Source organism: Amycolatopsis sp. lyj-109 (assembly GCF_046548995.1).
In the GTDB taxonomy this organism is placed as follows: domain Bacteria; phylum Actinomycetota; class Actinomycetes; order Mycobacteriales; family Pseudonocardiaceae; genus Amycolatopsis.
The window spans coordinates 171,273-227,049 of record NZ_JAJPWR010000013.1; the positions used below are offsets into that span (position 1 = coordinate 171,273).

Annotated in this window: 49 protein-coding genes (2 of these 49 only partly in view); 20 read left to right on the forward strand and 29 right to left on the reverse strand. The window is 71.3% G+C overall.

Features of this window, described 5'->3' with window-relative positions; translation table 11 throughout:
- Window positions 1-57 carry the 5' end (the start) of a DUF4132 domain-containing protein gene (locus tag ACLJQF_RS28100; RefSeq protein ID WP_410613050.1) on the reverse strand. Its footprint begins 3,189 nt before the window's first position, so 57 of the gene's 3,246 nt are visible here — the first part of the coding sequence; the start codon lies at window positions 55-57; its stop codon lies beyond the left edge, outside the window.
- A gap of 162 nt (window positions 58-219) precedes the next feature.
- On the opposite strand from ACLJQF_RS28100, the gene ACLJQF_RS28105 reads away from it, so the two are divergent.
- A complete protein-coding gene (locus tag ACLJQF_RS28105) occupies window positions 220-1,854 on the forward strand; it encodes a DUF6461 domain-containing protein (protein ID WP_410613052.1) in 1,635 nt (544 codons plus the stop codon).
- Here the strand turns inward: ACLJQF_RS28105 and ACLJQF_RS28110 are convergent.
- Both ACLJQF_RS28110 and ACLJQF_RS28115 read right to left on the reverse strand, forming a co-directional pair.
- Window positions 1,838-3,502 (reverse strand): alpha/beta fold hydrolase, encoded by a 1,665-nt coding sequence (locus ACLJQF_RS28110; protein WP_410613054.1) that lies wholly within the window; start codon window positions 3,500-3,502, stop codon window positions 1,838-1,840. The two genes, ACLJQF_RS28105 and ACLJQF_RS28110, sit on opposite strands and share 17 nt — an antisense overlap.
- Window positions 3,503-3,649: 147 nt before the next feature.
- The gene (locus tag ACLJQF_RS28115; protein ID WP_410613056.1) at window positions 3,650-4,159 is read right to left on the reverse strand and encodes a hypothetical protein; all 510 of its coding nucleotides are present in this window, start codon (window positions 4,157-4,159) and stop codon (window positions 3,650-3,652) included.
- A 123-nt stretch (window positions 4,160-4,282) separates the two neighbouring features.
- Between ACLJQF_RS28115 and ACLJQF_RS28120 the strand changes: the two genes are divergently transcribed.
- Window positions 4,283-5,305: an LLM class flavin-dependent oxidoreductase gene (locus ACLJQF_RS28120; protein ID WP_410613058.1), complete on the forward strand. Its 1,023-nt coding sequence runs from the start codon at window positions 4,283-4,285 to the stop codon at window positions 5,303-5,305.
- A gap of 52 nt (window positions 5,306-5,357) precedes the next feature.
- Here the strand turns inward: ACLJQF_RS28120 and ACLJQF_RS28125 are convergent, their stop codons facing one another.
- From ACLJQF_RS28125 to ACLJQF_RS28135, 3 genes are all read right to left on the reverse strand, one after another.
- Complete coding sequence (locus ACLJQF_RS28125) at window positions 5,358-6,122, reverse strand: polysaccharide lyase family 7 protein (protein ID WP_410613060.1); 765 nt, start codon at window positions 6,120-6,122, stop codon at window positions 5,358-5,360.
- Between the two features lie 142 nt (window positions 6,123-6,264).
- Entirely contained in the window at window positions 6,265-8,538 is a 2,274-nt protein-coding gene (gene katG / locus ACLJQF_RS28130) for a catalase/peroxidase HPI (protein ID WP_410613062.1), read from the reverse strand.
- Window positions 8,535-8,987, reverse strand: a complete 453-nt coding sequence (locus tag ACLJQF_RS28135; RefSeq protein WP_410613064.1) for a Fur family transcriptional regulator — start codon at window positions 8,985-8,987, stop codon at window positions 8,535-8,537. The genes katG and ACLJQF_RS28135 overlap by 4 nt, the downstream gene beginning before the upstream one ends.
- Window positions 8,988-9,094: 107 nt before the next feature.
- Here ACLJQF_RS28135 and ACLJQF_RS28140 point away from each other — a divergent pair, with 107 nt between their 5' ends.
- The 4 genes from ACLJQF_RS28140 to ACLJQF_RS28155 all read left to right on the forward strand — a co-directional run bounded on the left by ACLJQF_RS28140 (window position 9,095) and on the right by ACLJQF_RS28155 (window position 13,712).
- Window positions 9,095-9,892 carry a thymidylate synthase gene (locus tag ACLJQF_RS28140; RefSeq protein WP_410613066.1) on the forward strand — a complete coding sequence of 266 codons (798 nt, stop codon included), beginning with the start codon at window positions 9,095-9,097 and terminating at the stop codon, window positions 9,890-9,892.
- Window positions 9,889-10,347 (forward strand): dihydrofolate reductase, encoded by a 459-nt coding sequence (locus ACLJQF_RS28145; RefSeq protein WP_410613068.1) that lies wholly within the window; start codon window positions 9,889-9,891, stop codon window positions 10,345-10,347. Before ACLJQF_RS28140 ends, ACLJQF_RS28145 begins: the two co-directional genes overlap by 4 nt.
- 165 nt (window positions 10,348-10,512) lie before the next feature.
- Entirely contained in the window at window positions 10,513-12,141 is a 1,629-nt protein-coding gene (locus tag ACLJQF_RS28150; RefSeq protein ID WP_410613070.1) for a GMC family oxidoreductase, read from the forward strand.
- Complete coding sequence (locus ACLJQF_RS28155) at window positions 12,138-13,712, forward strand: succinic semialdehyde dehydrogenase (RefSeq protein WP_410613072.1); 1,575 nt, start codon at window positions 12,138-12,140, stop codon at window positions 13,710-13,712. The genes ACLJQF_RS28150 and ACLJQF_RS28155 overlap by 4 nt, the downstream gene beginning before the upstream one ends.
- Window position 13,713: 1 nt before the next feature.
- Here the strand turns inward: ACLJQF_RS28155 and ACLJQF_RS28160 are convergent, their stop codons facing one another.
- Window positions 13,714-14,619, reverse strand: coding sequence for a LysR family transcriptional regulator (locus ACLJQF_RS28160; RefSeq protein WP_410613074.1), 906 nt, complete (start codon window positions 14,617-14,619; stop codon window positions 13,714-13,716).
- 132 nt (window positions 14,620-14,751) lie between these two features.
- Between ACLJQF_RS28160 and ACLJQF_RS28165 the strand changes: the two genes are divergently transcribed.
- Both ACLJQF_RS28165 and dctA read left to right on the forward strand, forming a co-directional pair.
- On the forward strand, window positions 14,752-15,864 hold the full coding sequence (locus ACLJQF_RS28165; protein ID WP_410613076.1) for a PrpF domain-containing protein: 1,113 nt from the start codon (window positions 14,752-14,754) through the stop codon (window positions 15,862-15,864).
- 14 nt (window positions 15,865-15,878) lie between these two features.
- Window positions 15,879-17,264: a C4-dicarboxylate transporter DctA gene (gene dctA, locus ACLJQF_RS28170; RefSeq protein ID WP_410613078.1), complete on the forward strand. Its 1,386-nt coding sequence runs from the start codon at window positions 15,879-15,881 to the stop codon at window positions 17,262-17,264.
- A 46-nt stretch (window positions 17,265-17,310) separates the two neighbouring features.
- Here the strand turns inward: dctA and ACLJQF_RS28175 are convergent, their stop codons facing one another.
- Complete coding sequence (locus ACLJQF_RS28175) at window positions 17,311-18,759, reverse strand: phospholipase D-like domain-containing protein (protein WP_410613080.1); 1,449 nt, start codon at window positions 18,757-18,759, stop codon at window positions 17,311-17,313.
- A 75-nt stretch (window positions 18,760-18,834) separates the two neighbouring features.
- On the opposite strand from ACLJQF_RS28175, the gene ACLJQF_RS28180 reads away from it, so the two are divergent.
- A complete protein-coding gene (locus tag ACLJQF_RS28180; RefSeq protein WP_410613082.1) occupies window positions 18,835-22,110 on the forward strand; it encodes an NACHT domain-containing protein in 3,276 nt (1,091 codons plus the stop codon).
- Between the two features lie 18 nt (window positions 22,111-22,128).
- Here the strand turns inward: ACLJQF_RS28180 and ACLJQF_RS28185 are convergent, their stop codons facing one another.
- The 6 genes from ACLJQF_RS28185 to ACLJQF_RS28210 form a co-directional block, all read right to left on the reverse strand.
- A complete protein-coding gene (locus tag ACLJQF_RS28185) occupies window positions 22,129-23,046 on the reverse strand; it encodes a PDR/VanB family oxidoreductase (RefSeq protein ID WP_410613083.1) in 918 nt (305 codons plus the stop codon).
- Complete coding sequence (locus ACLJQF_RS28190; RefSeq protein WP_410613084.1) at window positions 23,043-23,204, reverse strand: hypothetical protein; 162 nt, start codon at window positions 23,202-23,204, stop codon at window positions 23,043-23,045. The genes ACLJQF_RS28185 and ACLJQF_RS28190 overlap by 4 nt, the downstream gene beginning before the upstream one ends.
- Window positions 23,201-24,232, reverse strand: a complete 1,032-nt coding sequence (locus tag ACLJQF_RS28195; protein ID WP_410613085.1) for a Rieske 2Fe-2S domain-containing protein — start codon at window positions 24,230-24,232, stop codon at window positions 23,201-23,203. The genes ACLJQF_RS28190 and ACLJQF_RS28195 overlap by 4 nt, the downstream gene beginning before the upstream one ends.
- Window positions 24,233-24,302: 70 nt before the next feature.
- Entirely contained in the window at window positions 24,303-25,067 is a 765-nt protein-coding gene (locus ACLJQF_RS28200) for an IclR family transcriptional regulator (RefSeq protein WP_410613087.1), read from the reverse strand.
- A 22-nt stretch (window positions 25,068-25,089) separates the two neighbouring features.
- Complete coding sequence (locus ACLJQF_RS28205; protein ID WP_285991190.1) at window positions 25,090-26,031, reverse strand: acyl-ACP desaturase; 942 nt, start codon at window positions 26,029-26,031, stop codon at window positions 25,090-25,092.
- Window positions 26,032-26,117: 86 nt separating this feature from the next.
- Window positions 26,118-28,703, reverse strand: a complete 2,586-nt coding sequence (locus ACLJQF_RS28210; protein ID WP_410613089.1) for an alpha-glucuronidase family glycosyl hydrolase — start codon at window positions 28,701-28,703, stop codon at window positions 26,118-26,120.
- A gap of 165 nt (window positions 28,704-28,868) precedes the next feature.
- Here ACLJQF_RS28210 and ACLJQF_RS28215 point away from each other — a divergent pair, with 165 nt between their 5' ends.
- A complete protein-coding gene (locus ACLJQF_RS28215) occupies window positions 28,869-32,264 on the forward strand; it encodes a TM0106 family RecB-like putative nuclease (RefSeq protein ID WP_410613273.1) in 3,396 nt (1,131 codons plus the stop codon).
- Window positions 32,265-32,441: 177 nt separating this feature from the next.
- Here the strand turns inward: ACLJQF_RS28215 and ACLJQF_RS28220 are convergent, their stop codons facing one another.
- Window positions 32,442-33,056, reverse strand: coding sequence for a DUF2231 domain-containing protein (locus tag ACLJQF_RS28220; RefSeq protein ID WP_410613275.1), 615 nt, complete (start codon window positions 33,054-33,056; stop codon window positions 32,442-32,444).
- A gap of 133 nt (window positions 33,057-33,189) precedes the next feature.
- Here ACLJQF_RS28220 and ACLJQF_RS28225 point away from each other — a divergent pair, with 133 nt between their 5' ends.
- Window positions 33,190-33,669, forward strand: coding sequence for a hypothetical protein (locus ACLJQF_RS28225; protein ID WP_410613091.1), 480 nt, complete (start codon window positions 33,190-33,192; stop codon window positions 33,667-33,669).
- Window positions 33,670-33,857: 188 nt separating this feature from the next.
- Complete coding sequence (locus ACLJQF_RS28230; protein WP_410613093.1) at window positions 33,858-34,649, forward strand: FkbM family methyltransferase; 792 nt, start codon at window positions 33,858-33,860, stop codon at window positions 34,647-34,649.
- On the opposite strand, the gene ACLJQF_RS28235 is transcribed toward ACLJQF_RS28230, so the two are convergent.
- Window positions 34,646-36,682 (reverse strand): glycosyl hydrolase family 65 protein, encoded by a 2,037-nt coding sequence (locus tag ACLJQF_RS28235; RefSeq protein WP_410613095.1) that lies wholly within the window; start codon window positions 36,680-36,682, stop codon window positions 34,646-34,648. The genes ACLJQF_RS28230 and ACLJQF_RS28235 overlap by 4 nt on opposite strands.
- A gap of 218 nt (window positions 36,683-36,900) precedes the next feature.
- Here ACLJQF_RS28235 and ACLJQF_RS28240 point away from each other — a divergent pair, with 218 nt between their 5' ends.
- Window positions 36,901-37,272, forward strand: a complete 372-nt coding sequence (locus ACLJQF_RS28240; RefSeq protein WP_410613097.1) for a hypothetical protein — start codon at window positions 36,901-36,903, stop codon at window positions 37,270-37,272.
- Between the two features lie 441 nt (window positions 37,273-37,713).
- Here ACLJQF_RS28240 and ACLJQF_RS28245 read toward each other — a convergent pair whose 3' ends face one another.
- The 8 genes from ACLJQF_RS28245 to ACLJQF_RS28280 form a co-directional block, all read right to left on the reverse strand.
- On the reverse strand, window positions 37,714-38,520 hold the full coding sequence (locus ACLJQF_RS28245) for an SAM-dependent methyltransferase (RefSeq protein WP_410613099.1): 807 nt from the start codon (window positions 38,518-38,520) through the stop codon (window positions 37,714-37,716).
- 50 nt (window positions 38,521-38,570) lie between these two features.
- Window positions 38,571-39,200, reverse strand: coding sequence for a histidine phosphatase family protein (locus ACLJQF_RS28250; RefSeq protein WP_410613101.1), 630 nt, complete (start codon window positions 39,198-39,200; stop codon window positions 38,571-38,573).
- On the reverse strand, window positions 39,200-40,003 hold the full coding sequence (locus ACLJQF_RS28255) for an SAM-dependent methyltransferase (protein WP_410613103.1): 804 nt from the start codon (window positions 40,001-40,003) through the stop codon (window positions 39,200-39,202). The genes ACLJQF_RS28250 and ACLJQF_RS28255 overlap by 1 nt, the downstream gene beginning before the upstream one ends.
- Window positions 40,000-40,806 (reverse strand): SAM-dependent methyltransferase, encoded by an 807-nt coding sequence (locus ACLJQF_RS28260; RefSeq protein ID WP_410613105.1) that lies wholly within the window; start codon window positions 40,804-40,806, stop codon window positions 40,000-40,002. Before ACLJQF_RS28260 ends, ACLJQF_RS28255 begins: the two co-directional genes overlap by 4 nt.
- Before the next feature lie 43 nt (window positions 40,807-40,849).
- Complete coding sequence (locus ACLJQF_RS28265; protein WP_410613277.1) at window positions 40,850-42,403, reverse strand: acetolactate synthase large subunit; 1,554 nt, start codon at window positions 42,401-42,403, stop codon at window positions 40,850-40,852.
- 5 nt (window positions 42,404-42,408) lie between these two features.
- Complete coding sequence (locus ACLJQF_RS28270) at window positions 42,409-43,794, reverse strand: FAD-binding oxidoreductase (protein WP_410613107.1); 1,386 nt, start codon at window positions 43,792-43,794, stop codon at window positions 42,409-42,411.
- A 108-nt stretch (window positions 43,795-43,902) separates the two neighbouring features.
- Window positions 43,903-44,379: a roadblock/LC7 domain-containing protein gene (locus ACLJQF_RS28275; RefSeq protein ID WP_410613279.1), complete on the reverse strand. Its 477-nt coding sequence runs from the start codon at window positions 44,377-44,379 to the stop codon at window positions 43,903-43,905.
- A 5-nt stretch (window positions 44,380-44,384) separates the two neighbouring features.
- On the reverse strand, window positions 44,385-44,756 hold the full coding sequence (locus tag ACLJQF_RS28280) for a hypothetical protein (RefSeq protein WP_410613109.1): 372 nt from the start codon (window positions 44,754-44,756) through the stop codon (window positions 44,385-44,387).
- Window positions 44,757-44,970: 214 nt separating this feature from the next.
- On the opposite strand from ACLJQF_RS28280, the gene ACLJQF_RS28285 reads away from it, so the two are divergent.
- The gene (locus ACLJQF_RS28285; protein ID WP_410613111.1) at window positions 44,971-45,792 is read left to right on the forward strand and encodes an aldo/keto reductase; all 822 of its coding nucleotides are present in this window, start codon (window positions 44,971-44,973) and stop codon (window positions 45,790-45,792) included.
- Window positions 45,793-45,829: 37 nt separating this feature from the next.
- Here the strand turns inward: ACLJQF_RS28285 and ACLJQF_RS28290 are convergent, their stop codons facing one another.
- Window positions 45,830-46,327 (reverse strand): DUF3830 family protein, encoded by a 498-nt coding sequence (locus ACLJQF_RS28290; protein ID WP_410613113.1) that lies wholly within the window; start codon window positions 46,325-46,327, stop codon window positions 45,830-45,832.
- A 2-nt stretch (window positions 46,328-46,329) separates the two neighbouring features.
- Entirely contained in the window at window positions 46,330-47,586 is a 1,257-nt protein-coding gene (locus tag ACLJQF_RS28295; RefSeq protein WP_410613115.1) for an aspartate aminotransferase family protein, read from the reverse strand.
- A gap of 91 nt (window positions 47,587-47,677) precedes the next feature.
- Here ACLJQF_RS28295 and ACLJQF_RS28300 point away from each other — a divergent pair, with 91 nt between their 5' ends.
- From ACLJQF_RS28300 to ACLJQF_RS28310, 3 genes are all read left to right on the forward strand, one after another.
- Window positions 47,678-49,141, forward strand: a complete 1,464-nt coding sequence (locus ACLJQF_RS28300; protein ID WP_410613117.1) for an NAD-dependent succinate-semialdehyde dehydrogenase — start codon at window positions 47,678-47,680, stop codon at window positions 49,139-49,141.
- Window positions 49,138-50,196: a tartrate dehydrogenase gene (locus ACLJQF_RS28305; protein WP_410613119.1), complete on the forward strand. Its 1,059-nt coding sequence runs from the start codon at window positions 49,138-49,140 to the stop codon at window positions 50,194-50,196. The genes ACLJQF_RS28300 and ACLJQF_RS28305 overlap by 4 nt, the downstream gene beginning before the upstream one ends.
- 61 nt (window positions 50,197-50,257) lie before the next feature.
- On the forward strand, window positions 50,258-50,722 hold the full coding sequence (locus ACLJQF_RS28310) for a DUF4262 domain-containing protein (protein ID WP_410613121.1): 465 nt from the start codon (window positions 50,258-50,260) through the stop codon (window positions 50,720-50,722).
- Window positions 50,723-50,855: 133 nt separating this feature from the next.
- Here the strand turns inward: ACLJQF_RS28310 and ACLJQF_RS28315 are convergent, their stop codons facing one another.
- The 3 genes from ACLJQF_RS28315 to ACLJQF_RS28325 form a co-directional block, all read right to left on the reverse strand.
- Window positions 50,856-51,575, reverse strand: coding sequence for a GntR family transcriptional regulator (locus ACLJQF_RS28315; RefSeq protein ID WP_410613123.1), 720 nt, complete (start codon window positions 51,573-51,575; stop codon window positions 50,856-50,858).
- A 1-nt stretch (window position 51,576) separates the two neighbouring features.
- Complete coding sequence (locus tag ACLJQF_RS28320; protein WP_410613125.1) at window positions 51,577-52,323, reverse strand: maleate cis-trans isomerase; 747 nt, start codon at window positions 52,321-52,323, stop codon at window positions 51,577-51,579.
- 61 nt (window positions 52,324-52,384) lie between these two features.
- On the reverse strand, window positions 52,385-53,125 hold the full coding sequence (locus ACLJQF_RS28325; protein WP_410613127.1) for an Asp/Glu/hydantoin racemase: 741 nt from the start codon (window positions 53,123-53,125) through the stop codon (window positions 52,385-52,387).
- A 102-nt stretch (window positions 53,126-53,227) separates the two neighbouring features.
- Here ACLJQF_RS28325 and ACLJQF_RS28330 point away from each other — a divergent pair, with 102 nt between their 5' ends.
- The 3 genes in view from ACLJQF_RS28330 to ACLJQF_RS28340 are tightly spaced (at most 58 nt apart) and all read left to right on the forward strand, a layout consistent with a single transcriptional unit that may run on beyond the window.
- Window positions 53,228-54,226, forward strand: coding sequence for a D-2-hydroxyacid dehydrogenase (locus tag ACLJQF_RS28330; RefSeq protein WP_410613129.1), 999 nt, complete (start codon window positions 53,228-53,230; stop codon window positions 54,224-54,226).
- Window positions 54,223-55,602, forward strand: coding sequence for an amidase (locus ACLJQF_RS28335; protein ID WP_410613131.1), 1,380 nt, complete (start codon window positions 54,223-54,225; stop codon window positions 55,600-55,602). The genes ACLJQF_RS28330 and ACLJQF_RS28335 overlap by 4 nt, the downstream gene beginning before the upstream one ends.
- A 58-nt stretch (window positions 55,603-55,660) precedes the next feature.
- Window positions 55,661-55,777, forward strand: the start of a protein-coding gene (locus ACLJQF_RS28340; protein WP_410613133.1) for a hypothetical protein. 141 nt of this gene lie beyond the right edge of the window; 117 of the gene's 258 nt are visible here — the first part of the coding sequence; it begins with the start codon at window positions 55,661-55,663; its stop codon lies off the right edge, out of view.

A 55,777-nucleotide genomic window follows, 5' to 3' on the forward strand; every position in this document is an offset into this window, starting at 1 on the left:
CGCGTCCGCCGCGGGCTCGGCCTCCGGCGGGACCGACCCGCCCCGCCGCACGTGCACGTACGGTCTCCACTCGGGATCCGGTACGAAAGTCTCGCTCACTGCTGCCCCCCAAGTCGGTCGATGCTGGGCCGAAGGCTACGGGAGGGGTCCGACAATTTCCGGCGGTCTGCAGCTCCAGACCCGTTTCTGGCACAGTGGGTTTCTGGCACAGTGGGTGGCATGGGGGAGGACCTTGCCGCTGTCGTGGCCGCCGTCGTACCGGCCGTCCGCGCCGTGATCCCGCCCGCGCCCGCCGCGACACTGGGCCGGCTGCGGTCGGAGCCGGAACGCCGGTCGTTCCCGGACGTACCCGAGCCCGAGGTGCTGAAGTCGCTCAGAACCCTGCCGGCGTGGGTGATCGAGCGCGTGCACGGAGCGGTGGAGCTGCCGCTGGCCTCGCTCGTCGTTGCGGCGCCGCCGGTCGCGGCCGCGCCGAAGCCGCCGCCGGACGGCACGTTCGGCTTCCTCACCTCGGACAGCGAGGCGGAAGCCCTGCGGGAGACGCGGTTGCTGCACCGGCTTCGGCCCGGTCTCCTCGAGCTGGTGGCGGAGTCGACCACCGGCTTGGCGGCTGAAATCCCCCTCACCGCCGAAGGCGACGAAGCGGCGATCGCGGCCGCGCACGGAGCCCACCATCTCGCGATCGCGCTGGTGACCGCGACGATCGCCGCGCGCGAAGCCGGCAGCCCCGGCATCGCGGGCATCGTCGGGACGGCGCTCGGAGCGGCGGCAATCCTGCTCCGCTCGGCACCGATGCCCGACGGCTACGCGGCGGCCCTGCGCGACAAGCAGCGGGCCGAGTACCGGCTGCCGCAGTCCGGCAGCACGTCCGTGGCGGTCCGCGACCACGTCTTCGCGTTGACCGAAGGGGGTTTCCCGGCCTTCGGCGACTTCGGGGGCAACGGCCTCGCGGAGACCGCCGACGGTGGCGTGGTCGTCCGCACCGGCACGGAGAACGGCCCGGTCCGGGTCGGCATCCGGGTGCTGGCCGAGCCACCGGCCACGGCGGAAACCCTGGGCTGGGAGGAGGTCGTCGACCTCAGCTGGCGCGCGGAGCACGGCTCGGCCGGCGTGGGCGGGGAAGTGACGACACCGCCGTGGCCCGGCGACTACCGCGTCCGCGTGCACGCCTACGGCCGCGACGACCCGGAGGTCGAGGGCTACGACCTCTGGATCTGGGCGGCGCCGCCCGGACCGCCGGTGGTGCACGCCCGGGCGGACCGCCTCGGCCACCGCCTGCGCGGCGAGCCGGAGCCACCGGTCGTGGACCGGCCCGAGGCGCACTACCGCTGGATCGGCCGGTCCCGGCTGACGGTCGCGGCGACGGTCACGGTCGCCACCGGCCAGTCCGCCGAGGAGGTCATCCGCGCGTTCGGGGCGGACCCCGCCCGGCCCGAGCCGCTGGAGGAGCTGCGCGAGGCGTACGCAGACCCGTGGCTGGCGGTGCTGGACCTCGACGGTGTCGTGGTGGCGATCGAGGAGAACGGCTACTACGGCTCCCGAGCGCCCGTGCTCACCGCGGCGTCCCGCGCCGGCCGGGTGGCGAGCATGTTCTGGAACGTCAACGCGGTGACGCGGTTGTCCTTCGCCCGCGCCGGCGAAGTCCTCGCTTCGTTCGAGCCGGGCCTGAGCGAGCCGTCCGCGGACGAGGACGTCGTCGCGGCGCTGGCCGGTCTCGACCTGGAGGACTACCACGACCGAACCGAGAAGGGCCTGGTCGCGGTCGAGCGGTTCACCGGCCGGGGGCTCTACCCGGAAGACCTGGAGGACATCGACCGGCGCGGGGTGGCGTACCGGATCAGCGACCGCGGTTGACCGCGCTGATGTCGTCCTGAAGCCGTTCCCGGACGTTCGAGGCGGCGTCCCGGGGCACGGGCGCCGTCGTCTGGGACGGCTCGCCCGCCGGGCCCGGCACCGGGTACAACTGGTGCTCCCCGGGCAGCGGGACGCCGGGGCAGATGGTGGCCGCCGGTCGCGCGCCGCCGAGGTAGAAGCCGTTCACCAGATCGTCCACACAGGAATTCCCGCTGACCGCGTACTGGCCGTGGAAGGGCGAATCCGCCACCGAGATCATCGGGATCCCGGCTGCCCGCGCCGCCGCTTCCGCCTGCTCGTAACCGGTTTGGGGATCGAATTCGCCCTGGACGACGAGGATGTTCTTCGCGGCGCGCGGCGAGAGCGTCGGCAGCTGCTGCCGCGGCGGGTCGGACCAGAAGCCGCACGCCTCGCTCAGGCCGTACGCCCAGCCGAACAGCGGGTAGGCCGGCCCCTGCAGGTCGCTGAGCAGCTTGTACCAGCTCGCCGTCCGCGTCGGCTGATCGCCGCACGCCACGGCCAGCCGCGTACCCGGGACGTCGGCGTAGTCGGGCTCCGGCGGGTTCGCCGCCACGTCGGCGGCGGTCAGCCGGTCCGCCGGACGGCCGAAGACGGCACGCGAAGCTCGGTCGAGGTCGCTCCGCAGCGCGGCGGGCGGCGGGGTGGTCTTGCCCTCGAGCGCCGCCACGCCCTTGGTGAGGATCAGGGCGCCGGTCATCCACTGCCGGGCGCTGCCGTTGCCGACGAAGACCGAGTCGAAGACGTCGGGTGGCACGCCCTGGCTCTTGAAGTAGGCCCGCAGCCGCTCCCACGTGACCCGGACCTCCCCGGCGGTCTTGCCGAGCTGCTCCGGGAACCGGCGGGCCAGCCACGGCGCGTAGACGCGGTCGAACTGACGCTGGTCGATCTTCGGGAACGCCTCGAACGCGGCCTGGAGGCGGCCTTCGAAGTTGACGCTGGAGTCGAGCACCATCTTCCCGGCGCGGTCCGGGAAGAGCGACGCGTACTTCGCGCCGAGCCAGGTGCCGTAGGAGAAGCCGAGGTAGTTGAGCTTCTCGTCACCCAGCAGCGTGCGGATCAGGTCCATGTCGTGCGCGGTCTGCCAGGTGGTGACGAACGGCGCGAGCGCGTCGCTCTGGCACGCCTCGGCCAGCACTCGCGGCGTCCGCTGGTGCAGCGCGATGCTGTCCGCCGAGCGGTCACGGGCGTCGAGGTCGTCGTCCTGCGGCAGCCGCCCCAGCGGCACCCGGCACACGTACCCCTCGTCCTTGCCGCCTTCCTGGCCGGTACCGCGGGGGTCCATGCCGATGACGTCGTAGTGCTCGTTCACCGCCGGTTCCAGTCCGGCCAGCGCCCCCGCGAGCGCCGTTCCCCGGCCGCCGGGCCCGCCGGGGTTGACCAAGATCGCGCCCTGCCGGCCGCCGGTGGCCGCCGCGCGGCTGATCGCCACCTGCAGGTCGGTGCCGGGGGACGGGGCCGCCCAGTCCCGCGGGACGGTGATCCGCGCGCACTGCACCGGGCGGGGCTGGCTCCGTTTCTCGAACGGGCAGGCGCCCCAGGAGACCTCCTGGCCCCGGTACGGCGCGAGAGGGTCGGGCGTGGTGGCGGCAGCGGGCGCCGTGGCCGCCACGAGGACCGTGACAGCCACCGCCAGCCCAGCTCGGGACGTTCGCACCGCAGTTCCTCCTCGCGCACCGGCCGGACAAGATCCAATCACGGCGGGCGGGGGAGCGGCAGCACGAAACCGCGGCTCGCCGGGTGGAGTCCTTCGATCCGGTGAACGCCCCGGAGCAGGTCAGGTGCGGTACGGGCCGTGGTTGCCGAGGTCGGGGCCCACCCGCGGGTGCGGGCCGTCCTGGCCGGGCACCGGGGTGACGGCGGGGCGCCACGCCGGGTCCGTCGCCGCCGGCTCGACGACCACCTCGGTGGCCGGCCGGACGTAGGTGTCCCGTTCGGGTTCGCGGTCCTGATAGTGCTCCTCGACGATCCGGTCCTGACGGCGGCGCGCGAGCACGGCCAGGGTGAGCACGTGGGCCACGGCCATCAGCAGCAGGAAGATGCCGAGCCGCCCGACCAGCGCGGCCGTCGAGCCCGACCACTGCGGGCCGACCACCGAGAGCAGGGCGAGCACGCCGAACGAGACCAGGTGAAAGACGGTCACCACCATCCACGCCAGTGAGCTCGACCCTTCGCCGCCCTCCGGCCCGCTCAGGTAGCGGCGGCCGCCGCGGTGGAGGACCTGGCCGTCGGCCACCACGATGACCAGGCCGATCAGCAGAAATCCGGTGAGGTCGTTGTCGGGCATGCGTCTCCTCGTTTCGGGCGGAGTACCCGGCCGGGCCCGGTGCGGGCGCCGGTTCACCGGAACGAGCGAACGACGGCGGTCACACCCGGGAATCAATTCCGCCCGCCGGACGTCTGACGGTGCGTGAAGAAGATTGGCTTCCTCTCGTTCGGCCACTGGTCGGCGAGCGCGCACTCCGAGACCCGGTCGGCCGCCGACTTCCTGCACCAGTCGATCGACCTGGCGGTCGCCGCCGAGGAGCTCGGCGTGGACGGTGCCTACTTCCGCGTGCACCACTTCGCGCAGCAGGCGGGCAGCCCGTTCCCGCTGCTGGCGGCGATCGGCGCCCGGACGTCGAAGATCGAGATCGGCACCGGCGTCATCGACATGCGCTACGAGAACCCGCTGTACATGGTCGAGAACGCGAGCGCCGCCGACCTCATCTCCGGTGGCCGGCTCCAGCTCGGCATCAGCCGGGGATCCCCCGAGCAGGTGATCGACGGCTGGCGCTACTTCGGCTACGCCCCCGGGGAGGGCGAGACGGACGCCGACATGGCCCGCCAGCACACCGAGGTGTTCCTCAAGCTCCTGGAAGGCGAAGGCTTCGCGCAGCCGAACCCGCGGCCGATGTTCGCCAACCCGCCGGGCCTGCTGCGGCTCGAGCCGCACTCCGAGGGCCTGCGCGAGCGTATCTGGTGGGGCTCCGGCTCGAACGCGACAAGCGTCTGGGCGGCCAAGCTGGGCATGAACCTGCAGAGCTCCACGCTCAAGGACGACGAGACGGGCGAGCCGCTGCACGTCCAGCAACGCAAGCAGATCGAGGCCTACCGCGAAGCGTGGACCGAAGCCGGCCACGAGCACGAGCCGCGGGTCTCGGTCAGCCGCAGCATCTTCGCGCTGACCAACGACACCGACCGTGCGTACTTCGGCCGTGACCGCCAGTCGCGCGACCAGGTCGGCATGATCGACGAGAACACCCGGGCGATCTTCGGCCGCTCCTACGCCGGAGAGCCCGACGAGCTCGTGCGGCAGCTCAAGGAGGACGAGGCCGTCCAGGCCGCGGACACGCTGCTGCTCACCATCCCGAACCAGCTCGGCGTCGAGTACAACGTCCACGTGCTGGAGAGCATCCTCACCCACGTAGCCCCCGAGCTCGGCTGGCGCTGAGCTCGGCTGGCGCTGAGGGCGGTGGCCCGGTGGCGGCCGGGCCGTTCTCCGCTCAGCCGTGGGTGACGTTCAAGCCGTAGAACGCGACCCGCGCACCCTTCGTCGTGCTGCTCGATGAGGACTGGTTGTACGAGCCCGCCTTGAAGTACTGCTTGTACGGCTTGAACGACGACGGGATGCCGTAGTGCGTCGTGCTGCCGTTGACCGTCAGGTCGATCGTGTTGCCGCCGGAAATCCCGATCGTGTAGGTCCACGTCTTGCCGACCGAGACGTGGCCGACCGTGTGCGACGTCTGCCCGCCGTCGGGGGAGTTCTCGGTGCCCAGCACGATGTCCCCGCTCGCCCGGTAGTACAGCTCCAGCAGCGGTTTCGTGGACGAGCCGCCGGTGCCGAGGTGCACCTGGCCGACGCACACGTTCGACGTCACCGAGACCACGCGCAGGGTCGCGCTCAGCTTGTGCGAGCCGCTCAGCGACCAGTTCGCGGCGGAGCCGTCGCGGTTCATCTCGCGCAGCTCCGACCGCGCGTAGTTCGAGTTCGGTGTGGTGACGCCCTTCTCCGGGGCCCAGAAGGTCATCGCGCCGTCGCGGGTGTCGGTGTAGAAGTAGCTGTCCTGGAAGCCGTTCGGCCCCTGCAGCCGGGACGACGAGATGGTCGTCGGCTTGCCCGGCGAGCCGACCGGTTCCTGCAGCTGCCAGATCGAGAGGTCGAAGTTGCCGCCCGGGGCCACGGACGGGTCCGCCGCCAACGCGGGGGACGCGGTCGCCGCGGCCAGGGCCGGGACCGCCAGGAGGGCGAGCAGGGTGCGAACACGCATCATCGGGTGTCCTTTCACGATAAATGGTCTGGACAACCCGGCGGCGTGGGACTCACGGTAGGTCGGCGGTCACCCGATGTCAAGATCGCCGCACACGCGAACGGGCCCGGCCGAAGCTCGGCCGGGCCCGTCGGTGCGACTGTCAGGCGAGGTCGAAGCGATCCAGCTCCATGACCTTCGTCCACGCCGCCACGAAGTCGGCCACGAACTTCTCGCGGGCGTCTTCGCTGGCGTAGACCTCGGAGAGGGCCCGCAGCTGCGAGTTCGAACCGAAGACGAGGTCGACCGCGGTGGCGGTCCACTTCAGCTCGTCGGTCGTCACGTCGCGGATCTCGTAGACGTTTTCCGCGGACTCCGAGGCCTTCCACTTGGTGCCCGGCGCGAGCAGGTTGGCGAAGAAGTCGCCGGTGAGCACGCCCGGCTGGTCGGTGAGGACACCGTGCGCGGCACCGCCGTGGTTGGTGCCGAGCGAGCGCAGGCCGCCGACGAGGACGGTCATCTCGGGCGCGGACAGGCCGAGCAGGTAGGCGCGCTCGACGAGCAGCACCTCCGGCTGGAGCTTCTCGCCGGCCCGCAGGTAGTTGCGGAACCCGTCGGCGCGCGGCTCGAGCACCTTGAACGCGTCGGTGTCGGTCTGCTCCTGCGAGGCGTCGGTGCGGCCCGGGTGGAACGGCACGGTCGTCTCGACGCCGGCGTCGCGCGCCGCCTTCTCGACGGCGGCCGAGCCGGCCAGCACGATCAGGTCGGCCAGCGAGATCTGCGCGCCACCGGCCTCGTTGAACTCGCGCTGGACGCCCTCGAGGATCTCCAGGACCTTGCCGAGCTGCTCGGGCTGGTTGACCTCCCAGTTGCGCTGCGGCTCCAGGCGGATCCGGGCGCCGTTCGCGCCACCGCGCTTGTCGGTGGAGCGGAAGCTCGCGGCCGACGCCCACGCCGTGGACACCAGTTCCGCGGTGGTGAGCCCCGAGTCGAGGACCTTCGCCTTGAGGGCGGCGATGTCGGCGTCGCCGACGAGGGTGCCCTCGGCGGCCGGCACCGGGTCCTGCCACAGCTGCGGCTCGGCGACCCACGGGCCGAGGAAGCGGCTGACCGGGCCCATGTCACGGTGCAGCAGCTTGTACCAGGCCTTGGCGAAGGCCAGCGCGAACTCGTCCGGGTTCTCCAGGAACCGGCGCGAGATCGGGCCGTAGACCGGGTCGAAGCGCAGCGACAGGTCCGTCGTGAGCATGGTCGGCTTGTGCTTCTTGTTCGGGTCGAACGGGTCCGGGATGATCTCCGGCGCGTCCTTGGCGACGTACTGCTTGCCGCCGCCGGGGCTCGTGGTGAGCTCCCACTCGTAGCCGAAGAGGATCTCGAAGAAGCGGTTGCTCCACTCGGTCGGCTTGTCGGTCCAGGTGACGTCGAGGCCGCTGGTGATCGCGTCGGCGCCCTTGCCGGTGCCGTGCGTGCTCAGCCAGCCGAGGCCCTGCGCCTCGATCGGGGCGCCCTCGGGCTCCGGGCCCACGTGGTCGTCGGCGACACCGGCGCCGTGGGTCTTGCCGAAGGTGTGGCCGCCGGCGATGAGGGCGACGGTCTCCTCGTCGTTCATCGCCATCCGGGCGAAGGTCTCGCGGATGAAGTGCGCCGCGGCCTCGAAGTCCGCGCTGCCGCGGGGCCCTTCGGGGTTGACGTAGATGAGGCCCATCTCGGTCGCGCCGACCTCGGGCGCCATCTCCGCGTCGCTGACGTAGCGCTCGTCACCCAGCCAGTCGTCCTCCGGGCCCCAGATGATCTCCTCGGGCTCCCAGACGTCCACGCGGCCGAAGCCGAAGCCGAAGGTCTTGAAGCCCATCGACTCCAGGGCGACGTTGCCGGCCAGGACGAGCAGGTCGGCCCACGAGATCTTCTGGCCGTACTTCTGCTTGACCGGCCACAGCAGGCGGCGCGCCTTGTCGAGGTTGGCGTTGTCGGGCCAGCTGTTGAGCGGGGCGAAGCGCTGGTTGCCGTCCCCGGCGCCACCGCGGCCGTCGTGGATGCGGTAGGTGCCCGCGGCGTGCCAGCTCAGGCGGATCATCAGGCCGCCGTAGTGCCCGAAGTCGGCGGGCCACCAGTCCTGCGAGGTGGTGAGCACCTCGGTGACGTCCCGCTTGAGGGCGTCGACGTCGAGCTTCGCGAATTCCTTGGCGTAGCTGAAGTTCTCGCCGAGCGGGTTGCCCTTGGCCGAGTGGGCGTGCAGCACGGACAGGTCGAGCTGGTTGGGCCACCAGTCCTTGTTCGTGCGCGGGCGGCCGCCCGTCTTCGGCGTCGGGGAGTCGATCGCCGGGTTTTCGCTCTCGCTGCCGTGCGAAGTCACCGAGTCGTGCGCGACCGGGCACCCGGCCGCCGCCTTCTTGTCCACGCCCTGCGCGCTGGACGGGTTGTCCTGGGTGGAGCTCATTTACTTCCTTCCGGGAGCAGCGAATCATTTCGGGGACGTTCGGCCGCGCAGCCGGGGCAGGTGCCCCAGTAGACGACCTCCGCCTGGTCGATCACGAAACCGTGGTCGTCCGAGGCGGTGAGACAGGGGGTGTGGCCGACGGCGCAGTCGACGTCGGCTATCGCCCCGCACGAACGGCACACGACGTGGTGGTGGTTGTCACCCACCCGGGCCTCGTAGCGGGCGTTCGCACCGGCCGGCTGGATGCGCCGGATCAGCCCGGTGTCGGTGAGCGCCCGGAGCACGTCGTAGATCGTCTGGTGCGACACCGTCGGTTGGTCGGCGCGCACCAGGTCGATCACCGTTTCGGTGTCGACGTGGGGATGGTCGCGCAGCGCGGCCAGCACGGCCAGCCGGGGTCTGGTGACCCGCAGCGAGACCGCCCGCAGCTGTGCTTCGAAGTCTGACATCGCCGCCGACCCTAGGGCCTTTTCTGGAATGGGTCAAGTTATGGGCCCCGTCCGTGTCGGCCATCCGGGGTTCACGCTGAGTCAGCGGCACGGTTAGGCTCCCGGACATGCCGGACACGCAGTACGAAGACCTCCTCCGCCACGTCCTCGACACGGGTGCCCGCAAAGGCGACCGTACCGGCACCGGCACGAGGTCGATCTTCGGGCACCAGCTGCGCTACCGCCTGTCCGAGGGCTTTCCGCTGATCACCACGAAGAAAGTCCACTTCCGCTCGATCGCCTACGAGTTGCTGTGGTTCCTGCGCGGCGACGCGAACGTCTCGTGGCTGCGGGAGCACGGCGTCACCATCTGGGACGAGTGGGCGGCGGCCGACGGCGATCTGGGCCCGGTCTACGGCGTCCAGTGGCGGTCGTGGCCGACCCCGGACGGCGGACACGTCGACCAGATCGCCGAGGTGCTGCGCACGCTCCGTGAGAACCCGGACTCGCGGCGGATCATCGTGTCCGCGTGGAACGTCGCCGACATCCCGCGCATGGCGCTGCCGCCGTGTCACGCGTTCTTCCAGTTCTACGTCGCCGACGGCGAACTGTCCTGCCAGCTGTACCAGCGCAGCGCGGACCTGTTCCTCGGCGTGCCGTTCAACATCGCGAGCTACGCGCTGCTGACGCACCTGATCGCCGAGCAGGTCGGGCTGCGCGTCGGCGACTTCGTCTGGACGGGCGGGGACTGCCACATCTACGACAACCACGTCGAGCAGGTGCGGACGCAGCTGGCGCGGGACGCACGGCCGTTCCCGGCGCTGGGCCTCAAGCCGGCGGACAGCCTGTTCGACTACACGTACGAGCACTTCGCGCTCGAGGACTACGACCCGCACCCGGGCATCAAGGCGCCGGTGGCCGTGTGATCGGCCTGATCTGGGCCCAGTCTTCGAACGGCGTCATCGGCCGCGACGGCGCGCTGCCGTGGCACCTGCCGGAGGACCTCAAGCACTTTCGCACGGTGACCTCGGGGGCGGCGGTGCTGATGGGACGCCGGACGTGGGAGTCACTGCCGCCGCGGTTCCGTCCGCTGCCCGGACGGCGGAACCTGGTGCTGTCGGCGACCCCGCAGGAAGGGGTCGAGACGTTCGCGGACCTGCCCTCGGCGCTCGGCGCGGTTTCCGGCGATCTGTGGGTGATCGGCGGTGCGGCGGTGTACCGCGCGGCGCTACCGTTCGCGGACCGGATCGTCGTCACCGAACTGCAGGAGTCCTTCGAAGGGGACACCCACGCGCCCGAGGTCGGGCGCCCGGCGGACGCCGTGGGCGAGTGGCTGGCGTCGTCGACCGGCCTGCACTACCGCTTCCTGACCTGGACCTGACGCTCCCCAGGTGGGCACTTTCACGTGAAAGTGCCCACCTGGGGGCGGCACTTTCACGTGAAAGTGCCGCCGCCTGGGCCGTTGCGCTGGTGGGGTCGGCGCTATACGGTGGCTGGAACTAGAACACGTTACAGTTCCAGTGGCCGGTCGTACCGAGGAGCGAGTATGGCGAAAAGGGCGGCGCGCGGCGACGAGGCCGACTACGTCGTCGTCGGGTCGGGGAGCTCGGGGGCCACGATCGCGGGGCGGCTCGCACAGGCCGGGGCCAGCGTGATCGTCCTGGAAGCCGGCAAGAGCGACGAGCAGCTGCTGGTCAAGAAGCCCGGGCTCGTCGGGCCGATGCACGCCGTGCCCCAGCTCAAGAAGCCGCTCGACTGGGGCTTCTACGGCGTTCCGCAGAAACACGTTCTCGATCGCCGGATGCCGGTGCCGCGAGGCCGGGTCGTCGGCGGGTCGAGCTCCATCAACGGCATGGTCTACGTCCGCGGCAACCGCGCCAACTTCGACTCCTGGGCCGCCGAGGGCAACACCGGCTGGGACGCCGACAGCGTCAACGCCGCCTACAAGCGCATGGAGGACTTCGAAGACGGCGAGACCGCCTTCCGCGGCGCCGGCGGGCCGATCCGGGTCACCCGCGTGAAGAACCCCCAAGAGGGCTCGCTGCAGTTCGTCGACGCCACCGCCGACGCGCTCGGCTGCAAGATCCTCGACGACTACAACGCCGAGTCCCAAGAGGGCGTCAGCCGGATGCAGCAGAACGCCGCCGACGGCCTGCGCTACAGCGCCTCGCGCGGCTACCTCCACCACCTCGCGCCCCCGACGCTGCAGCTGCAGGACCGGGTGCTGGTCGAGAAGGTGCTCATCGAGAACGGCCGCGCCGTCGGCGTCGAAGTCCTCGACCGCGGTCGCCGTCGCACCATCCGCGCCGGCAAGGAGGTCATCCTCGCCGCCGGTGTCATCGGGTCCGCGCAGCTGCTCATGCTGTCCGGCGTCGGCCGCGCCGAGCACCTCAAGGAACACGGCATCGACGTCGTCGCCGACCTGCCCGTCGGCGACAACATGCACGACCACATGTTCCACGCCCTGACGTTCCACGTGACGACCAGCAAGAACAAGGGCACGGCGCCGTACTTCGCCCGCGGGCTGGCCCGGGAGCTGCTGCGCCCCGGCACCACGTTCCTGGCGAACTCGGTCTTCGAGGCGGTCGCCTTCCTGCGGACCTCGCAGGCCGGGGCGATCCCCGACCTCCAGCTGCACCTCCTGCCGTGGGCGTACGTGTCGCCCAACCAGGACGCGCCGATCCGGCACGACGTCGACAAGCGTCCCGCGCTCACCGTGCTGACCACGCTCATCTACCCGAAGAGCCGCGGCACGCTGCGGCTCGCCTCGGCCGATCCCGCCGCGGCCCCGCTCATCGACTTCCAGTACCTGTCCGACCCGGCCGACCTCGAACTGCTCGGCGAAGGCTCGGAAATGGTGCGCGAGATCTTCGCCTCCAAGGCGTTCAAGGGCGCGGTCAAGGAAGAGATCCACCCGGGCAAGGACCTCAAGGGCCAGGCGCTGCGCGACGCGATCCTCAACCGCGCGACGTCGGTCTACCACGGCGTCGGCACCTGCCGGATGGGCGTCGACGAGCTCGCGGTCGTCGGCCCCGACCTGCGGGTGCGCGGCGTCGAGGGCCTGCGGGTCTGCGACGCCTCGATCATGCCGTCGATCACCGGCGGCAACACCAACGCGCCCTGCATCATGATCGGGGAAATGGGCGCCCAGCTCGTCCTCGGGAGCCGGTCATGACGCTCACCCCGCTCGAACTCACCCGTCCGGCGTCGGTCACCGACGCCTTCCTGGAACAGCTGGTCGCCCGGGTGCCGGGCTCGGCCGGCGCGACCTGGAAGCTGACCGAGGTCTACACCGGCGACGTGCTCGTCGAGCTGCCGCAGTCGACACCGGAGGACATCGAGCGGGCCTTCGCCGTCGCACGCGAGGCCCAGCGGACGTGGGCGGCGACGCCGGTCAAGGAGCGGCTGGCGGTGTTCCGGCGGGCGCACGCGCTGTTCGTCGAGCGGGCGCGGGCCGTCGCCGACCTCATCCAGGTCGAGAGCGGCAAGAACCGGCGGATGGCGATCGAGGAGACCTGCGATCCGCCGATGGTGATGAGCCACTACCTGAAGCGGGCCGCTCGGTTGCTGGCTCCCACCAAACGCGGCGGCCCGGTGCCGCTGCTGACGACGTCGACCGAGGTCCGGCTGCCGAAGGGCGTCGTCGGCATCATCGCGCCGTGGAACTTCCCGTTCGCCACCGGCGTTTCCGACGCGATCCCGGCGCTGATGGCGGGCAACGCGGTCGTGCTGAAGCCGGACAACAAGACGGCGCTCTCGCCGCTCTACGGCGTCCGGCTGCTGGAGGAAGCGGGCCTGCCGAAAGGCCTGTTCCAGGTGGTCTGCGGCGAAGGGCCCGACGTCGGCCCCACCCTGATCGACCACGCCGACTACGTGATGTTCACCGGTTCGACGGCCACCGGCCGGGTGATCGGCGAACGGGCGGGCCGCAACCTCATCGGCTGCTGCCTCGAACTCGGCGGCAAGAACCCGATGATCGTCCTTCCGGACGCTGATGTTCCGGAGGCCGTGCAGGGTGCGATCTTCGGGGCGTTCGGCAACACCGGCCAGATCTGCATGCACATCGAGCGGATCTACCTGCCGGAGTCCCGGTACGAGGAGTTCAAGACGGCCTTCGTGGCGGCGGCCTCGGCCCTCGACGTCCGCGCCGCGTACGACTTCGGCCCCGACATGGGGTCGCTGGTCTCGGTCGACCACATGCGCCGCGTCAAGTCCCATGTGGACGATGCGGTGGCCAAGGGCGCCACGGTGTTGTGCGGCGGCAAGCCCCGCCCCGACCTCGGCCCGGCGTTCTTCGAGCCGACGATCCTCGAAGGCGTCACCACGGACATGCTGTGCGGGGTCACGGAGACCTTCGGGCCGGTGGTGGCGCTGCACAAGTACCGCACGGTCGACGAAGCGGTGGCGCTGGCCAACGACACGGACTACGGGCTCAACGCGTCGGTCTGGAGCACCGACGTCCCGGCGGCGCGCGCGGTGGCGGCCCGGATCGAGTCCGGCAACGTGAACGTCAACGACGTCCTGGCGACCGCGTACGCGGCGAAGGGCACGCCGTCCGGCGGGGTGAAGAACTCCGGCGTCGGCGCCCGGCACGGCGACCAGGGGCTGCTCAAGTACACCGACGTGCAGAACCTGGCCGTGCTGAAGAAGCAGGTGATGGGGCCGCGGCCGGGGCAAGGGTACGAGAAGTACGTCGAGAGCATGCTGTCCGGGCTGAAGCTGATGCGGAAGCTGCGGATCCGGTAGCTCAGGCACCGCGTGACGCGGCGCTGCGGCGCAGGAGCTCGGCGAACGCCTGAGCGGCGTGCGTCAGCGCGTGGTCGGTCATCCGGACGAGGAGGATCCGGCGGACCGCGGTGCGCGGCCGCAGGGGCAGGACCTTGACGCCCGGGCGGACGCCGTCGAGGGCCAGGGTCGGCGCGAGCGCGACGCCGATGCCGGCGGCGACCATGGCCTGGGCTTCCTGGTAGTCGTGTGCCTCGTAGGCGATCTGGGGTTCGAAGCCGGCCGCACGGCAGCTGCGGGTCAGCGCCTCGGCCACCGGGTGGTTGTCGGCGCGCGTGATCCAGGCGTCGTCGGCGAGCTGGGCGAGGGCGGCACTCCGGCGGCGCGCGAGCGGGTGCCGGTCGCCGACCAGGAGCGCGGGCGGATCGTCGAGCAGCGGGGTGACGGTGGCGTCGTCGCGATCGATGCGGCACCAGTCGTAGTCCCACATCAGGGACAGTTCGATCTCGCGGTTCTCCAGCATCCGCCACAGCCCGGCGATGCGGCTGCTGCGCACGGTCAAGCGGATTTCCGGGTGCGCTTCCTTGAAGGCGATCACCGCCGGCGGGAGCAGCGAGGCGCCGACCGTCGGGAACGTGCCGACGCGCAGGGTGCCCGCGCGCAGCCCGGCGAAGTCGGCGAGCTCGTTTTCGGCGGCGGTGAGCTCGCGCTCGATGCGCTCGCCCCGGTCGACGAGCGCGCGGCCGGCGTCGGTGAGCGTGACGCCGCGGGCGTGGCGCTCCAGCAGTGGTTGCCCGGCCTCGGCCTCCAGGCGGCTGATCTGCTGCGAGACCGCTGACGGGGTGTAGTTCAGCGCGCGGGCGGTCGCGGTCACCGAACCGCGCCGAGCCACCTCGGCGAGCAGCAGCACCCGTCGGACGTCCAGCATCTCGTCACCACGACCGTTCAGTTCAAGTTAATACCCATGCAGATTTTCGAGATTGTACTTCACGCTCCCGTCGTCGATGGTGGAACGCACCGGCAGGCGAACGACCCGCCCGAATCCACAAAGGAGCCCGCTGTGCTGCGTCTGCGGGGCGAGATGATCCGCGGGGGAACCAGCAAGTGCTGGATCTTCGGCCACGACGACGTCGTGGCCGCCGACGTGGACGTCGACATCCTGTTGCTGGCCGCCTTCAACGCGGCCGACCCCCGGCAGATCGACGGTGTCGGGGGCGCGTCCTCGACCACGTCGAAGGCCGCGATCGTGCGCCCCTCGGCCGAGCCCGGTACCGACATCGAGTACGTCTTCGCCCAGGTCGGCATCGGTGACGAGCGGGTCGAATGGGCCGGCAACTGCGGCAACTGCGCCACCGCCGTGGCGCTCTACGCGGTGCACCACGGCCTTGTCCCGCTCGGCGCGAAGACCACCACCGTCCGGATGCTCAACGCCAACACCGGCGCCCGGCTCACCGGCACCATTCCGACCCCCGGCGGCGTCGCCCCGGACGAAGGCGCGGCGACGGTGCCCGGAACCGCGGCCCCCGGGGTGCCGGTGCTCCTGGGGTTCGAGGACCCGGCGGGCTCGACGACCGGAACCGCACTGCCGACCGGCCGCCCGATCGACACCCTGGCCGGGCCGGACGGTGTCGTCGAAGTGTCCCTTGTGGACGCCGGGGCGCCTGCCGCGTTGTTCGAGGCCAAGGCTTTCGGCCTCGACGGCTCCGAGCCCTTGGCGCGTTTCGCGGAGGCGGTGCCCGCGCTCACGACGCTGCGCCGGGAAGCGGCGCTCGCCATGGGGCTGGCCCGGCCGGACGATCCGGTCAGCCACGCGGTGCCGAAGGTCGGTGTCGTCGCGCCTCCGGTGGCCTACCGCACGGCCCACGGCATCGAGGTCGGCGCGGACGCCTACGACCTGGCCGTGCGCATGGTCTCCATGCACGCACCCCACCCCGCGATCGGCCTGACGTCCGCGGTCGCGCTGGCCACCGCCGCCGCCACCCCGGGCACTCTCGCCCACCGCGCCGCCCGGCCGACCGCCGACGGCACGCTCCGCCTCGGCACACCCGCCGGCGTGCTCACCACCCGGACAATGCCCGGGAACTCCCGCTCCTCGTCCACGGTGCTGCTGCGGCGCGCCGCCCGGCGCATCGCCCGCGCGGAACTCCAGGTTCCGATCCCCGCGCCGCTGTAGAAAGGAAACCTGCCATGAGCCGCAATGCCGCCGCCATGGGCCATGTCCCGCCCGCGTCCGGAAGCCGCGTCCGGCGGCTGCTGTCCCACCTCTACATCCAGTGCCTGATCGGGGTGCTCCTCGGTGCCGCCGTGGGCTGGCTCTGGCCCTCGTTCGGTGCCGGGCTGAAGCCACTCGGTGACGGGTTCATCGGACTGGTCAAGATGATGATCGCGCCGATCATCTTCTGCACGGTCGTGCACGGGATCGCCTCGATGGGCAACGCGCGCGCGGTCGGCCGGGTCAGCGTGAAGGCGCTGATCTACTTCGAGGTCCTGACCACCATCGCGCTCGTCGTCGGGCTGGTCGTGGTCAACGTCGTCCGGCCCGGCAGCGGGCTGCACGTCGACGTCTCCACGCTGTCCACCGAGCACCTGCCGGCGGCCGCGAGCCAGACCCACAACGGTTTCGCCGATTTCCTGCTCGGCATCATCCCGACGACCCTGATCAGTGCACTGACCGGCAAGGAGATCTTGCCGGTGCTGCTCGTTTCCGTCCTCTTCGGATTCGGCCTGCACGCCGCCGGCGAGGCCGGCGCGGGCGTGGCCCGCGGGGTGGAGAAGTTCTCCGGCATCCTGTTCACGATCATCCGCTGGATCATGCGGCTGGCCCCGATCGGGGCCTTCGGCTCGATGGCCTTCACCATCGGCAACTACGGCCTGGGCACCCTTCGCCACCTCGCCCTGCTGGTCGGTTCGTTCTGGCTGACCGCGCTGGTGTTCGTCCTGGTCGTCCTCGGTTCGGTGATGCGGCTCAACGGCCTCCGGCTGCTGCCGTTCCTGCGTTACATCAAGGAAGAACTGCTCATCGTCCTGGGCACGTCGTCCACCGAGCCGGTCCTGCCGCGGATGATGTCCAAACTGGAGCACGCCGGCGCCGCGAAGCCGGTCGTCGGCATCACCCTGCCCGCCGGGTACTCCTTCAACCTCGACGGCACCGCGATCTACCTGACCATGGGCGGCGTCTTCCTCGCCCAGGCCCTTCGGATCGAGCTCAGCTTCACCCAGCAGCTGACCATGCTCGCCGTCATGCTCCTGACGTCGAAGGGAGCCGCGGGCGTCACCGGGTCCGGGTTCATCGCGCTGGCCGCCACGCTCAGTGCCATCCCGCACGTCCCGGTGGCCGCGCTGGCTTTGATCTTCGGCATCGACCGGTTCATGTCCGAGGCCCGGGCCCTCACCAGCCTGGTCGGCAACGGCGTCGCGACGCTGGCCGTCGCCCGCTGGGACGGCCAGCTCGACGTCGCCCGCGCCCAGGCGGTCCTGCGCGGCGATCTGCCGTTCGTGCCGGAACCGACGGCCGTGGCGCTGCCGAAGGCACCGCAGGAGCCGATCGCGGAGCCGGTACCCGCCGGTCGCTGACCACGACGCTCTCCGCCGAGGCGAGGACGCTGCCGGAGGAGGCGGCTCAGCCGTCCACCAGCAGCCCTCGCAGCGGGCCCTGCAACCGGCCCGCCCGCCGCGAAACGCCGGGCAGCAGCACCAGCCGGTGGGTCCGCTGCTCGCCGCGGCGTTCCCGCTCGGCCTGCTCCTCGGCCAGCGGCCGCCACAGGTTGTCGACCACGTCCGCGGGATCCCTGTGTTCCAGCTCCGACACCGGACGTCCGAGGTGCTCGGCCCACAGCCGCAGCCGGGTCGCGCGGACCACCTCCGGGTCGTCGGTGGCGATGTTGACCTCGGTGTCGTTGAACAGCGAATGCTCGTTGAGGTTGGCGGACCCGACCGTCAGCCACGAGTCGTCCACGATGCCGAGCTTCGCGTGGACGTACACCGGGGCCGCCGAGTCGCCGTCGTGGGCGCTGATCGTCGTGGCCAGCAGCCGCTGGTTGCCGTCGTCGGCGTCGAGCAGACGGCCCAGCTGGCCGCGGGTGGTGTCCGAGCCGTTGCTCGGCTTGCGCGGCAGCAGCAGGACCACGCGGAAGTCGTCGGACGGCGGATTGCGGAGCTTGTCGAGCAGCACCTCGGCGATCTCCGGCGACCACAGGAACTGGTTCTCCAGGTAGATCAGCCGCTGCGCCGATCTCAGGGCGCGCAAGTAGCCATCGAGAACGGTGAACTCGCCCTTCGGCAGGAAGTCGTAGGTGTCGTTCGGCACGGTGCGCAGCAGCTGGACGCGGCTGCCGCCCACCGGCGCGGGCACGGCGGGCGCGGGCAGGTCCTCGCCGGCGACCTCGGTCCACCGCCGCCGGAAGTGGTCGGCGACGTCGGCGACGACCGGCCCGTCGAGCCGCGCCATCAGGTCGTGCCACCCGATCGGCCGCGGCGGGTGGTCCAGGCTGTCGTGCCGGTCGCCCTCCAGCGCGGTGAGGTCCACCCCGCCGACGAACGCGACGGCGTCGTCGACGATCACCAGCTTCTCGTGGTGGCAGTGCAGGGTCCGCTCGCGGGAATCCAGGACGCACCGCACGTTCGTGCCCTCGGTGAACTTCCGCTGTTCGGACCGCGCCAGCTTCCGCGACGGCTGGAACGCCGGGAACGGCGGACCCGCCCACAGCAGCACGCGGACCTCGACCCCGCGCCCGGCGGCTTCGGCCAGCAGCTGACGCAGGGTGGGCGAACCGGGCTCCCGCGTCAGCCGGAAGTCCGCGCTGGCGTGCCAGTTGGCGATGTGCACGCGGGACTTCGCCGTTCGGATGGCCTCGGCGACGGCGGGCAGCGACTCCTCGCCGTCGATCAGCACCTCGACGCGGTTGCCTTCGCGGACGGGGGCCCGGCCGCCGAGCGGGTCGTCCGCACCGCCCGGTTCGAGCACCGCACCCCAGCCGAGCCTGCGCAGTCGCCGCCGGTGGTGGGCACACAGGATGCTTTCGAGCCCGTCGCCCAGCCGCTCGTCCACCTTGTCCAGGAAAGCGTTCACCCGTCCCATATCACTACAGATCGGCCCGGCTCGCCGTGCAGTAACAGTGGGTGACGCAGTCGCGACTCGACCTCCATGGAGCCTTTGGTGCTGAAGGTGGGGACAGCAGTCGTGAGCTCGGCCGTGAAGTCGTGGCTCACCAGCCGCAAGGGGGAACTCGAGCGGGAGAGCTCGCTGGCGGAGTTGGTGCGGGCCCGGATGGGCGGCGGCTTTTCCCGCAGGCGCTTCGACCGGGAGATCGAAGCCCTGGTCGACGTGGTGTCCGAGCGGCTGCTGCTGGTGTGCCAGCAGGAAGTCCCGGACCTCGACGACGGGGAGCGGTCGGCGGCGCTGGCGGAAGTCGCGGACGCCTTCGAACGGGCGGATCTCGCCGACGCCGACTTGTTCGAGGTCGACGTCGACCCGGCCAAGCTCGCCCGCCGCCTTCGCGCCACCCTGCCGGACGCGGCGGAACGCGCTGGTCTCAGCGAGGCCGCGACGTGGTTCCACCGCCGGGTCCTCGAGGAGTGCTGCGGCTACTACGTCCGCCTCGTCGTGCATTTGACCCCGTTCGCGGCCCGGGCCGGTGCGGAGCTCCTCGGCCGAGTCTCGGGCCTGGCCGAGCAGCTCGAACGAGTCCTCAACCGGCTGCCGGCGCCCTCCTTGCTGGCTCCCGACGGCACCGCGTCGGACACGGCGTTCCGGGCCCGGTACCTGCGTCAGATCAGTGAAACCCTGGACGACCTCGAGCTGTTCGGGGTGGAGACCCGCAGCTACCGGCTCCGGACGACGCTGAGCGTCGCGTACGTGAGCCTGACCGTCCGCGGCACCGGCACGGATTCCCGCGGACCCGCCCACGAGATGCTCTCGTGGCGGGCCGACTCGGCACGCAGCCAGGACGGGTCCGTCCGCGCCGAGCGAGCGTTGGCGACGGCCGGCCGCCTCCTGATCCGCGGCGAGGCCGGCTCGGGCAAGTCGACACTGCTGCGCTGGCTCGCGGTCAACGCCGCGCGAGGGACATTCCGCGACGAGCTCGCCGGGCTCAACGGGTACATCCCGTTCCTGATCAAGTTGCGCAGCTACTCCGGCCGGCGGCTCCCTTCGCCGGAAGAGTTCCTCGACGGGACGGCGCAAGCCCTGACCGCGCTGATGCCGTCGGCCTACGTCCACCGCCAGCTCGCCTCGGGACGCGCCCTCGTGCTCGTCGACGGCGTCGACGAGCTCGTCGCCGACGAGCGTGCCGCGGTCCGGGCCTGGCTGAAGGATCTGTGCCAGGCGTTTCCCGACGTCAGGCTGGTCCTCACGTCCCGGCCGGCGGCGGCCGCCGAGACGTGGCTGAGTGCGGAAGGCTTCAGTTCCGCCTGGATCGAGCACATGAGCCAGGCCGACGTGCGCGCCCTTGTCCGCCACTGGCACAAGGCCGTCCGCGAAGCCGGAAGCATGCCGTGTGCGGAGGAGGATCTTCCCCGGTACGAGGGAGCCCTGCTCAGCCGCCTGGACGGCAACGCCCACCTGAGGGCCCTGGCGACGACACCGCTGTTGTGCGCCATGTTGTGCGCCCTGAACCTGGATCGCGCCTCGTTCCTCCCGCGCAACCGGGTTGAGCTCTACGTCACCGCGTTGTCGATGCTGCTGGAACGGCGTGACGTCGAGCGGCGCATCTCCGCTTCGCTGAAGATCGGCAACCGGGAAAGCCGCCAGCTGCTCCGGCACCTGGCTTGGCGGCTGTCGGTGAACGGCCGGTCGGAGCTGAGCCGGGAGGAAGCACGCAGGCGCCTCGCCGAACGGCTCGCGACCATGCCGAGAGTCCACCATGACGCCGACCACCTGCTGGAACACCTTCTGCAGCGGAGCGGGATCCTCCGTGAGCCGACGCCGGGCAGGATCGACTTCGTGCACCGCACGTTCCAGGAGTTCCTGACCGCGGAGGAAGCCGCGGATCAGGGAGATGTCGGGCTGCTGGTGCAGAACGCGCACCTCGACCAGTGGCGGGACATCGTCGTGATGGCCGCGGGCCTGGCCAACGCGCCGCTGCGCGAACAACTGTTCCAGGGCCTGTTCGCCCGGGCCGACGCGGAACCGAGAACGCGACGGAAGCTCCGCCTGCTCGCCGCGGCGGCGACGGAGTCCGCCCCTGCCTTGACGGTGGAGCTCGCCGAGCGCGTGGAAAGTGCGCTGGCCGGGCTGATTCCACCGCGGGGGACGGCCGAAGCCCGGTCTCTCGCCGCGGGCGGCGAAGTCTTGCTGCCACGGCTCCTCGGCACGCCTGCCGACCTATCTGAGGCCGCGGCCGCGGCCACCGTGCGGACCGCGGCGTTGATCAACGGCCCGGATGCCTGGCCGGTGCTCGAGAAGTTCAGCGGCGATCCGAGGCCGGGTGTGCAGAAGGAACTGATCGCGGCATGGCGTTACTTCGATCCCGACGAGTATGCCGCACGCGTCCTCGCCGACGCGCCTTTACTGGACGGGCACCTGTCGGTCGACGACCAAGCGCTGCTGCCCGCAGTTTCCAGGCTTCGCCACCTGAACTACCTGAGAGTCGATCTTCGTGATTTTACGGACCTGGAAGTGCTGGCGCAGGTGCCGTGCCTGCGCATTGCCCAGCTTGCCGGCGAATTCGAAGATCTTGCTTCACTGACTCAATGCGCCGACCTGGAATCCTTGCTGCTGGCGCCTCGTGGCGCGGTCGATCCCCGTGCCCTCCTGGGTATCCCGAGTCTGCGACATCTGTACTTCTACCCCGGAGCCGTGTCACTGACCGATCTCGGGATCTTCCGGTCCATGACGAGTTTGGTGTCCTTGGGCCTGGAACGACTCGAGGAGGTCGACGACTTCTCCGCTCTCGGCGATCTGCGGAATTTGACCGGGTTGAGCCTCTATCGCTATCCGGCCGGGGCGGACTTTGGCTTCCTCGGCAATTTGCCCGCTCTTCACTTGCTGGATCTCGGGCGTACCGCCGAGGGGGTCGGGTTGAGCATCCGGGGTGGCTTGCGTCGGCTGGCTACGGACGCTCCTGGTATTGACGATCTGGGATTCCTCTACGTCCGTCCGCTCGAGGAACTCGACCAAATCATCCGTTTTCCTGCCTTGGACAGGCTGTCCTTCCGTCAATGCCAGGTCGAAGATTTCACCCCGCTCGCCAGCGTGGCACATCTTCGAACCCTCCAAATCTCCACGCCGGTCGCCCCCGGTTGGCTGGCGCAGATCGCCCGGCTGACCCGGCTGACCACGCTGGAGATCTTGTCGGATCCCGAAGACCGGGGGGATTTGGACCTCTCCGCTCTGGGCGATGCCGAGCTGACCGTCCGGACCTACGCCAACCGGCACCGGATCCTCGGCGCCGGCCCGGGAATCAAGGTGAAGTGGCTTTGAGCCCGCGGCGCGCCTCCGTCAGAGGTCGAGCACCAGCCGCGGCGAGCAGGCCCGGGACACACACAGCATCATCACCTCGTTCTCCAGCCGCTCATCCGCGGTCAGCACCGAGTCGCGGTGGTCCGGTTCGCCGCCGAGGACGCCGGTTTCGCAGGTGCCGCACGTACCCTCCCGGCACGACGACAGCACCGTGAGCCCCGCTTCCTCGACCACGTCGAGGATCGACCGGTCCGCGGGCACCGGCAGCACCCGCCCCGACCCGGCCAGCTCGACCTCGAACGCCGTCCGCAGACCCTCGTCCGGCCGAGCGGTGAAGCGCTCGACGTGCAGGTCGGCCGGTTTGAGGGCCTCCAGCGCGGCCAGCAGCGGTTCCGGGCCGCAGCAGTACACCGCAGTGCCCGGCTGCGTCGCCGCCAGCAGTGTCGGGAGGTCGAGCAGGCCGTGTTCGTCCTGGGGCCGGAACGTCACCCGGTCTCCGTAAGAAGCCAGGTCCTCCGTGAACGCCATCGACGCGCGTGTCCGGCCGCCGTAGACCAGCTGCCAGTCGCGGCCCGAGCGAGCGACCCGGTCGAGCATCGGCAGGATCGGCGTGATGCCAATGCCGCCGGCCAGGAACAGGTAGCGCTCGGCGTCCACCAGGGCGAAGTGGTTGCGCGGAGCGGAAACCTCGAGGCGATCTCCGGTCGACAGCGAGTCGTGCACGTACGCCGAGCCGCCGCGGCCGTCGGTCTCCCTCAGCACCGCCACGACGTACGCCGACGCGTCCGAAGGGTCGCCGCACAGCGAGTACTGCCGCACGAAGCCGGGCAGGTGGAGATCGACGTGCGCCCCCGGCTCCCATGACGGCAGCAATCCGCCGCCAGGAGGGCGAAGCGTCAGCCGGACGACGCCGTCGGCCAGCTTTTCCTTGCGGTCCACCACAAGTTCGAGGGTCATGAGTGTCCTTCGGGGTGGGCGAGCAGCCAGTCCCACAGCTGCACGGGGTCGTCGAACTCGCGCTCGGCGCCGCAGTGGCAGACCGCGCGCAGCCGGTCGGTGCCGAGCACCCAGTGGATCCGGTAGACGCGGTCGCCGGTGAGCATCGGGCCGGTCACCGTGCCGCCAGCCGCTGGAGCATCCGGCGGGCCGCCAGGCCGCCGGTGTCGATGTTGATGGACAGCTCCTGGTACCCGTCCGGTTCGGTGGCGATCACCCGCTCGAGGACGTCGAGGGCTTCGACGTCCTGCAGCACCACCGTGCGGTTGTTCTCGGCGAGGAACGCCGAGACGCCTTCGTCGTCGAGCGCGAAATCCCGGGCCACCGCCCAGAAGTCGTGCGTCGAGTGCTCGGTCTCGGGCGTGATCGCGTAGACGACCTCGACGTGGAAGGCGTCCGGGTCGCTGCCGTCGGGGTTCGGCACGGACCCGACCGGCGCGATGCGGCTGTGCAGCTTGTACAGGCACGGCGGCGTGTATTCGATGTCCTGCCAGCGCGTGATGCGGCCTTCCAGGCCGGTCGACTTGGCGTAGAAGGGCGGGCACGCGGCGTCGGCCATGTGCCGCGAGACGTAGACGATGCCGGCCTCGTCGTCGACCTCGGTCGTGATCGGCGTTTCGGCGACCTCCGGGGTGCCGATGTAGCCGCCGTGCAGGTAGGTCTCGTGGGACAGGTCCAGCAGGTTGTCCACCAGCAGCGAGTACCGCGCCTTGAGCGGTTCCATCCCGCAGACCGTGGTGTAGTCCGGCGAATCGAGCCAGGGCGCCCGCGGAATCGCGGCCGCGTCGGCCTTCGAAGGGTCGCCGATGAACACCCAGACGAAGGAGTCCTGCTCCACCAGCGGGTAGCGCGTCAGCCGCGCGGTCCGCGGCACCCGGGTCTGCCCGGGCACGGCCACGCACTTGCCGTCCACGCCGTAGGTGAAGCCGTGGTAGCCGCAGATCACCTGGTCGTCGACCAGTCGCGAAGGCGCCTGCGACAACGGGAACCGCCGGTGCACGCACCGGTCGGCCATCGCGGTGACGCTCCCGTCCCGGGTCCGCCAGAACAGGATGGGCTCACCGCAGATGGTGCGGCTGAAGAGGTCCGCCCCGATCTCGGAGCCGTAGGCGGCGACGTACCACTGGTCGCGGGGGATGGCGCTCATCGGGGTCGTCCTTTCGTGGTGGGCCGGATCACAGCCTGCGGGACCGGTCCGGACGCCACGAAGGGCTATTTCATAAGATGGAAAGCGCTCGTGAGATCGCGCGGGCACTGGTCATCACCAGCGGAGCCAGCGCGTGCGGCGACGCGCTCCCGTACCGCACGACGAGCGAAACCGCCGCGACGACCTGGCCCCGCGCGTCGTGGATCGGCGCCCCGACCGACAGCGAGTCGAGGGTCACCTGGCGCTCGCTGATCGAAAATCCGTGCGTACGCACGTCGGCCAGCAGGTGCCGCACCCGGTCCGGGTCGGTCACCGTCTCGGTGGTGTACCGCTCGATCGGGCTGCCCAGCACCTCCTCCTGGACCGCCGCGGGAGCGTGGGCGAGCAGGACGAGCCCGACGCCGGTCGCGGTCAGGGCGAACCGGCCGCCGACGCGGGTCAGCACCGGGACCGCTCCGGTGCCGGCGATCCGCTCGATGTACACCACCTCGGTGCCTTCGCGGACGGCGAGCTGGACGTTCTCCCGCGTGATCTGGGAGAGGTCCTCCAAGAACGGCAGGGCGAGTTCCCGCAGGCCCAGGCCCCGCGGTGCGAGCGAGCCCAGCTCCCACAGCCGCAGCCCGACCCGGTAGACGCCGGTCTCGTCGCGCTCCAGCGCGCCCCACTCGCAGAACTCGCGCAGCAGCCGGTGCGCCGTCGCGGCCGGCAACCCGGCCCGGCGCGCGACCTCGCTCAGCCGCAGCGCCGGCCGGTCCGGCGAAAACGCCTCGAGGACCCGCAGCGCGCGCCCCAGGACCGGCCCGGTGGCGCCGGGAACGCGACCTCGGTGCGGCACGGCGACCTCCGGCGGGAGCGGCTCAGAGATCCACTATGCCCCGCGCGGCCCGGCGCGCGGCGGTGGCGTCCCGGCGTTCCTCGAACCGGGACGCCTGGGTGTCGAGCCCCTTGATGAACGTGGCGAGTTCTTCCCGCGCGGCTTCCCCGACCGCGCCGAGGCCGGTCAGGTCGAAGACCTTCCAGTACCGCAGCAGCGGCTGGACGACGTCGTCGTGGTGGATGCGCAGGTCGTAGATGCCGGCCTTGGCCATCAGCGCCGCCTTGCGCTGGAAGCTCGGGATCACCGCGCCCGGCATCGCGAAGTTCAGCACCTCGTCGGTGATCGCGCGCATCATCGCGTCGGGGGAGATCTCCAGTGCCGCCTTGACGAGGTTGCGGTAGAAGACCATGTGGAGGTTCTCGTCCGTGGACACCCGGGCCAGCAGCCGCTCGGCCAGGGGGTCCTGGGTGTAGCGGCCGGTGTTGCGGTGCGAAAGCCGGGTCGCCAGCTCCTGGAACGAGACGTACGCGCAGACGTTGAGCAGCGGCTTGTCGCCGGTGTCGTAGCCCGCCTGCATGGTCTCCATCCGCATCCGCTCCAGCTCGACCGGATCGACGGCGCGGGTGACCAGCAGGTAGTCGCGGATGCAGATGCCGTGACGGCCCTCTTCGGCCGTCCACCGGTGCACCCAGGTGCCCCAGGCCCCGTCGCGGCCGAACGCGCGCTCGATCTCGCGGTGGTAGCTGGGCAGGTTGTCCTCGGTGAGCAGGTTGACCTCGAGGGCCGTCCGCGCGATCGGGGTCACCCGGGACTGCTCCGGATCCCACGCCTCCCCGCCCAGCTCGGCGAAGTCGCGCCCCTGGCTCCAGGGGACGTACTCGTGCGGCATCCACTCCTGGGCGGCGGCGAGGTGCCGGTTGAGGTTCTCTTCGACGGTGCCTTCCAGCTCGTGCAGCAGGCGGGTCGTTTCGGGGACCGGCATGGGACTTCCTTCCGTACCTACGCAACCGTAACTTACGGAGCCGTAGGATACGACAACGGACCCGGGCGTCGCGTGGTTCCCGGAGCTCAGTGGGTGGCTACCACCAGGTCGAAGACATAGTCCTTGAGGATGGGCCCGAAGAAACCGACTGCGGTGATTCGCACCACAGATCGCCCGGGAACCCCGTGAGCCTGGCCGAGGATCTCGCACTTCGCGGCGGGATCGGCGGGCACGACCTTCGTGATTTCCGGTGACGTACCGGCCGCCACCGGGATGGTGTGCGACGGCGCACCGGCGTCGAAGCCGCCGATCGTCCGGCCGCCGACCACGATCGTGATCGAGAGCGGTCCGGCCGTCGGGATGGCCCGGCCGTTGAACTCCTGCCAGTAGCGCACGCAGGTGTCGCGCCAGGTGCCCGCGTCGGCCTCGTGGGCGGCGAGCTTGGCCTTCACCTCGGCGAAGCGCCGGGCGTCGACGTGGGGTTCGAGCGAGTCCCACGCCCGGCGCATCCACGACACGTAGTGGACGCCCGTCTGGTACCGGTACACCAGTTCGTCCCAGAAGATCCGGCCATTGCGCAGCCGCCGGTCCCACGGCACGTGGTGGAACCACATCAGCAGGTTCTCGGGCACGGTTTCGATGTCGGCGTACCGGGCCGCGAGCACCGGGAAGTACTGCGCGGTGAAGCCGCTGCCGGTGGGGGAGCGGTCGTAGCCCAGCCCGGCGCGGTCGGCCCGGTTGTAGTACACCGGGCTCCAGTCGTCCCGCGCCAGCCGTTCGGCGGGGTTGGGGCCGTAGTGGTCACTGGACCGGAACTGGTGCGCGACGCCGAGCGGGGTCTGGTAGCTGACCAGCGCTTCCCGGGATCCCATCATCATCGCCACGATGGCCCGGACGACGAAGTCGTGGTTGCCCCAGGTCAGCCGGACCCAGTCTTCGGCGATGCCCCGGGTGTCGAGGGTCCAGTCCCACGCCAGCCTGCCGAAGGCGTACAGGTTCGCCTGCGCGAAGTGGTGCCCGGTCAGGTTGCCGGCGTTGCCGAAGTTGGCCACCCCGACGATGGCGCTGTCCGGGTGGCCCTGGGCCGAGCCGTCCACCACGTGGCCCACCAGCCGCTTGGCCAGCAGCCGGCCGTCCGCGCCGGTGGCGTACGTGTCGGATTTCAGGACCTCTTCCCACAGCGGGCCGAGGTAGCACAGCATCGTGTTCTGCCCGGTGTACTCCTGGGTGATCTGCAGTTCCAGGGCCTGGTTCGTGTGTTCCATCCGGCCGAAGAGCGGATTGGCCGGCTCCCGGGCCTGGTAGTCGAGCGGGCCGTTCTTGGTCTGCAGGAACACGTTTCCGGCGAACCGGCCGGTCGTGCCGTCGGGCTGGGGCTCCTCGTCGATGGGCCCGAACTCCAGGTAGGCGCGCTTGAGCCGGTCCGCGTCCACGTCGGCGTTGTAGACGAAGGTCCGCCAGAAGATCCGCATCCCGAGCGGCGCCACCGCCGCCGCCATGCCGTTGGCGCCGTCACCGTGGTCGTAGCCCAGGTCCTGGGGACCCGGCTGGCCTTCGGAGTTCGCCTTGACGGTGAAGCCCATGAAGTCGGGAATGGCGGCCTGCAGCTGCCGGGCCCGGCGGGTCCACCAGTCCCGGAACAGGGCACTGTAGGGATCCAGCTGTTCCCGGGTCAGGGTGTCGGGCGCGAACCGGGCGTCCGTCGGTGCCGCGTAGTTGATGGACACGGCGAGCTTGATCCCGTACGGGCGCAACGCGTCCGCCAGCGCGGCTTCCTGCTCGATGGCGGCCGGGGTGAGGTAGAAGCTGTTGGCGTTGACGTTGTTGATCGTGATGCCGTTGATGCCGAGCGAGGCCATCGCCCGCGCCGCCACGAGGTACCGGTCGAGGATCACCGGCAGGTTCAGCCCGGCGGACGCGCCGGTGGCGGTGAAGGCGAAGATCGCCCCGTTTTCGCCGTTCAGTCCACCGGTGCCGGCCGGGTTGTTCCCGGCGTAGAGGCGCTCGGTCTCCCAGTGGTTCAGGTACCGGTGGTTGATCCGGGGCACCGATGAAATATCGAAATCGGCAACGGAGTGCTGGGCCTGGAGACGCCGGAGGAAGGCGAAAGTCCCGTACAGGGCGGCGAGATCGGTGTTGCCGGCGATGACGATCGACCGGTGCCCGGCCCGGGACAGCGAGCGGATGAGGTAGCCGTCGTCGCCGAGCGCGGCGAGGTCACGCGCCGGGACGAGCCGGCGCACGAGGGGCGAGCTGTCCGGGGTGCCCACGATCACCGCACGGCCGGGAAACCCGCCCTCCACCGGAACCGGCCGCCCCAGCAGCCCGCCGAGCCCCCGGACGAGTTCGTCCCGTGCCGCTTCCAGGGTGCTGCCCACCAGGCGCTCGGTGGAGCCGGGGGCCATGCTCAGGTTCGCGGTGTGGCGGTGGACCGGGGTCCGCCCGGCGTTCTCCACGACGATCGCACCGAGCGCGGCCCGGTACCGGGCGAGGAGGCGGGGATCGGCGACCGGCTCGTAGCGCAGCCACAGGTCCGAGCCGTCGTAGTCGTCCGGGAAAGGAGGGGGACTTGCCTGCGCCGCGGGGGCGCCGAGCACCGACGTCGTCAGGACCGCTCCACTGCCGATCAGGAACGAACGCCGCCGCAGACCGTTCTCGTCGCTGAGAGACAAGGTTTCCCCATCGTGTCGGCCGGGTATTTAGTTCGCTTCTCGCACTATTGCGGGCGGGCTCCGTGCTGTCAAGAATTGGCGATATAGCGGGAATTCCCGAAAGTTTCGGCGTGTCGGGACGGCGTGCTCCGGCCCGGATGATCGGCCGTGTCAGACTTCGCGGCGATGCTCACTCCCGCCGACCTCGCCGACCTGCTCGACTGCGAGCACCGCAGCATCCTCGGCCAGGCGCTGGCCGCCGGCCTGCCGGGCGCGCCGCGGCCCGCCCCCGCCGAACCCGGCACGCGGCGCGGGCACGCCACGGCGATGCTCGCCCGCTTCCGCGCCGACGGGCACGAGATCGCCGAAATCGACGTCGAGGACACCGCGCTCGCCGCGAAGGCGACGGAAGAAGCGTTGCGGTCCGGGGTACCGGTGATCCACCGGGCCGTCTTCCTCGACGGCGAGTTCTCGGCGCAGGCGGACTTCCTGGTCCAGGACGGCGAGGGCCGCTACGAGGTCCACGACGCGACGCCGCTCCGGCAGGCGACGCCCGCCGCGGTGGTCCGGCTGACGGCGTGCGCCGACGCGATCACCCGGGCCGGCCGGCCCGCCGGGCCACACCTGCACCTCCGGCTGAGCGACGGCGGCACCCGGACGCTGCGCGTCGAGGACTTCCGGCCGCTCGTGGACCGGCTGCGGGCCCGGCTGGCGGGCCGGCCGCCGCGGCTGCCGGTCCCGCTGTGGGCCGACGAACGCCCTGCCTGCGCCGGCTGTGGGTTCGCGCAGCACTGCACGTCCGCGCGGGAAGCCGACCGGGACCTCTCGCTCGTCGCCGGGATGCGCGGCGACCAGCGCCGCAAGCTGGTCGCCGCCGGGCTCGGCTCGATCGACGCCCTGGCCGCGGCCGGCCCGGACGACCGGCCGCGGGACCTGTCCGCGACGGCGTTCGCGACCTTGCGCGCCCAGGCCGCGCTGCAGGTCCGGCAGGACACCACCGGCGAGATCGCCTACGAGATCGTCGACCCCGGCGAGCTGGCCGCCCTGCCGGCCCCCGCGCCGGGTGACGTGTTCGCCGACCTGGCGGGTGATCCGCACGCCCTCGCCGGCGAGGGCCTGGAGTACCTCTTCGGCGCGGTCGGCGACGGGCGGTTCACGCCGTTCTGGGCGCACAGCCGCGCCCAGGAGCGGCGGGCGTTCGAGGAGTTCGTCGACTTCGCCGCGGCGCGCGTCGCCGAGCACCCGGGCTCGCACGTCTACCACTACGCGCCGTACGAAGTGACCGCGATCAAGCGGCTCGCGGCGGTGCACGGCACCCGCGAGGAGACCGTCGACCACCTGCTGCGCAGCGGCGCGGTCGTCGACCTGCACGCGGTCGTGCGCAAGGCGCTGCGGGTGTCGCAGCGGTCGTACTCGATCCGGCACCTCGAGCCGCTCTACCAGCCCGGCGCCCGCGGGAAGACCGCCGTGTCCGACGTCGAGGCGTACGAGGAGTACCTGGCGCTCGCGCAGTCCGGCGAGCCGGAACGCGCCGAGGAGGTCCTGCGCCGCATCGGCGAGAACACCGAGGACGACTGCGTCTCCGCGCAGCGGCTGTTCGAGTTCCTGCACCGCGTCCGCGCCGACGCGGGCATCGACGTCCCGGAGCCTGCCGAGGAATCCGCCGAGGACGCGCTGCTGCGCGCGGCCGAGGAGGACGTCGCCGCCGAGCGGCGTGCCGAACGGGCCGCGCAGCTGGCGGCGCTGGTCGACCCCCTGCTCGAGGGGCTGCCGGACGACCCGGGCCACTTCACCGCCGACGAGCGGGCCCGCGCGCTGCTGGCGGCGTCCGTCGGCTACCACCGCCGCGAGACGAACCCGGCCTGGTGGGAGTACTTCCGCCAGCTCGCCGCCCCGCTCGGCGACCTCGAGGTGGACACCGCCTGCGCGGTGCCGCTCTCGCTGGAAGCGGGTGAGTGGGTGCCCCCGGCCGGGCGGGCGCGCACCGCGAAGCGGACGTTGCAGCTGGCGTGCGACCCCGACCGGCCGCACCCGTTCGCCCCCGGCGACGACGTGCGGCTGCGCTACGGCGACACCGCCCGCGACGCGAAGGTCGTCGCCGCGTCGGCGGTGGAGCTGACCCTGGAGGAGAGCTGCCCGCCGGACGCGACCACGAACGACCGGCCGACGGCGGTGCTGCCGGGCAGCCCGGTCCGGCCGTCGCCCAAGGACGAGGCGGTCGCCGACCTCGCACGCCTGGTCGTCGACGCGCTCCCGGAGCTGCCGCGGCACCCCGGCGTCGACCTGCTCCGGCGGACCCCGCCGCGGCTGCGCGGCGGCGCGGCGCTGCCGGAACCGGGGGAGGACCTGGTCGCCACGGTGATCGCGGCGGTCGACGCGCTCGACGGTTCGGCGCTGGCCGTGCAGGGGCCGCCGGGGGCGGGCAAGACCTACCTCGCCGGCCGGCTGATCGCCCGGCTGGTGCGGGCCGGGCGGACCGTCGCGGTCACCTCGACCAGCCACAAGGCCGTGGAGAACGTGCTGAGCGCGGCCAAGAAGAGCGCGCCGGAGCTGCCGTGCGCCAAGCGCGCGAAGAGGACGCCGGACCCGGCCGCGCCCTGGGAGCAGCCGAAGAGCAACCCGGCGCTGGTCAAGTGGCGGGCGGAGCACGACACCGGTCATCTGGTCGGCGGCACGGCGTGGACGTTCGCGAACGCGGCGGTCCGCGAGGAGCCCTTCGACCTGCTGATCATCGACGAGGCCGGCCAGTTCGCCCTGGCCGACGCGCTCGCGGTGTCGATGTGCGCTCGCAATGTCCTGCTCCTGGGCGATCCGCAGCAGCTGCCCCAGGTGGTGCAGGGCACGCACCCGGCGGGCGCCGAGGCTTCGGCGCTGGGCCACCTGATCGGCGAGGCCGACATCATGCCGCCGTCACTGGGCTACTTCCTCGACGAGACCCGGCGCATGCACCCGGCCGTGTGCGCGCCGGTGTCGGACCTGTCCTACGCCGGCCGGCTGCACGCCCACCCGTCGGCCGCGGACCGCGAGCTGGACGGCGTCGCGGCGGGGCTGTACCTGGCCGAGGTGGACCACCAGGGCGACACCACCCGGTCGGTGGCGGAAGCCGCCGAGGTCGTGCGTCTCGTGTCCGAAGTGCACGGTCGCTTGTGGACGGATCACGGCCCGGCCCGGCCGCTGGGCGACCACGACATCCTCGTCGTCGCGCCGTACAACCTGCAGGCGCGCACGGTGACCCGGGCCCTGGAGGAGGCCGGGTTCCCGGGGGTCCGGGTGGGCACGGTCGACCGGTTCCAGGGCCAGGAGGCCCCGGTGGTGATCGCGACGATGACGTCGTCGTCGGCGATCGACCTGCCGCGCGGGCTCGACTTCCTGCTGTCGCGCAACCGGCTGAACGTGGCGTTGTCGCGGGCCCAGGCGCTGGCGATCCTGGTGTGCTCGCCCCGGCTCGTCGAGGCGGACATCCGGACGGTGGACCAGCTGCGCCTGGTCGCGGGCATGATCGGCCTGATGACGGCGGCGCGACCGTGGCCGGCCGGTCAGCTGGGTGGTTCGATTTCGCCGGCGTCCTCGTCGACGTCCTGAGAACCGGGGTTCTTCGGTCGCTGGTCGGCTTCGGGGATTTCCACGTCGAGATCCAGCTCCGGCGTGCCTGGCGGGGCCGGTACATCGGGGGTCAAGGGGCGGTTCTCGGATTCGCTCATGGGAGGCGGTTACCCCCGGGGGCCGGTGATCAAGCCCGCTTGTGACAGCCGCCGGGGGTCAGGCGGGGTTGCGGGGCGCGCCGGGGTCCGCACCCGCGAGTTCGGCCGGCGCCAGGTCGTCCAGAGGCTGCCAGCGGAACACCCCGGCGCCCTGGGCGTAGGCCAGGTGCCCGCCGAGCGCGCCGCCCGCGCCCGTGGCCGCCAGGCCCAGCACCGCGAGGAGCCGTCCGCCGCGGCCACCGCGGCGGGCCAGGTAGGACGCGCCGAACAGGACCGTCGCCGTGGCATTGGCGGCCGCGTGCACCAGGCCGACCCGGCGTTGCCGCACGTCCAGGCCGGTGTAGTCGGCCAGGCCGAGCACCACCGCCACCGGGGCGGCCAGCAGGCCGGCCGCGATCAGGCGGCGCGCCGTGTCGCGGCCGTCCGGGAGCAGGTCGAACACCGCGGAGCACAGCCAGGCGCCGACGGGGACCGTCACCGCTAGCGGGTGCAGCGGATGCCCCAGCCCGTGGCCGCGCAGCTGCCGCGTCACGCGGCTTTCGGCGACGCCGTCCAGCAACCGCCCGAGACCGGTGGCCGGGCCGTCGAGCGCCTCGGCGTCCTCGGCCTTCCGCAGGACTCGGTGCGCCCAGGCGGGCTTCGAGCGGGCGTGACCGTCGCGCGTCGGATCCATACCGCCGGACATGACGCCTCCTCGTGTTCGGTGATCCGGGACCACCCGGATACCGCAGGCACCGCCGCACAAACGCCGGGTGGCCGCCGCCGGCCGGTGTTTCGCCGCCGCGTCAGCGGGAAGCCCGGAGACCATGACCGAACCGGACCAGAGCTACGACCCGCCGCAGGACACCGGCCCACCGGACGCCGTCGAGACGGACCCGGCCGCGCTGAACAGCGCCGAGGACCTCGACGAGGACCGGCTCCGCGCCGACCCGCTCGAGGAGGGCATGGATCCCCCGGAGCACTGGTCGGGCGTGACGAAGTACGGGATGACCCCGTGGGAGCAGGCGCATCCGAGGGGCCTGGGCGACCGCATCGCGGAGGAAATCCCGGACCCGGCCGCGGAGGTCCCACCGGCCGGTGTCGAGGCGCGGGCAGGCGAGGGAGCGGACTCGGATCCGGACACCGGCGTGACCCCGGACCAGCCGATCCAGCTGGAACCGGTGGAGGGCGACGGGCCGCCGATCGACCGGGAGCCCGACCAGGTGGCGGTGGAGGCGGGTTCGGCGGTGGCCGCCGGGCCGGAGCAGGGCGCGTTGCACATCGAAGGGGAGACCAGGCGGCCCTGACGCTAGCCCTGACGCCGGCTCGGAACCCCGCATGTCCCGCACCCCCGGGCGGGTAACCCGGCGACCGGAGGTGGTGCCGATGCCGGAAACCCGACGCTCGGCCTGGGCGGGGACCCTCACCGGGGTCGTGACCGCCGAACGGGGGGTGCCCCGCGCCGCCCGATGCTGATAAGTCTCTGCTCGTGACCATGGACACGATCGACCTGCACAGCATCAACCCGTGGGAGGTGTCCTTCCTGCGCGAGGAGGTCGGCGCCTACTTCGCCCACGGCGTCGAGCTCGCCCCCGGTGCGACCGTCCTCGACGTCGGCGCCAACGTCGGCGTCTTCTCCGCGGCCGTGTACGAGCGGCTGGACGGCGACGTGCGGATCTACGCGTTCGAGCCGCTCCCACCCCTCCACGCGACGCTGGAGCGCAACGGCCGCGAGTTCTTCGGCGGCCGGCTGACCGCGCTGCCGTACGGGCTGGCGGACGGCGAGGACGAGCTCGACTTCAGCTACTTCCCGGCGGCGACCATCTTCTCGTCGTCGTTGCGGGACGCGGCGAACGTCGAGGCCGAGCAGCGGCGGGTCGCCGCCAGCATCGTCGAGATGATCCGGCGGGGCGGGCTGGGGGCCGGGCTGCGCCGCGTGCCGGCGCCGGTCCTGCGGGGGATCGTCGGGCGCAAGCTGCGGGTGATGCGGGAGCTCGAAACCCATCGCGTGCGCGTCCGGCCGCTGTCGGCGGTGCTCGACGAGCAGGGCATCGAGCGCGTCGACCTGCTGAAGGTCGACGTCGAGGGCGCCGAGCTCGACGTCCTGCGCGGGCTGGAAGACCGGCACTGGCCGCTGGTCCGGCAGGCCGTGGTCGAGGTCGAAGGGTGGCGGCGGCACCGCGACACCGTCCGCGAGGTCTTCGCCGCGCGCGGGTTCACGGTGGAGGCTGTGCAGGACCCCGTCCAGGAGGCCGCCGACATCGGGATGGTGTTCGCGGTCCGCTAACGGCGGTATTCGAGCCAGTCGAGGTTGATCGCGCCGGTGTCGCCCGGGGCGTAGGAGAGGGTCACCACCGGGTCCCGGCCGGTGAGCGGGACGTCGGCGAAGGTCGTGGTGCCCCAGGCGTCCCAGCTGCCGGAGACCCTCGGGAAGCCGACTTGGCGCACCGGCTGCCCGTTCACCGACAGGGTCATCGTCCGGGTGTCGTCGTTGGCGTTGGCGTACCGCACGGTGAACGCGGCGCGCTCCGGCGCCGTCGTGGCGCGGTGCACGGTGAAGGACGACGCCGCGCCCTGCGCCCAGAGGCCGTCGAGGAACGCGCGGCCCGAGTAGCCCGTGTGGTTCACGGTCGTCTTCACGCCGCCGGTGTTGCGGGCGTCCTCGGCTTCGAGGTGCGCCGGGTCCGGGCAGCCGCTCAGTGCGGACGTGCCCGCGGTGTCGGCGCAGCGGTCCCGGGCGTCGGCCACGCCGTCGCCGTCGCGGTCGCCGGCGGGCGCTCCGGTCAGGGTGACGTCGATCGTGTGGTCGCCGGTGAGCGTGTCCGGGATCGAGGCCGGGGCGGCCCGGCCGTCGAGGGTGACCGACCGGATCGTGCTGCCCGCGCCGTGCAGGGCGATGGTGAGGTTCGCGCCGCGGTAGCGCAGGTTCCGCAGGGTGACGTCACCCCAGCCCGCCGGGAGGCGCGGCGCGAACGACAGCCCGTGGTCGGTGAACGTCAGCCCGAACAGGCCGGTGTGGACCATGTCGAGGAACGCCGTGGCCGACCAGGTCTGGTCGGGTTCGGACCCCCAGTGGAACTTCACGGTGTCGCCCAGCCGCTGCCAGCCGCCGTCGACGACGCCCGTGGTGCCGTTGTGGATCTCCCAGAAGCCGCTGTTGCCGCCGGCCAGCTTGGCCAGGCGGGCGGTTTCCGCCGCGAACGCGTTCTGCTCGCCCTGCCCGGCCAGCGCTTTGGCCCACAGGCCCTGGACGAGCGGCCAGACGATGGCGTTGTGCCGGCCCGGCTGCGCGTCGCTGTAGCGCGCCCAGTGCGGGAAGGTGTCGGGCATGCCCCACGGCAGTTCCCGCGCGTGCTCGACGATCGACCGGGCCTGCGCCGGGTTCGCGATGCCGAAGATCAGGGCGAACGCCAGCCCGGTGCCCTCCTGGGCGGCGCCGCGGGAGCCGTCGGCGAGGAGCTGGTAGTCGTACGAGCCGGTGGCGGGGTTCCAGAAGTTCCGGTTGATCGCCGTCCGCAGCGCGGTGGCCTTGCCCCGGTGCCCGGCGACCTCCGGCGCCGGGCGGCCCAGCTGCCCGGCCATGTCCGCGGCGGCGGCGTAGGCGGCGTAGTAGAGCTCGTTCGTGCTGAGGTACATCCCGCTCGCGACCCCGGGCCACGGCATGCTGCCGGTGCTGACCGACTCGGTCGCGTCGGCGGGCGGCGCCGGGTAGCCGGCGATGCCGTCGTTGAAGAACGAGGCGCCGGTGAACAGGCCGTAGGCCGGGTTGAAGCCGGCCGTGGTGGCGTGTTCGCGGATCGTCAGCGTGGTCGTCGCGGTGCGGTAGGCGTCCTGGAGGACCTCCCGGTCGCCGGTGACGAGGTAGTGGTGCCAGGCGGCGGTGACCCAGACCACCTGATCCCACTGCTGGTCGTCCTGCTGGACCCGCAGGGCGCCGCCGGCGTCCTTGTCGACGACCGCCCACAGCGTGTTCTTCGCCAGCGCCGGGTCGAGGACGCTGGTGGCGTTCCAGCTGTTGATCGACGCGTCGCGCGTCCACGGCTGGTGGTAGCCGCCGCCCGCGCGGACGATGCCGGTCGCCGGGTCCAGCAGGCCACTCCGGTCGTAGCGGGCGTCGTACCCGATCGTGTTGGTGTGCAACAGGTTCTGCAGTGCGGCGGTGTAGGCGCTGCCGAACAGCGCCTGGCTGTCCGGATGGGCGAATTCCAGCGATGGCGGTGCCGGGCTCGCCGTGGCCGGGGTGGCGCCGGCCAGCGTGCCGCACGCCGTCACCAGAGCCAGGAGCGTGGATCCGATCCGCTGCGGGAAACCGTTCCTCATGCGCTTACCCCTTCCGGCGCGGGGCGCCATTGCACCACGGGTCGGCCGGTCTCTCTCCGGGTACGATCGGTTTCTGTCTGTTTCTGTCCACCACGGCGACGTTCGGTTCCGTCACCGCGTGTGATCATGATCGGGTCTTGTGGCCCGGCCAGGTGGCAGGGCCGGGCATCGCCGTTGCATACTGCTGGAATGGCGCGAAGGAACCCGGAGACCGCAAGGTGAGTCCCCGCGAAGGGCCGTCTCGCCCGAAATTCGGCCGCATCGACCCGTTCTGCCTGATGGCGGTGCTGCCGGTGCTGCTCGTCGCCGGCATTCTCGGCGCGCTCGTCCACATCGCGCTCGGCATCGGCTGCGCGGTGTTCGCGGGCTTCATCCTGCTCTTCGACTCCTGGGTCAACCGGCCCCGGCCGGTCCCGCGGGCCGACCGCCCGGCTCGGCCCGCGGCGCCGCCACCGGCCCGTGGACCTCGCGCGCCCGCACCCGGCCGGGCACCGGCCCGCGCGCCTCGTCCGCAGGACGGTCGCGGTCCGGCGCGGGCGCCGGCTCGTGCCCCCGTCCGGCGAGCGGGCCCGCCGCCCACCGGACGCTGACCGGATCGATCGCCCGGTACTCCCCGAAGGGCCGGCCGCCGCCGCGCAGGGCCGTGAGCGTCGCCCGCAACAGCCAACTCACCGCCCGCAACAGCCAACTCGCCGCCCGGAGCGGCCAACTCGCCCGGGTTCTCCGGCGTGTTGGCCGTTGCGGTGGGCGAGTTGGCCGTTCCGGGCGGCATGAAGCCGAATTCGCCAACAGCGTCATGCCACTGGGGTGCGTTCGACGCGAGTGGGGCGCTAGTACTACAGGGACACTTGTGTGCGTGACCTGGGGAAACAAGGTCACCGTTTGCCGTGGCTGGTGGTCGTGAGTGGTAATTCGGGTTCTAACCCGAATTACCACTCACGACCAGCTGCGGCAGATCGGCAGGCCGGCGTCCAGGATTGTCCTGGCAGGCCATCTTCGGCCGCACCGAACAAAGATCTCGCCCTGTAGTACTAGTTCTTGCGCGCAACCAGGGCCAGGCCGCCGCACTCCGTGGGGTCGGGCGGCATTTCCGCGGGGTCGTCGGGCCGCCACTCGGGGATGAACACGATGCCCGGGTCGACGATCTCGAAGCCGTCGACCAGGGCCCGGAGCTCGTCGGCCGAGCGGGGCGTCACCGGGTTCGCGCTCTTCTGGTACATCGCGACCGCGCGGGCCGTGTCGTCGCTCTGCTGCTCGTAGGTCGCGGACGACAGGGCGAGGTAGCTGCCGGGCGCGAGCGCGTCGCGGTAGGCGGCGATCAGCCCGGCCGGGTCGCGCTCGTCCGGGATGAAGTGCACGAACAGCGCCATCACCACCATCACCGGCTGGTCCAGGTCCAGCATCATCTCGGTGACGTCGTGTTCGAGGACGTCGTCGGGGAACTCGGCGTCGGCGTGCACCATGACCGCGTTCTCGTTGTCCTCCAGGACGATCTCGCTGTGCGCCACGGCGACCGGCTCGTTGTCGACGTAGACCACCCGAGCCCGGGGGTCGACGGACTGGGCGACTTCGTGCACGTGCCCGACGGTCGGCATGCCGGAGCCGATGTCGAGGAACTGCCGGATGCCCTGGCTCATCCCGAACCGGATGGCCCGGCGCAGCCACTGCCGGTTGAGCCGCGCCCGCTCACGCGCGTTCGGCTGGGCGGCCAGCACCTGCTCGGCGAACATCCGGTCGACGGCGTAGTTGAGCTGCCCGCCGAGGATGTAGTCGTACACGCGCGCGGCGTTGGGCTTGTCGAGGTCGATGCCCCGCCGCGCGTGTTCGTCTTCGCTCATCCGCCGCTCCCCGGAGTCAGGTGTGTCGCGAGAATAGCCGGACGGCGCGGTCAGCCCGCGAGGTGACTCGTGTCGTTCAGCGTGTGCAGCGTCCGGTTGTGGAAGCGGTCGTCCTCCTGGAGCACGGTGATGCTCCCCGCGCTCGCCCGGAAGGCGGCGTACGCGCAGGCCTCGACCGGCAGGCCGATCCAGGCACCGACGACCCAGCTCAGTGAGCCGCCGTGCGTGACGGCCACCTGCTGTTCCGCCGCGCCGGACCGGATGCGGTCCACCGCGCGGTACACGCGCGTCACCCACGCGAGCTTGGTCTCGGCGCCCTCGATCCCTTCGTCGTGGTCGAGGCGTTCGCCGGTGGCCGGAGGGGGCGCGAACCGCGCGTCGAGCCAGGACTGCGGCCGCCCGCCCGCGACACCGTAGGACTTCTCCCGGAGATCGGGCACCAGCGCCGCCTCCACGCCGAACCGACGCGCGATCGGTGTCGCCGTCTCGACCGCTCGCCGCAGGTCGGAGCTGTACAGCCGGACCGTCGCCGACGGCGGGACCAGCTCACGCAGCCGTGAAGCGATCGCCGCGGCGTGGGTGTGGCCGCGGGCGGTCAACCGGGAGTCGAACCACCCGCCGACCCGCCCTTCGACGTGGTGCGTCGCTTCGGGGTGGGTGACGACGTACAGCCGGCGCATCAGTTCTTGCGGGCCACCAGGGCCAGCTGGCTGGCCAGCTCCGGGCGCTCGCCGACCTCGGCCGGATCGTCCGGACGCCACTCCGGCGTGAAGACGATCCCCGGCGGCAGGACCTCGAACCCGTCCACGAGCGCCCGCAGCTCCTCCCGCGACCGCGCGAAGACGTCCGTCACGCTCTTCTGGTACAGCTCGGCCGCGCGGCGGACCTCCTCGCCCTGCCCTTCGAACGTGCCCGACGACAGCGCCAGGTAGCTGCCCGGGACGAGCGCGTCGCGGTAGGCCGCGACGAGCCCGGCGGGGTTGCGCGAGTCCGGGACGAAGTGGATGAACGCCGCCATGATCACCATCACCGGCTTGCTGAAGTCCAGCAGCCGCTCGGTCGTCGGGTGCTCGAGGACGCCGGCCGGGCTCTCCGCGTCGGCCTGCACCATCTCCGCGTTGTCGTTGTCCTGCAGGACGATCTCGCTGTGCGCGACGGCGATCGGCTCGTTGTCGACGTAGACCACCCGGGCCTGGGGGTCGATCGACTGGACGACCTCGTGCACGTGCCCGACTGTCGGCATGCCCGAGCCGATGTCGAGGAACTGCCGGATGCCCTGCTCGGCGCCGAAGCGCACGGCGCGGCGCAGCCACCGCCGGTTGAGCAGGGCCAGTTCCCGGGCCTCCGGCCGCACCTGGAGCACCTGCTCGGCGAACGCCCGGTCGATCGCGTAGTTGAGCTTGCCGCCGATCAGGAAGTCGTACACGCGCGCCGCGTTCGGCTTGTCGAGGTAGATTCCACGCGGCGGGTGCTCATCGGTCATCGTTGCTCCTTGCGGCCCACCAATGCGAGGCCGCCAGACTGCTCCGGCGGGTCCTCGAGCGGGCCGTCCGGACGCCACTCGGGGGTGAACACGATTCCCGGCGGCAGGATCTCGAAGCCCTTCACCAGCGCCTGCAGTTCGTCGGGCGAACGCAGCGTCAGGGGCGTGCCGCTCTTCTCGTACAGCGCGACCGAGCGCTGGGATTCCTCGCCCTGCCCCTGCCAGGTGCCCGACGACAGCGCGAGGTAGCTGCCCGGCGCGAGGACGTCGCGGTAGGCGCCGATCAGCCCGGCGGGGTCCCGCGAGTCCGGGACGAAGTGGATGAACGCCGCCATGATCACCATCACCGGCTCGCTGAAGTCCAGCAGCGTCTCGGTGGCCGGGTGGTCCAGCACTTCGTCGGGGTGCTCGGCGTCGGCCTGGACCATGGCCGCGTTGTCGTTGCCCTCCAGCACGATCTCGCTGTGCGCAACGGCGATCGGCTCGTTGTCGACGTAGACCACCCGCGACTCGGGGTCGACCGCTTGGACGACCTCGTGCACGTGCCCGACCGTCGGCATGCCCGAACCGATGTCGAGGAACTGCCGGATGCCCTGCTCCGCCGCGAACCGCGCGGCCCGGCGCAGCCACGCCCGGTTGGTCAGCGCCATGTGCTGCGCGTTCGGCAGCACACCGAGGATCTGGTCGGCGAACATCCGGTCGACGGCGTAGTTCAGCTTGCCGCCGATCATGTAGTCGTACACGCGCGCGGCGTTCGGTCTGTCGAGGTCGATGCCCCGCCTTGCGTGTTCGTCTTCGCTCATCCGCCGCTCCCGGGTCGAGGGTGTGCCGGGAGAATAGTCCGTTCTAGAACAGCGGTGGCACCGCCGCGTCGATGAGGTGCGGACCGGGCTCGGCAAAGGCCCGCTGGAGCTGCTCGGCGAGCTCTTCGGCGGTGGTTGCGCGCGTCGCGGGCACACCCAGGCCCTCGGCGATCTTCACGAAGTCCATGTCCGGCCGCGAGAGGTCGAGCAGGTCGTTCGCCTTCGGGCCGTCGGAGGCCGCGCCGACGCGCTGCAGCTCCAGCCGCAGGATCGCGTACGCGCGGTTGTTGAGCAGCACCGTAGTGACGTTCAGGTTCTCCCGCGCCTGCGTCCACAGCGCCGAGATCGTGTACAGCGCACTGCCGTCGGACTGCAGGTTCAGCACCGGCCGGTCCGGCGCCGCGACGGCCGCCCCGGTCGCCACCGGCATGCCGTAGCCGATCGCGCCGCCGGTCAGCGTCAGGAGGTCGTGCCGCGGCGCGCCGGCCGTCGCCACCGGCAGCATCAGGCCGGACGTGTTGGCCTCGTCGGCGATGATCGCGTTGTCGGGCAGCAGCGCCCCGATCACGTCGACCCAATTCTGCGGGGTCAGTGGCCCGCTGGGCAGCGCGGGCCGGGACGCTTCCGCCAGCACGGGCTCGGTGTCCGCGGCGACCAGGTCGGCGACGTCGGCCAAGGCGCGGGTGACGTCCTGCCCGACCGACGCGAGCGTGTGCACCTGGGCGCCTTCGGGCACCAGGTCGCTCGCCTTGCCCGGGTAGGCGAAGAACGACACCGGCGCCTTCGTGCCCGCGACGACGACGTGCTTGATCCCGTCGAGCTGGTAAGCGACCTGTTCGGCGAGGTAGCCGAGCCGCTCGATCGACGGCAGCCCGGCGCCGCGCTCCAGCCGCGCCGGGAACGTCTCGACGAACACCTTGGCGCCGGTCGCGGCGCCGATCCGGCCGGCGGCGCGCAGGCCTTCTTCACGGCACGCGCTGCCGCCGACCAGCAGCGCCACCGGCTCGCCGGTGCCGAACACCGCGGCGACGTCCTTGACGGTCGTCGCGTCGACGGCCTGCGGCACGCGCGGCGGGATCGGCGCGCACGTCTCGCCGCCCTCGCCCCACGAAGCGTCCGCGGGCAGGATCAGCGTGGCGACGCGGCCGGGCGCGTCCTGCGCGGCGGCGACCGCGGCGGCGGCGTCCGCCCCGACGTCCTTGGTGTGCTCCGAGCGGCGCACCCAGCCTTCCAGCGAGCCCGCGACGGCCTCGATGTCCGACTCCAGCGGCGCGTCGTACTGCTTGTGGTAGGTCGCGTGGTCGCCGACGACGTTGACGATCGGCGTGTGCGCGCGCCGCGCGTTGTGCAGGTTCGCCAGGCCGTTGCCCAGGCCGGGGCCGAGGTGCAGGAGCGTCGCGGCGGGCTTGTCCGCGATCCGCGCGTACCCATCGGCCGCACCGGTGACGACGCCTTCGTACAGGGCGAGCACGCCCCGCATCTCGGGAACGGAGTCGAGCGCGGCGACGAAGTGCATCTCCGACGTGCCGGGGTTGGCGAAGCACACCTCGACACCGGCGTCGACCAGGGTGCTGATCAGGGACTGGGCGCCGTTCATCTCGGTCATGCGATTCCTTCGGGGAAGAGAACGCCGGGGTTGAGGATCCCGGCGGGGTCGAAGCTCTGCTTGATCCGGCGCATCAGCTCGATCTTCGCCGGGTCTTCGAGTTCCTGGTGGTAGGCGGCCTTGGTGCGGCCCAGGCCGTGCTCGCCGGAGATCGCGCCGCCGAGTTCCATGGCGTACGCGAAGATGTCCGTGAGCAGCTGTTTCCGCTTGGCCGCGTCCTTGCAGAAGATCCCGAAGTGGACGTTGCCGTCGCCGGCGTGGCCGCAGCCGATCGCGCCGCCGCCCGCGGCCATGGCCAGCTCCCGCGCTTTCGAGATGAACTGCGGCATCGCGGTCCGCGGCACGACGACGTCGATCACGTCGTCGGCGCCGGCCGCCTTCGCGGTCCAGAAAGCCTTTTCGCGGGCTTCGATGAGCTTGCGGGCGGCGTTGCCTTCGAGGACGTACACGTCGGTCGCGCCCAGTTCGACGAGGAGCTCGCCGACGGTCTCGATGTCCTCTTCGAGCCGTCCGGCTTCGCGGTTCTCCAGCGCCACCACGAGGTACGCCTCGCTGGTCTCGCGGATCTTGTCCGGGACACCCAGCTCGAGCTTCTCGTTGTAGACGATCGCCGCCATCGTCAGGTTGTCGATGTACTCGAGGATGTGCGGCGCGAGCCCGCTGGAGAGGATCTCCGGCACGGCGGCCATCACCTGGCCGAAGTCGCCGAAGGGGGCGAGCACCGTGGCGCCGTGGGTCAGCCGCGGGTGCAGCTTGACGGTGATTTCGGTGGCCAGCGCGAGGGTGCCCTCGGAGCCGATGATCAGCTGCGTGAGGTCGTAGCCGGTGGAGATCTTCGACGTCTTGCCGCCGGTCCGGATGATCTCGCCGGTCGGCAGCACGGCCTGCAGCCCGAGCACGTTGTTGCGGGTGACGCCGTACTTGACCGCGCGCATCCCGCCGGCGTTGGTCCCGACGTTCCCGCCGACGCTCGCGCTGAGCTCACCGGGGTAGACGGTGTAGCCGAGCCCGGCTTCGGCGGTCTTGGCGTCGAGTTCGGCGAGGGTGACGCCGGGCTGGACGACGGCGACGTGGTTCCCGGTGTCGACTTCGAGGACGGTGTTCATCCGCTCGAAGGAGATCAGCAGCCCGTCCGCCTTCGGCCGGGCCGCCCCGGACAGCCCGCTGCCGGAGCCACGGGCTGTCACGGGGACGTTGTACTCCGAAGCCGCCTTCAGCAGCTCCGCGACTTCCTCGGCCGTTGCCGGCTTCGCGACGTACGCGGGCTTCTGCGGCTCCGCCGTCAGTGCTTCGTCGTGCGCGTAGTCCTCCGAGATCGCCTCGCCCGTGAGCAGGTTTTTCTCTCCGACGATCTCCGCCAGGCGTGTCGCCACGTCGCCCATCGGCAGTTTCTCCTCCGCGCCGTCGCTGTGGTTACCGCAGCGTAGTACGTACCGGCGGTACGCCGCCATGAAGGATATTCACGTTTTCGCGCGGAGGAGCCGCGGTGGTCAGTTTGCCGTGTTCAGCGCGTCCTGGAGCAACGTCAGCGCCTGCCGTGCGACGACGTTGAACAGGCCCATGGTCGTGTCCGGCCGGGCGAACACGACCAGCAGGACGGGACCTTGCACGGGGAAGACGCAGATGTGGCCGAGCGAGCCCTGGAACATCGCACCCCGGGCTTCACCGAGGCCGGCCTGCCCGATGAATCGGGTGGCGAGGCCGACGGCGGCGGCGGACATGGCCGCGACGCTGTCCTCTTCGATGTCCTGCGTGTCGCCGGCCAGCAACAGCCCGTCCCGGCTGGACAGCAGCAGGCCGGTGATGTTGACCCGGTCGACCTGGTCGCGGATCTCGTGGAGGGCCTTGGCCGCGGCCTCGGCGTCGGGGTGGGACGGTCGGCGTCCCTGCTGCACCGGGAAAGCCGGGGAGCCGCCTTGCCTGCGGGTGGGCAGGGGGATCGGGGCACCGGGTACTTCGGCCGGCATCTCCGTCACACGACCAGCTCGGTTTCGATGTTCTTCAGGTAGTGCCGGGCCAGGGCGAGGTTGGCCCGCTCCCGGTCCAGGACGAGGTACAGGAACAGTGCGGAGCCGTGCTTGCCCGGCTTCAGCAGGCGGATCAAGTGGTACTGGCGGCTCAGGGTGATGAGGATGTCCTCGATTTCGTCGTTGAGCCGCAGCGCGGAGATCACCCGGAGCTTGGAGCGGACGACCTCGGTGTTGCCCGCGGCCGCGGTGTCGAGGTCCAGCCAGTCACCGCCGCCCAGTGTCCCGAGCGCCATCCCGCTTTCGTAGTCGACCAGGGCGGCCCCCACCGCGCCAGTGATGGAAAGGGCTTCCTTCAAGGCCGTTTCGATGTTCATGGGGCTCGTCTTCTCCTTTGTCCCGACGCTTCGACGTGCCGACCCCAGTGGTCAGGTCCGATCACCCTAGGTTCGCCTGACGCGTCAGGATATCCCCGGATGGAGCAATCCCATTACTCTGTTCGCGCTAACAAATCACGCAGAGTGCAAGTTGCAGGTTTTAGCTCAGACTAAATCTCTGGTTCGGGACGGTGGTGACGGCAATGCTTTCGGCATGACCTCGACGTACACCTTCGAAGACGGCCTTTCCGTGCACCGCTTGGGTTTCGGTGCGATGCGGCTGACCGGATGGGACCACGTGAAGGACGGCGCCAAGGCTGTCGCGCGCCGCGCGGCCGACCTCGGCGTGACGTTCTTCGACACCGCCGACGCCTACGACCTGGGCCTGAACGAGGAGCTGCTCGCCGAGGCGCTCCACCCGTACCCGGGGCTGCTCGTCGCGACCAAGTGCGGGCACGCGCGCCCGAGCCGCGGCGAGTGGGTCCCGCTCGGCCGGCCCGAATACCTCCGGCAGCAGGCGGAACTTTCGTTGCGGCGCCTGCGCGTCGACCGTCTCGAGCTGCTGCAGCTGCACCGCCTCGACCCGCAGGTGCCGCTCGCCGACCAGATCGGCGCGCTCGCCCGGCTGCGGGACGAGGGCAAGGTCGCCCGGATCGGGCTGTCCGAAGTCACCGTCGCGCAGCTGGCCGAGGCGCGGGCGATCGCACCGATCGCGAGCGTCCAGAACCGCTACCACCTGACCGACCGCGCTTCCGACGACGTACTCGGCTATTGCGAGCGCGAAGGCATCGCGTTCGTCCCGTGGCTCCCGATCGCCCGGGGTGACCACGCCACGGCGGGCGGCGTGCTCGCCAAGGTCGCGGCCGACATCGGCGCGACACCCGCCCAGGTGTCCCTCGCCTGGTTGCTGCGCCGTTCGCCGGTGGTGATCCCGATCCCGGGGACGTCGTCGATCGCGCACCTGGAAGAAAACTGTGCGGCCGCGGAAATCGGGCTTTCGGACGCCGAATTCGAGCGGCTGACCGCACTGCGGTGAAACGGGCCGGCCGCGGATTCCCCGCGGCCGGGCCCGTTCAGGCGCGCGCCAACGAGAGCGTCTCGCCCTCGACACCTCGCAGCCACAGGTCCTGCGCGGCCGCCGCCATCTCGGCCAGGCCCTCCTCGATCGTGGCGAACACGTTGCCGGGCACCCAGCCCGCGTCGCCGTTGATCAGCAGGTTGTTGCGGCCGTAGAAGATTGCCAGGTCGGTTGCGCCCTGATCGCCGTGTGCCTCGCTGTCCTGGTCGTAGCCGTATGCCGGATTGCCGATTTCCCAAGCCTCGAAACTGAAGTACACGACGTCGCCGGGAATCGGCGTGATCGTCGGATTTTCCCGGCCCGGCTTGGGTTCCGCGAACGGCGGCACGAGCGTGTAGACCTCGTTGCGCGCGTACTTCGCGTGGTAGGCCGAACCGCTCTGCGGCAACGCGTCCCAGACCGCCTTGCAGGTCCGGGGTGCCTCGTCGTCCAGCAGCCGGGCGCGGCAGGAGACGCCGCGCTTGTCGAGGGTGATCGTGATGTACCGGGCCATGCTCAGCTCCCCGTGACGGACGCGACGACCTCGCCCCAGATGCGCAGCGCGTCGTCGACCTGCTCGGCGGTGACGATGAGCGGCGGCACCATGCGGACGACGTTCATGTACGGCCCGCAGGTGAGCAGCAGCAGGCCGTTCTTCGACGCCGTCTGCTGCGCGGCGGCCGCGGTGGCCGTGTCCGGTTCGCCGTCGGCGGTGGTGAATTCCGAGCCGACCAGCAGCCCGAGCCCGCGCACCTCGCCGATCGACGGCGTCTTGTCCGCGATCACCCGCGCGCCCTCGATGAGCTGGCGGCCGCGTTCGGCGGCGTTCTCGACCAGGTTCTCCTGCTGGATGACTTCGAGCGTGGCGATCGCCGCGGCGCACGAAACGGCGTTGCCCCCGTACGTCCCGCCCTGCGATCCCGGGAACGCCTTCGCCATCAGCTCCTGCGAAGCGGCGATGCCGGACAGCGGGAAGCCGCTCGCCAGGCCCTTCGCGATGAGGACGATGTCGGGGGAGACGTCGAAGTGGTCGTGCCCCCAGAACTTCCCGGTGCGGCCGAAACCGGTCTGGATCTCGTCGACGACGAGCAGGATGCCGTGCCGGTCGGCGCGCTCGCGCAGCCCGGCCAGGAACTCGGTGTTCGCCGGGACGTACCCGCCCTCGCCCAGTACCGGCTCGACGAAGAACGCGGCGGTCTCGCTCGGCGCGCAGACGGTCTGGAAGAGGTAGTCCAGCTCGCGCAGCGCGAACTTCGTCGCCGTCCGCTCGTCCCAGCCGTAGTGGTAGGCGTACGGGAACGGCGCGACGTGCACCCCCGCCATCAGCGGGCCGATGCCGGCGCTGAACCGCGTCCCGGACGTCGTCATGGACGCGGCGGCGACGGTCCGGCCGTGGAAGCCGCCCTGGAAGACGATGACGTTCGGGCGTTTCGTCGCCTGCCGTGAAAGCCGCAACGCCGCTTCGACGGCTTCACTGCCCGAGTTCGCGTAGAACAGCGAGTCGAGCCCGCTCGGCAGGACGCCGCCGAGGCGCTCGGTCAGCTCGAGGAGCGGCTGGTGCATGACCGTCGTGTACTGGCCGTGGACGAGCTTGCCGATCTGCTCCTGCGCGGCCCGCACGACGCGGGGGTGGCAGTGCCCGGTGCTCGTGACGCCGATGCCGGCGGTGAAGTCGAGGTGGCGTTTGCCCTCGACGTCGTAGAGGTAAACCCCTTCACCGTGGTCGACCACGACGGGCGTTGCCTGCTTGAGCAGCGGAGAGAGCTGGGCCACAGCGTGCTCCTCGGTCGGTCCGATCTGGTTGTCGATTGTTGACAATATCCATAGCATGGCCTTCGGGACAACACGTGAGGAGCAAGTCGGGATGAGCGCGAGCACCGAGTCCGGCGTCGTCGAGGCGGTCGGCAAGGAACTGTTCATCGGCGGCAAGTGGGTCGCCGCGCAGGACGGGAAGACGTTCCCGGTGGTCGACCCGGCCACCGGCAAACAGCTGTGCCACGTCGCCGACGCCTCGCCGTCGGACGGCGTCGCGGCGCTCGACGCGGCCGTCGCGGCGCAGGCCGATTTCGCGAAGATGGCACCCCGGGAACGCGGCGAGATCCTGCGGCGTGCCTACGAGCTGCTGATGCAGCGCCAGGAGGAGCTGGCGCTGCTGATGACGCTGGAGATGGGCAAGCCGCTCGCCGAGTCGAAGGGCGAGATCGCCTACGCGGCGGAGTTCTTCCGCTGGTTCGCCGAGGAGGCCGTCCGCATCGGCGGCGGCTACGCGACCGCCCCGAACGGCGCTGGCCGGTTCCTGATCACCAAGCAGCCGGTCGGGCCGACGCTGCTGATCACACCGTGGAACTTCCCGATGGCGATGGGGACGCGCAAGATCGGCCCGGCGATCGCCGCCGGCTGCACGTCGGTGATCAAGCCCGCCGCGCAGACGCCGCTGTCGATGCTCGCGCTGGCCGGCATCCTTGCCGAGGCGGGCCTGCCCGAGGGCGTGCTCAACGTCGTCACGACCAGCGACTCCGGCGGCGTGATGGAGCCGCTGATCCGCGACGGCCGCGCCCGCAAGCTTTCCTTCACCGGCTCCACCGGCGTCGGCCGAAAGCTCTTGGAGCAGTGCGCCGACAAGGTCCTGCGGACGTCGATGGAGCTGGGCGGCAACGCGCCCTTCCTGGTCTTCGACGACGCGGACATGGACGCCGCCATCGACGGCGCGATGCAGGCGAAGATGCGCAACATCGGCGAGGCGTGCACCGCGGCGAACCGGTTCTACGTGCAGCGCGGCGTCGCCGAGGAGTTCGCGCGGCGGCTCACGGAGCGTATGCAGGCGCTGCCGATGGGCCGCGGCACCGAGAAGGACGTCGTGGTCGGCCCGCTGATCGACGACAAGGCCGTCGACAAGGTGACGGAGCTGGTCAAGGACGCCACCGACCGCGGCGCTCGGATCCTCACCGGCGGGTCGGCCGTCGACGGGCCGGGGCACTTCTACCCGGCCACCGTGCTCGCCGACGTCCCCCAGGAGGCGCGGCTGACGCACGAGGAGATCTTCGGGCCGGTCGCCCCGATCACGCCGTTCGACACCGAGGACGAGGCGGTGGCGAAGGCGAACGACACCGAGTTCGGCCTGGTTTCCTACGTCTTCACCAGCGATCTCAAGCGTGCGCTGCGGGTTTCGGAGGCCCTCGAAGCCGGGATGATCGGGCTCAACCAGGGCATCGTTTCGAACCCGGCGGCGCCGTTCGGCGGGATCAAGCAGTCCGGGCTCGGCCGGGAAGGCGGCTCGGTCGGCATCGAAGAGTTCCTGGAGATCAAGTACATCGCGGTGGCCCTGTGAGCTCCTACCGCTTGGCGAGCATCCCGGGCGACGGGATCGGCGTGGACGTCACGATCGAGGCCCGCAAGGTTCTCGACCGGGCCTCCGCGCTGTTCGATTTCTCCTTGGCGTGGACCGAGTTCGACTGGAGCTGCGAGCGGTACGCCCGGGTCGGCGCGATGATGCCGGACGACGGCGTCGCGCAGCTGTCGGCGTTCGACGGGATCCTGCTCGGCGCGGTCGGCTTCCCGGGCGTCCCGGACCACGTTTCCCTGTGGGGCCTGCTGATTCCGCTGCGGCGGGCGTTCCAGCAGTACGTCAACCTGCGGCCGGTGCGGCTGCTTCCGGGCACGACGTCCGTGCTGGCCGGGCGGAAGGCCGAGGAGCTGGAGCTGGTCATCGTCCGCGAGAACTCCGAAGGGGAGTACTCGGCGATCGGCGGGCGGCACAACGCCGGCCGTCCCGACGAATTCGTGCTGCAGGAGTCGGTTTTCACGCGAGTCGGCGTCACGCGGATCATCCGGTACGCGTTCGAACTGGCGCGGACGCGGTCGTTGCGAGTCTGCTCGGCGACGAAGTCCAACGGCCTGATCCACTCGATGCCGTTCTGGGACGAGATCTTCGCCGAGGTCGCGGCGGAGTTCCCGGACGTCCACAGTGAACAGATGCACGTCGATGCGCTGGCCGCGCGGATGGTCCAGGCGCCGGACCGGCTCGACATCGTGGTGGCGTCGAACCTCTTCGGCGACATCCTGAGCGACCTCGCGGCCGCGATCACCGGCGGCCTCGGTATGGCACCGTCCGGCAACATCAACCCATCGGGTGAACTCCCGTCGATGTTCGAGGCGGTCCACGGCAGCGCTCCGGACATCGCGGGGCAGGGGATCGCCAACCCCGTGGCGCAGATCCTGGCGGCCGCAATGTTGGTCGAACACCTGGGTGAAACCGTTGCGGCGCAAGCGATCCGCGCCGCGGTCGACCGCGTGCTCGACGAGGGCCGGGTGCGCACGCCCGACCTCGGCGGCACGGATACCACAGAACGGCTCGGCACGGCGGTGGCCGAAGCGCTGGGCTGAGTTTTTGTCGGTGCCCTCCGGCACGGTGGATCCCGAGCCCACCGAGGGGGAGGAGTCACCGATGTGCTTCGAGTGCGAGAACCGGGACAGATCCGGTTACCTGGAACGGCTTCGCGGCGGCGTGGCCGCCCGGGGCTGGCTGGTGCAGGGAGTGGAGGGAACCGGGCCGTACCCGCCGTGGGCCTACACGATCGGCCTGAGCGGGTACGGCTTGCCGGAGCTGGTCGTGACGGGCCTGCCGATCCTCGCGGCCGGCAGCCTGTTGAACTCCCTGGCTTCCCACGTGCTGCACGGCCCACCCCCGGCGGCGGGCGACCACCTCCCCTTGGCCGACGGCCGGCTGGTCGAGGTCGTCGAGCTCACGGAGCCGTCGGTGCACCTGGTGTTCGCGGCGGCGTTGTACGGCCCGGAAATCCGCGCGCTGCAACTGGTCCACGCGGACGCCCGCGGCCGCTTCCCCTGGTCCCCCGACTACCGCGACGGCCGCGCCGGCCAGCCGGTCCTGGGACCCCGCCATGCCCACTGACCCCCAGTCCCGAGTGCCGTCCATCCAAGTACGCGTGTCGTCCACCTGGGCACGCGAGTCGACTCTCCAATCACGCGAGTCGACTCTCCAATCACGGGTGTCGACTCTCCAATCACGGGTGTCGGCCCTGCAATCACGCGTTTCCGGGCACCGGTGGGGCTTCCCCGTCCGTCAGGCTCGTGCCCGGCGCGAGCCGCTGCACCGCGTCCTCCATGTGGGCGTCGAGCAGCGCCAGCGCCGTCTCCTCGTCGCCGTCGCGCAGGGCCTGGATCAGCTTCGTGTGCTCCTCCACGCGCTCCTCGACCCGCTGGTACGTGCTCTGCAGGGCCGTCAGGCACATCCGGGTCTCGATCAGCAGCGTCCGGGCCATCCGCACCAGCCGCTTGCTGCCGGAGGCGTTGATCAGCGCCTCGTGGAACTTCAGGTCCGCCGTGGAGAGCGCGCCGGGGTCGTCCTCGCTCGCCGCGGTCGCCATCTCGGCGACGGTCTGTTCGAGGACGTCCGCGATCCGGTCGCGGGAGCCGCCGCGCAGGGCGCGCAGCATGGCGGCTCGCTCGATCGCCGACCTGGCCGCGTAGATGTCGTAGACGTCGCCCGGCTCGAGGTCGATCACGAACAGCCCGCGGTGCCGTTCGCTGCGCAGCAGCCCTTCGGACACCAGGTGCTGCATGGCTTCCCGGAGCGGCCCCCGTGACACCTGGAACCGCGCGGCCAGCTCGGTCTCGCCGAGCTGGGTCCCGGGTGGGAGGGAGCCCGTCATGATCGCGTCACGCAGCTGGCGCGCGATGACGGCGGCCGTCGACTCGCGGCTCACCGGCTCGATCTCGGGCAGCATGCCCGGTGGCAGGGCCATCTCAGGCGCTCCCGTCCGGCAGGTGCCGGAAGAGCGCGCCGAGCGAGCGGACGAGCCGGTGCCGGCCGGTCAGGCGCAGGCCCTCCCAGACCGTCACCTGGTTGGCGGTCAGCACGGGCTTGCCGAGGGCGGCCTCCATGGCGTTGATCTCGCCGAGGGTGCGCATGGCGGTGTCCGGCACGAGCACCGCTTCGGCGTCCGGGTGGTCGTGGCGCACGGCGAGCTCGACGACGGCTTCCGGGCTCATCGTGCCCACTTCGGCCGCCGTGACGATGTCGGCGCTGGCCATCGAGACGACCTCGATGCCGCCGGCCTTGAGGAAGTCCGCGAACAGCCGGGCGATGTCGTCGGGGTAGCTGGCGGCGACGGCGACCCGCTTGACGTCCAGCGCACGCGCGGCGTGCACGAACGCGAAGGAGGTGCTGGAAGCCGGGACTCCGGCGACGGCGGCGAGGCGGTCGGCCTGGTCGCGGGCGCCATCCCAGCCGTAGACGAAGCTGCCGCTGGTGCAGGCCCAGATGACGGCGGCGGGCTCGTGCTTGGCGAGGAGGGCGGCGCCGTCGGCGAGGCGGGCCTCGCTGCCGAGGTCCAGCAGCTCGGCCACCGCGTGCTTGTCGGTGCCGTAGATGTGCTCGACCGCCAGCCGGATGTCGCCTTCGTCGACGGCCATGCCGCCGAGCAGCTGCTCGGCCAGCGGGTAGTCGTCTTCGGCCGCGTGGTCGGGGTAGATGAAGCCGATGGTGGTCACGGAACCTCCGGAGGGGACGTAAATTGTCGACAATCCTAGAGGGGAGGTCAAGGAAAACCTTTCACGACACGTCACGGAGCCACCGTCCGGGTCCGACGATGGGAAGGTGCATCCGGCGCAGGCAGGCCCACATCGTCAGCTGGTTGGCGGTGAGCACCGGCTTGCCGAGCGCGGTTTCGAGGGGTTCGATCAGGTCGTAGGTGGGGAGGTTGGTGCAGCTGACGAAGATGGCTTCGGCGTCGCCGTGGTCGGCGGCGAGGATGCGCTCGGCGATGGTCCGGTAGCTGACCTTCCAGATGCCGCCGCCGAGGCCGAGGTGGTCGCTGGCGACGGTCGTGACGTCCAGCTCGGCGAGGAAGTCGTGCAGGGCGCTGGTCAGGTCGGCGTCGTACGGCGTGAGCACCGAGACGCGGTGGAGGTCGAGCTGGTGCAGCACTTCGGCCAGCGCGCCCGAGGTGGTGACGGCGTCCGGCGCGCCGGCGTCGCAGATCGCCTTGGTCAGCGAACGCTCGTAGTCGACCCCGTTGACGAAGCTGCCCGACGTGCAGAGGTAGGCGACGACCTCGGGCTCGACGTGCAGCACGTCGCGGGTGGCGCTGGCCAGGTGGTGGCTGTCGCTGACCAGGCGGGCCATCTCCATGCTGACCGGCACGGGCTCGTACGGCGTGCGGGCGAGGTGGAGGGACACCTCCATCGGCACCCAGCGCCAGAGCTCGCGCTCCAGCGCGAGGTCGAACGGGGCGATCACGCCGATGCCGCGTTGCGCCAGCGGGCCGTCGAACGCCAGGAAGTCGAAATCCAAGGCTCAGCCTCCGGAATACGTCTGTGTTTGACACGTCCGGTGCTCCGGGGGTCGTTCCTCGGATTGTTGACAATCATACGAGTGACTTTTACCGTGTCAAACGTGATCGCCTCGGAACACCGGGAACTCCCCGTCCTGGCAGTGCTCTGCGGCGAGTCCCGCCCACCGGACATGCGTGCTGTCGAATCCGGGGCGGTCGTGCGTTACACGGACGCGGCGGGCCTTGCCGAAGCGTTGTCCGGAGCGGACGCCCTCTTCGTCTACGACTTCCTCTCCACGGCCGTCCCCGGCGCGTGGCACGCGGCCGACCGGCTGCGCTGGCTGCACATCGCCAGCGCGGGGGTCGACCCCGTGCTGTTCCCGGGGCTGCGGGAGAGCGACGTGGTCCTGACGAACTCGCGGGGCGTCTTCGACGACGCCATCGCGGAGTACGTGCTGGGCGTCGTACTCGCCTTCGCGAAGGACTTCGCGCGCTCGCACGACCTGCAGCGCGAGGGTCGCTGGCTGCACCGCGAAAGCGAGCGGATCGCGGAGCGCGAGGTGGTGGTCGTCGGCACCGGGCCGATCGGCCGGGCCATCGCGCGGCTGCTGCGCGCGGCCGGGATGCGGGTGCGCGGCGCCGGCCGTAGTGCGCGCACCGGTGACCCCGACTTCGGCGTGGTGCACGAGTCCGCGCGGCTGGCGGAGGTCCTGCCGCACGCCGACTACGTCGTCGCGGTCGCGCCGCTGACCGAGCACACCAAGGGCATGTTCGACGCGCGCGCGTTCGCCGCGATGAAGCCGTCGGCGCGGTTCGTCAATGTGGGCCGGGGCGAGCTGGTCGTCACCTCCGACCTGGTCGCGGCGCTCGAAGGCAAGACCATCGCCGGGGCCGCGCTCGACGTCTTCGACACCGAGCCGCTGCCGGCCGAAAGTCCGCTGTGGACCCTGCCCGACGTGCTGATCTCGCCGCACATGTCCGGGGACTTCGTCGGCTGGCGGACCACGCTGGTCGAGGTGTTCGCCGAAAACTTCCGTCGCTGGCGTGCCGGGGAGCCGCTGCGCAATGTCGTCGACAAGACGCTCGGCTACGTGCCGTCGGGGAACCAGGGAGCCGGATGAACGACAGGATGCTGACCGCCAGCGAGCTCGTCGCCGCCTACGCGACCGGCGAGCTTTCGCCGGTCGAGGCGACGCAGAGCGCGTTGCAGGCCATCGAAGCCCGGGACGGCGAGTGCAACGCTTTCTGCCTCGTCGACGCCGATCGCGCGCTGGAGCAGGCGAAGGCGTCCGAGGTCCGCTGGCGGGACGGTAACCCGATCGGCTGGCTCGACGGCGTGCCGTCGTCGATCAAGGACATGTTCCTCACTCAGGGCTGGCCGACCGTCCGAGGCTCGAAGAGCATCGACCCGGACCAGCCGTGGGACGTCGACAGCCCGGTCGCCGCGCGGATGCGCGAGGCCGGCCTGGTGCTGCTGGGCAAGACGACCACGCCCGAGATCGGCTGGAAGGGCGTCACCGACAGCCCGCTGTGCGGCATCACACGCAACCCGGCCGACCCGTCGAAGACGGCGGGCGGGTCGAGCGGCGGCAGCGCCGCGGCCGTCGCGGCCGGCATGGGCGAGCTGTCGGTCGGCACGGACGGCGGTGGCTCGGTGCGGATCCCGGCGTCGTTCTGCGGCATCGTCGGGCTCAAGCCCACCCACGGCCGGATCCCGCTCTACCCGGCGAGCCCGTTCGGCCCGCTCTCGCACGCCGGCCCGATGGCGCGCTCGGTGGACGACACCGCGCTGCTGCTGGACGTCCTCTCGCTGCCCGACCACCGCGACCCGGCCGCGCTGGCGCCGCCGGTGGGGTCGTTCCGCGAGGCCGTCCGGCGGGACGTGCGCGGGCTGATCGCCGCGTTCTCGCCGACGCTCGGCTACGTCGACGTCGACCCGGAGGTGGCCGCGATCGTCGCCGAAGCGGTCCGCGCGCTGGGGGACGCCGGCCTGCACGTCGAGGAGACCGATCCCGGGTTCGCCGATCCGAAGCCGGCGTTCGACGTCCTGTGGTCGTCGGGGGCGGCGAAGCTGCTGGACTCGTTCCCGCCCGGGTCCGAGAGCCGGACCGACCCCGGCCTGCGCCGGGTCTGGGAATCCGGCGAGAAGTGGACGGCGAGCGACTACCTCGACGCGACCGCCGAGCGGGCCGCGCTCGGCATCCGGATGGGCGAGTTCCACACGCGCTACGACGTGCTGATCACGCCGACCCTCCCGATCGCCGCGTTCGAGGCGGGGCACGACGTGCCGCCGGGCAGCGGGCTGGCCGAATGGCCGGAGTGGACGCCGTTCACCTACCCGTTCAACATGACCCAGCAGCCGGCGATCAGCGTGCCGGCCGGGCGCACGTCGGCGGGGCTGCCGGTCGGCCTGCAGATCGTCGGGCCGCGGCACTCGGACGACCTCGTGCTGGCCGTGGCGAAGCTGCTGGAGGAAGTGCGGCCCTGGGAGCCCTGACCACACGTGAGGGTGAAACCCGGACCGGAGCGGGGAAAGCTGTGCCACTGTCGGCCGGGTGAACGCTCAAGGCTGGCGGTACGAACGAGCCATCCCGACCGTCGACGCCGCCGGGGAGCCGACGCGGGTGGTCGTCGGCCTGATCGAACAGGGTGACCGGCTGGCCGCCGCGCTG

What these genes read in the sequence shown, in the direction of transcription:
- ACLJQF_RS28105 (WP_410613052.1), top strand. Translation starts at nt 220, where the DNA reads ATGGGGGAGGACCTTGCCGCTGTCGTGGCCGCCGTCGTACCGGCCGTC.
- ACLJQF_RS28115 (WP_410613056.1), bottom strand. Translation starts at nt 4,159, where the DNA reads ATGCCCGACAACGACCTCACCGGATTTCTGCTGATCGGCCTGGTCATC.
- ACLJQF_RS28125 (WP_410613060.1), bottom strand. Translation starts at nt 6,122, where the DNA reads ATGCGTGTTCGCACCCTGCTCGCCCTCCTGGCGGTCCCGGCCCTGGCC.
- katG (WP_410613062.1), bottom strand. Translation starts at nt 8,538, where the DNA reads ATGAGCTCCACCCAGGACAACCCGTCCAGCGCGCAGGGCGTGGACAAG.
- ACLJQF_RS28135 (WP_410613064.1), bottom strand. Translation starts at nt 8,987, where the DNA reads ATGTCAGACTTCGAAGCACAGCTGCGGGCGGTCTCGCTGCGGGTCACC.
- ACLJQF_RS28140 (WP_410613066.1), top strand. Translation starts at nt 9,095, where the DNA reads ATGCCGGACACGCAGTACGAAGACCTCCTCCGCCACGTCCTCGACACG.
- ACLJQF_RS28150 (WP_410613070.1), top strand. Translation starts at nt 10,513, where the DNA reads ATGGCGAAAAGGGCGGCGCGCGGCGACGAGGCCGACTACGTCGTCGTC.
- ACLJQF_RS28155 (WP_410613072.1), top strand. Translation starts at nt 12,138, where the DNA reads ATGACGCTCACCCCGCTCGAACTCACCCGTCCGGCGTCGGTCACCGAC.
- ACLJQF_RS28160 (WP_410613074.1), bottom strand. Translation starts at nt 14,619, where the DNA reads ATGCTGGACGTCCGACGGGTGCTGCTGCTCGCCGAGGTGGCTCGGCGC.
- dctA (WP_410613078.1), top strand. Translation starts at nt 15,879, where the DNA reads ATGAGCCGCAATGCCGCCGCCATGGGCCATGTCCCGCCCGCGTCCGGA.
- ACLJQF_RS28180 (WP_410613082.1), top strand. Translation starts at nt 18,835, where the DNA reads ATGGAGCCTTTGGTGCTGAAGGTGGGGACAGCAGTCGTGAGCTCGGCC.
- ACLJQF_RS28185 (WP_410613083.1), bottom strand. Translation starts at nt 23,046, where the DNA reads ATGACCCTCGAACTTGTGGTGGACCGCAAGGAAAAGCTGGCCGACGGC.
- ACLJQF_RS28195 (WP_410613085.1), bottom strand. Translation starts at nt 24,232, where the DNA reads ATGAGCGCCATCCCCCGCGACCAGTGGTACGTCGCCGCCTACGGCTCC.
- ACLJQF_RS28205 (WP_285991190.1), bottom strand. Translation starts at nt 26,031, where the DNA reads ATGCCGGTCCCCGAAACGACCCGCCTGCTGCACGAGCTGGAAGGCACC.
- ACLJQF_RS28215 (WP_410613273.1), top strand. Translation starts at nt 28,869, where the DNA reads ATGCTCACTCCCGCCGACCTCGCCGACCTGCTCGACTGCGAGCACCGC.
- ACLJQF_RS28220 (WP_410613275.1), bottom strand. Translation starts at nt 33,056, where the DNA reads ATGGATCCGACGCGCGACGGTCACGCCCGCTCGAAGCCCGCCTGGGCG.
- ACLJQF_RS28225 (WP_410613091.1), top strand. Translation starts at nt 33,190, where the DNA reads ATGACCGAACCGGACCAGAGCTACGACCCGCCGCAGGACACCGGCCCA.
- ACLJQF_RS28230 (WP_410613093.1), top strand. Translation starts at nt 33,858, where the DNA reads ATGGACACGATCGACCTGCACAGCATCAACCCGTGGGAGGTGTCCTTC.
- ACLJQF_RS28235 (WP_410613095.1), bottom strand. Translation starts at nt 36,682, where the DNA reads ATGAGGAACGGTTTCCCGCAGCGGATCGGATCCACGCTCCTGGCTCTG.
- ACLJQF_RS28245 (WP_410613099.1), bottom strand. Translation starts at nt 38,520, where the DNA reads ATGAGCGAAGACGAACACGCGCGGCGGGGCATCGACCTCGACAAGCCC.
- ACLJQF_RS28250 (WP_410613101.1), bottom strand. Translation starts at nt 39,200, where the DNA reads ATGCGCCGGCTGTACGTCGTCACCCACCCCGAAGCGACGCACCACGTC.
- ACLJQF_RS28255 (WP_410613103.1), bottom strand. Translation starts at nt 40,003, where the DNA reads ATGACCGATGAGCACCCGCCGCGTGGAATCTACCTCGACAAGCCGAAC.
- ACLJQF_RS28260 (WP_410613105.1), bottom strand. Translation starts at nt 40,806, where the DNA reads ATGAGCGAAGACGAACACGCAAGGCGGGGCATCGACCTCGACAGACCG.
- ACLJQF_RS28265 (WP_410613277.1), bottom strand. Translation starts at nt 42,403, where the DNA reads ATGAACGGCGCCCAGTCCCTGATCAGCACCCTGGTCGACGCCGGTGTC.
- ACLJQF_RS28270 (WP_410613107.1), bottom strand. Translation starts at nt 43,794, where the DNA reads ATGGGCGACGTGGCGACACGCCTGGCGGAGATCGTCGGAGAGAAAAAC.
- ACLJQF_RS28275 (WP_410613279.1), bottom strand. Translation starts at nt 44,379, where the DNA reads ATGCCGGCCGAAGTACCCGGTGCCCCGATCCCCCTGCCCACCCGCAGG.
- ACLJQF_RS28280 (WP_410613109.1), bottom strand. Translation starts at nt 44,756, where the DNA reads ATGAACATCGAAACGGCCTTGAAGGAAGCCCTTTCCATCACTGGCGCG.
- ACLJQF_RS28285 (WP_410613111.1), top strand. Translation starts at nt 44,971, where the DNA reads ATGACCTCGACGTACACCTTCGAAGACGGCCTTTCCGTGCACCGCTTG.
- ACLJQF_RS28290 (WP_410613113.1), bottom strand. Translation starts at nt 46,327, where the DNA reads ATGGCCCGGTACATCACGATCACCCTCGACAAGCGCGGCGTCTCCTGC.
- ACLJQF_RS28300 (WP_410613117.1), top strand. Translation starts at nt 47,678, where the DNA reads ATGAGCGCGAGCACCGAGTCCGGCGTCGTCGAGGCGGTCGGCAAGGAA.
- ACLJQF_RS28310 (WP_410613121.1), top strand. Translation starts at nt 50,258, where the DNA reads ATGTGCTTCGAGTGCGAGAACCGGGACAGATCCGGTTACCTGGAACGG.
- ACLJQF_RS28315 (WP_410613123.1), bottom strand. Translation starts at nt 51,575, where the DNA reads ATGGCCCTGCCACCGGGCATGCTGCCCGAGATCGAGCCGGTGAGCCGC.
- ACLJQF_RS28335 (WP_410613131.1), top strand. Translation starts at nt 54,223, where the DNA reads ATGAACGACAGGATGCTGACCGCCAGCGAGCTCGTCGCCGCCTACGCG.